We start from the raw sequence: 56,557 nt of genomic DNA, 5'->3' as shown, positions 1-56,557 counted from the left end.
TGCCCGGACGGAAACGTCGACGGAAACCTTTCGTGCAGGAACCCCCGCCGGATCACGGCCTCACCCGGGTTGATCCCGGCGGCCAACACCTTGATGAGCACCTGCCGTGCACCGGGCTCGGGCCGTTCGACGTCGACCACGTTCAGTACGTCGATGCCCCCGTACTCAGCAAATCGCACTGCTTTCGGCATCCTGGCTCCTCACAGTCCCAGAATGCGGTCGGCGTTGCCGTGCGCGATGCGTGCGAGGTCGGCCGGTGCGTACGGTGCCGAACGCAGGAACGCCACCGCTTCGGCGCTGGACTCGAACGGGTAGTCGATGGAGAACAGCACCCGGTCGGCGCCCACGGCATGGACGGCTCCCAGCAGCGCGGCATGCGACATGACTCCGCTGGTGGTCACGTACACGTTGTTGCGCAGGTAGTACGAGGGCAGGTGCTCGACCCGCTGCTCCACGGGCACTTGGGGGTAACGGCTGTCAAGCCGGGCCATCTGGAACGGCAGCAGCTCACCCATGTGCCCCAGCATCACCGACGCACGCGGGAACTGGTCGAACACCCCGCCGTAGATCAACCGGAGCGCATGGGCACCCGTCGTCGCGGTCCAGCCCCACGACGGCCCCACCAGCACCGGATACCCGTCAAAGACACGCCAGTTGTCGGCCGGGATCACAGCCGGATGCAGATACAGCGTCACACCAAGACGCTCCAGCTCCGCCCACACCGGCCTGAACTGCGGCTCATCCAGGTAATGACCCCGCACATGGTCGTTGTACAGCACGCCCTTGAGCCCGAGCTCCTCCACCACCCGGCGCAGCTCCACGACCGCAGCCTTCGGATCCTGCAACGGAAGCACCGCGAAACCCGCGAACCGCTTCGGATGGCCGGCCACCGCCTTGGCCAGAAAATCGTTGACCCGCCGCGCGACAGCCACCGCCTCCGCCGGATCCTCGATCACCTCCAGACCCGGCGTCGAATACGACAGAACCTGCATGTCGACGCCGTTGGCATCCATGTCCGCAAGCCGCAGCTCGGTCAGATCATCCAGACGCCGGAACCACTCCTGCTTGATCGCCTCCGGCACATCCATACGCTGACGGATCGCCGCCTCCTGCCGGATAGCTCCCGGAATGGAGAACGCCTCTTCCACGGCCACAATGCGCATCTTCTTCTCCCTCTTGGCGTTCCGATGGTCCTTCAAGCCGCCGACCGCCGCAGAAACACGGCCACCAGGCACCGCCCCGGCCGCGAACGCAGGCTGCCCCGCGCCCACACCGCCGACCACAGCAGCTCCCCCAGCAGCGGCAGTCGCGGCGATAAATCTTCGCCGGGTGGACTCAGCAGGAGGCTTGGTGCGGGGCTCGGTGTGGAAAGGATCTTCGTCGGACATGCACGCTCTCCCTCGATGGTGGTGTGGTGGTTGTCGGACGTGCCCAACCGATGCGCGCTCCGCGAAGATGCCGCGTCGTTCCCCAGTGAGGCATCGACTGTTGTGGTCGGCTCGCGCTGTCGACGGGCCGGGGCGGGCGACCGGGTCCGAGGTGGGCGCCGCCCTCACGGACCCGGTGCCGTCAGTCAGCAACCGGTCTGGTGGCGGGGGTGGATGCCAGACTGGACTGTGCGCTTCTGACCGCCAGTTGGTCAGGCGGTCGTCTCGTCGCCCTCGGCCAGGATCCTGCCGCGTACGCCGGCGAGGGCTCCCGCCATCGCGCCCGCGGGCCTGCCGAAGGTGGTCGCCGAGAACTGGGCGGGGCCGGTCTTGGCGGTGAAGGAGTGCGGGTAGGCGAACTCCCGGAGTCCTTCCTCGCCCTGCTTGCGCCCGTAGCCGCTGTCGCCGCGACCACCGAAGGGCACGGCGGGGTTGATGGAGAACACCAGGGCGTCGTTGATGCTGGTCATTCCGACGCGGAGTTGACGGGCGATGGCTTCGCCGCGGTCGCGGCTGAAGACGGCGCTGCCCAGTCCGTAGCGGCTGGTGTTGATGTGCGCAATGGCTTCCTCGGTGTCGGCGACCTTGACGACGGCGAGCGTGGGTCCGAACGTCTCCTCGGTCACCGCCAGGGCGTCGGGGCTCACGCCGACGAGGATGGTGGGGGTGACATAGCGCTCCCCCACTGCCTCGATGCCACCGACCGTGGCTGTGGCGCCGCGATCGAGAGCGTCCTGGATGTGCTCCCGGATGATCGGGATCTGGGTGGGCAGGGGAACCGGCCCGATCTCCGCGTCCTCGTCGCTGCCGACGCGTACCTGCTTGGCGAGGTCGCTGATCTTCTCGACGAACTCGTCGTGAACCGACTCGACGACGTAGGCCACTTCGAGACTGATGCAGCCGTGTCCGGTGTTCTGTATGGCGCCCCATACGACGTGCTTGGCGGCTTCGTCCAAGTCGGCGTCCTCGGCAATGACGACGCCGTCCTTTCCACCGAGTTCCAGCAGAACGGGGGTCAGGGTCTGCGCGCACTGGGCGGCCACCGTCTTGCCCGTGGCGACGCTGCCAGTGAACGCGAGCTTGTTCAGACCGGCCTCGATGAGCGCCCCGCCGGTGGCCCCGAACCCGTTGAGACACTGGAGGACGTTCGGAAGGTCGGGGACCGCACGCTGCCAGGTCCGGACGAGCCACTCCCCGACGCCTGGCGTGATCTGACTGGGCTTGAGAATGGCCGCATTTCCGGCCGCGACCGCCTCGATCAGGATGGCCCCCGGCGTCAGGAGAGGGAAGTTCCACGGACCGATGACACCGACGACGCCGTAGGGCTGGTATTCGACCCACGCTCGCTGATTGGGCACGGTCGGGCTGGCGGGGACGTCCCGCCGGCCCAGCACGCGCTCGGCGTTTTCGATGGCGTACTGCACGTGCTCCAGAATCCCCAGCACTTCAACGCGGGCGTCGTCGAGGGGCTTGCCGTTCTCGGCGTGGATGAGGGCGGCCCCCTCCTCGCCGCCTACGGCTATCTCCCGCCGCCATGCGCGCAGACGCTCCGCGCGGCCCTCGAATCCGAGGTCCCACCAGGGCCCGGCGGACGAGCGTGCGGCAGCGACAGCCGCGGCGGCCTCTTCCTTGCCGGCCACGGGATACCGGGCGAACTCTGCCCCGGTGGCCTGGTCAACGGTGACCACCTCGCTCCCGTCCTGTCCGATGACTCCGTCACGCGTGATCGTTGGAGTGTTGTTGGTCATGTCTTCTCCCAATTTCTTACGACCGCCTGCATCCGAGCAGCACCCCGAGGGTGATGAGCAGGTGACGGACGTTGCGCTCGGCGCGATGAAGGGCCGCCATGTGACAGCAGGGGCACGCCGACGCGAGTGACTTCAGCGATGGCTCGAGGGCCTTGGCAAGTACTAGGTTATCAACCTGGTGATTGATGTCAATCGTTTGATAGCAGGCAGACGCTTGGGGATGAGTCAGTCAGGTCGAGGGCAGCGCGGACGACGCTGTCCGCATCGAGTCCGTGCTCGCGGTAAACGTCCTCCGGCGATCCTGACTGCCCATCCGCGATGGCCCAGGGAGGCAACAGGCACACAGTTGACGGCGGTATAGGGCTGTCGGACCAACCGAAAACCACTAGGCCAAAGAACAGACCCAGTAGGTCAACAATGGACTGCTTGACCTGCTACGCAAGGAGCCGGCGACCGCTCCGCACGACGACGGGGTCATCGTGATCGACGCCCCCGGGGACCGCACGGACGGCACCGCGACTGCACCCCTCGGCATCTCCTGCCGCTGTCCGCCGATTTTGAACGCCCAGATAACACCCTGGAACTGCTGCCGCAACCGATCGAAGTAAGGGCGATACTCGCTAATCGGCCGGCATGACTCGATGAACTTCCATTCCACATCGGTCAATCGCCTCGCGTACGTCCTGCCGATGCGCCGTCTCTGCGCCGACCAGGCCGAGTACTTTGAGCACCGGCCGGTCGGTCAGAGGGAACAGATCGGCGTCAGTTGTCCGCCGACCCAAGGGCTATACGTCGCCATACGTCGGGTGCGTTGCGAACGGCAGCCCGGAAATCGGGTAGCGGTGGTCATTCTCCTTCGCAGATGCCTTCGACTGCGAACTTCTGGTAGAGGTGAGGGTAGGCGACGGTGCCGGCAGGGTAGCCCGCCAGGTGGGAGGCGAACTCCGGCGTGCCGAGGGCGGCACGGAGGTGCTCGGTGGATCGCCAGACCGCGACGTTGGTGAAAAGTCGGCTGCCGCCGATACCCCGGTACAGCTGCACCGAGAGCAGGTTCCCCGACTTCTTCATGTACTCCGCGTCGTCCGTCCAGGCGGCCACCACCTCGTCCTCCTTGCCTTCCGGGGCGACAAAGGTGTTGATGATGGTGACCGGGCCGGCCTTTTCCTTCTGCTGGTCGCGGAACTGGGTGGACTCGTCGAGGTGGCCGAAGCTGAGCATGAGTTCTCCTGGAAATCGAGGGGGAAGTGGGTCTGCGAACCCGCGGAGTTGCAAGTGATCAGGGACCGGGGCGGGTCCGGGTGAGGGGCTGGGCTGCCGCTCGCTGCATGGCGCCTCCGGTGGTGTGTGTTCAGGCGTGGTGGTTGTCGAGGAAGTCGGTGATGAGCTGCAGCCACTCCTCGGTGCGCTCCAGCATCGGCAGGTGGCCGGTGGCGATTTCGGCGAGCTGGGCGCCGGGGATGGTTTCGGCGAGGTGGCGGTGCAGGTCGGTGGAGACGAGGCGGTCGTCGGTGGTCGAGACGACCAGGGTGGGGACCGTGATACCGGCGAGGTCTTCACGGACGTCGACCTGGCCGACGAGGTCGGTCTGCTCGGAGCTGCCGTCGGCGATGGAGGCGGCGGTGTAGCCGAGGGTCTGCTGCAGGTACTCGGACGGCATCGACTCCAGCGCCTGGGTGCCGAGGGCCATCATGAGGAGGAATTCGGCCAGCAGTTCGCGGTCGCCGGATGCGGCGATCTTGCTCTGGATCGAGGAGGCGAGGGCGAGCCGGTTGTCGCGGTGCGGGAAAGCTGCGGTCAGGACGAGTGCGGTGACGCGTTCGGGGTGGCGGGCGGCGGCGCGGATGGCAACCGGGCCTCCGAGGGAGTAGCCGGAGACGGCGAAGCGGTCCAGGCCCTCAGCGTCGGCGGCGGCGACGAGCTGGTCGGCGAGGTCGTCGACGGACAGCGCGGCGGTGGAGCGGGGGGTGTCGCCGCTGCCGGGGTAGTCGATGCCGACGATCGTGTGGCGGGCGGCGAGGGCTTCCAGGACAGGGCCGTAGGAGCCGGCCAGGCTGCTGCCGGCGCCGTGGGCGAGGAGCAGGCCGGGACCGGAGCCCAGGCGGGTGCGGGAGAACGTGGGTGCGGTCTGGGTGCGAGGTGACATGGCGGTCTGCCTTTCGAATGTGCCGACACACGAGAATCATCCGGTGCGTGTGATTACTTCCTCAGGTCTATCACACGGAGCGTATGATTTGGGCGTGTGACCTCAATCACACACGATGTATGATGTGCCGGTAGAGTGGCCGGCATGACGCAGCCCCTGCACCGCCGACAGCCCACCCAGAGCAACCCGCGCGTGCAGCGCACCCGCAACCGTGTGCTGGCCGTCGCCCGGGAACTGCTGCCCCAGGTCGGACCGGCCGGGCTTACCTACGCCCTGCTGGCCGAGCGCTCGGACGTCACCCGCCAGACCCTCTACCGGCACTGGCCCACCCGCGCCGCACTTCTCTTCGACCTCATCCTCGAAGGCCCCGACCTCGGCAACTACCCCGAACCGGGCAGCGACGTGCGTGAGGTGGCCACCGCCTGGCTCAAGAGCCTGCGCGCCGGCGTCAGCGTGCCCGCCGTACGCACCGCCGCCCTGGCCGTCACCGCCCAGGCCGACCACGACCCCGACAGCGCCCAGGCACTCATCCGCATCGGCGAAGACCGCCACACCGGCTTCAACAAGCTGCTGGAGCCCGCGGGCATCCACATCAGCGAAGACGAGTTCACCCTCCTGTACGGGCCCGTCCTCGCCCGCCTCTTCCTCGACCGCGGCCAGGTCAGCGACGCCTTCATCGACACCGTCGTCACCCAATGGATCACCACACTGCAGACCGCCAGCACACCGCAGGACGCCCAGGAGTAGTCACAGAGAGCACTTGACAGAGGCCAACCGGCACAGCCGCGTGCAGGCAGCGAACCTGGACCGTGTTGACCCGTACGGGGTCCTCTGCCGACCAGGAGCGGCCCGGGTCGGTCCGCAGTCCGTCCCGCAGGTCAGGCGGGCGGCATCTGACGGTCGCGTACGAGACCGGAGTCCCAGGCCCAGGCGGCGATCTCGACGCGGTTGCGTACGCCGAGCTTGTCCTTGATGTTGGCCAGGTGGGACTTGACCGTGCCCAGGGACACGTACAGCTCGCCGCAGACCTCCTGGTTGGTGCGGCCCACCGCCACCAGGCGTACGACGTCGAGTTCCCGCTCGGAGAGCGGGTGCGGGAGCGCTACCGGCGGCTGCTGTCCGGCGAGGTGCTTCAGCAGCCGCACGGTGACGGCGGGCGAGACAAGGGCATCCCCACGGGCGGCGCAGCGCACGGCCTCGATCAGCAAGGTGGAGCCGGCATCCTTGAGGAGGAAGCCGCAGGCGCCGTTGCGCAGGGCGGTGTAGGCGTAGTCGTCCTGGTCGAAGGTGGTCACCACGACCACACGCATCGGGTCGACGACGCCCGGACCGGCCAGGGCCCGGGTGACCTCAAGACCGTCCAGCTTGGGCATGCGGATGTCGACGAGACAGACGTCGGGACGCATCCTGCGGGCGAGTTCGATGCACTCGGCGCCATCGGCGGCCTCGCCGATCACTTCGAGGTCGGGCTGGGTGCCGAGGATCAGCCGGAAGCCGGTGCGGACCATCTCCTGGTCGTCCGCGATCAGTACCCGCGTCCGGGCCCCGTTCCCACCAACGTCACCGCTCATGCCGATGATCCTTCCACAGCTGCCAGGACAGGGAAGGCAGCACTCACGCACCAGCCGCCGTCCGCTGTCCGGCCGCTGGTCAGCGACCCCTCAACGGCCTCCACGCGTTCCCGCAGGCCCACCAGGCCGAAGCCGCCCCGCCCGCCGATCGGCCCGGTGGCGCGCGTCTGCGGCGCCGCATTGCGCGCCTCCACCCGGAGGCGACCTTGAGCGTCCAGTTCGAGGCGGACGACGACGTCCGCGCCATGGGCGTGCCGGCGTACGTTCGTCAGCGACTCCTGCACCACGCGGTGGACGGACGTCTCCACCTCCGGAGCCATGCGGATCTCGCGCACCTCGGGTGCGATGACCAGCGCCGCCGCGGTCCCGTTCTCGGCGAACGCTGAGACCAAGCGGTTCAGCTCAGCCACCAGCTCACCTGGGCGGGTGGTGTGGTGGTCGTCCTCGCGCAGGACTCGCACCAGGCGGCGCATGGAGTCCAGGGTCTCCCCGCCGGCCCGCGAAATGCCCTCCAGCAGGGGCTTGATCTGCTCCGGCGAGGTCTCCTGGATCACCAAAGCGGCGTTGGCGTGCACGACGATGCCGGTGACGTGGTGGGCGACGAAGTCGTGCAGGTCCCGGGCGAGTTCCAGGCGCTCACTGTGGCGTACGGAGGCCACGGCCCGGGCCCGGCGGGCGTCCAGGAGGCGCAGATAGCAACCGAGGCCCACAGCGCCGCCGACGGCGAATGTCAGCACGAAGGAGTACCCGAAGAAGTCGCGCTCCGCGCCCTCTCGCAGCGGCAGGGCGATCACTGCGACGGCCAGCGCCGCCGACAGCGTTACGGCGGTGGCCGGGCGCTCCACCCGCCGCGCGGTCCGGGACAGCAGCACGAGCAGGGCGACCGTTTCCAGCAGGCTCCATGTACCGCTGGTGAGCGGGGCATACGCACACAGGCCCACGGTCAGGGCCAGCGAGCCCAGTGCGGCGGCGCCGGCCCGCCAGGCGGGGCCCGGCCGGCGAGCAGGAAAGAGCAGTGCGACGGCGGCGAGGGGGCCGGAGACCAGGGGCAGCCAGCTCGACCAGCGGCCCTGCGGGTCGTAGTAGGTCACCAGGTCGAACAGCCACACCAGGGCCAGGCCCGCGCAGAGGGAGACCATGAGGGGGCGCCGGACGGCCGGAGAGAGCGGAGTATCAGGTTCCACGCCGCATAGGGTACGGATGTACGGCCGGGCAACGGGTCGGCCCGCAGGCCGATGCCAACCACCCCGGACCGGCCCGGTGGCCGAGGACGGGAGCGGGCGTCCGGCGGGATCGTCGCCGGTACGCAGATCCTCGGCACACTCCAAGTGGCCCCGGCGACGTTCGCCGGGCTGTGCGACCTGTGCACCCTCGTCGCCGTCGAGACCTCCCGACGAACTCGCACCGCACGACCACCGCCTCCGCGTCTTGGTGGACGCCGTCTTACGGTGCGCCCTGCGCCCTGGCCTGTGTCGACGTGGCCGTATCGGCGGGCGACGCTGGCGATCATGGGCGGCCTCAACGTGCTTGTCCAGGTTAACTGCACGTAGAGATATAAAGGTGGTTGATGCAATCACGCTTGCTTGATGTGGATCAGAAGGTTAATGCTTGATCTGTGCCCCCCACCCTGGCCTTGATCACCGGTGACTGCCCGGTCAGCGGTGTCGCCTGTGTTCCGCCCTCGGTCGCCGACCGCGACGTACATCCGGGGGTCTTGCTGGTAGGCCCGCGGAACGACCTTGCTATCGATCTGGGTGCGGTTGGAGCAGCTGCGGCGCAGCGCCCGACCTCCGGTGACGTCCGATTACCGGAATGTCGCGCCCGAGTCGGCGGCTCCCCGCCGCTCCCCCGGTCTCGCCGGGCGCGCGGGAGTGGTTCCGTGTCTCCTGGGTCAAGAGGACCAGCGCGCCGCGCTCAGCTCGAACCTGGGCGCCGAATCCGTCCCGCCGTCCGGCGGCAGCCACTCCTCTCCCGCCTTCCCGAGAGGACGGCAGCCTGGTTGAGCAACGGGCATGGCACACCTCCGCGGACGGCTCGGCCTCCGATACGACCCTGCCAACCACCCGCACCCCATCAAGGGAGAGTGGACATGTCCACCGAACATCCCACGGAAGCAGAGACTTCCCCCGTCGAGCCTCCGTTCGGGCCCACCCGGCGTACCTTCCTGGCCACGACCACCGCCGCAGGAGGAGCCGCTGTGGTGGGCGGCCTGGTCGGGGGGCCGCCCGCGCTCGCCGCCGAGGAAGCGTTGGCCGTCGAGGGGCCGCCCGGCAGCAGCGTTTCGTTGTCGGTGAACGGCGTTCGGCGCACCGTCACGATCGACAACCGAACCTCGCTGCTGGACCTCCTGCGTGAGCATCTCAACCTGACGGGCTCGAAGAAGGGCTGCAATGCCGGTGCCTGCGGCGCCTGTACGGTCCTGGTCGACGGCCGACGGGTCAATTCCTGTCTGACGCTGGCGGTCCGCCTGGAGGGCGCCGAGGTCACCACGATCGAGGGCTTGGCGAAGGGCGACCAACTTCATCCGCTGCAGCAGGCGTTCATCGACCATGACGCCTTCCAGTGCGGCTTCTGCACGTCGGGCCAGATTGTGTCGGGCGTCGGGTGCATCCAGGAAGGACACACCGGGTCCAGGGCGGAGATCCGGGAGTGGATGAGCGGCAACCTCTGCCGCTGCGGCTGCTACGTGAAGATCGAGCGCGCGGTCGAGCAGACCGCCGCCGGCCGGAAGGGCTGATCCCCGTGCATCCCTTCACCTACACCAAGGCCGCGGACACGCGTCGCGCGGTCGAGCAGACCGCCGCCGGCCGGAAGGGCTGATCCCCGTGCATCCCTTCACCTACACCAAGGCCGCGGACACGCGTGAGGCCCTCAGCGCCGGTTGGCGTGGCGGGCGTTACCTCGCCGGCGGTACCACGCTCGTCGACCTGATGCGGGAGACCGTAGAGCGCCCCGGCGTGCTGGTCGACATCAGCTCCCTGCCGCTGCGCGAGGTCACCGTCACCGAGCGCGGGGGCCTGCGCATCGGCGCCCTGGTCCGTATGGCCGAGGCCGCCGCCCACCCGAAGGTGCGCGTCCTGTATCCCGTCGTCTCCGAGGCGCTGGAGCTGAGCGCGTCGGCCCAGCTGCGGAACATGGCGACCATCGGCGGCAACATCATGCAGCGCACCGGTGCACGTACTTCCGGGACGTGACCGCCGCCTGCAACAAGCGTGAGCCCGGCTCCGGGTGCGCCGCGTTGCACGGCTACAACCGCAGCCACGCGGTCCTCGGCACCTCCGACTCCTGCGTGGCCACCCATCCCTCCGACGTCGCCGTGGCCTTCGCGGCGCTGGAGGCGACGGTGCACGTGCTGGGTCCGGACGGGGAACGGCGTATTGCCTTCGCCGACTTCCTGCTGCGGCCCGGCAGCACTCCGAACCGCGAACAGGCCCTACGCAAGGGCGAGTTGATCACCGCTGTGGAGATCCCCGCACTGCCGCGCCCACTGAAGTCCGGCTACCTGAAAGTGCGAGACCGCCAGTCCTACGAGTTCGCGCTCACGTCGGCCGCGGTGGCGCTCCACATCCGTGCCGGCGTCATCCGCGAGGCGAAGGTCGCCGCCGGCGGCGTGGGCACCGTGCCCTGGACGCTGCCCGCCGTCGAGCGCCGCCTCATCGGCGAACGCCCCTCCGACCGGTTGTGGGCGAAGGCCGCCGAACACGCGGCCGACGGGGCGCGCCCCCTCGCCCACAACGGCTTCAAGGCCGAGCTGCTCAAACGCACCGTCGAACGCCAGCTGCGCACCGTAGGAGGCACCAAGTGAGCCAACCGCAGGCAGCCGTCGGTGCGGCTGTGCCCCGGGTCGATGCACGGCTGAGGGTGACAGGGGGAGCGAAGTACGCCGCCGACAACAGTCCCGACGGGGTCGTGCACGCGGTCATCGTGGAAAGCAGCATCGGCAGGGGCCGGATCACCGGCATCGACACCCGCGCGGCCGAAGCCCAGCCCGGCGTCCTGAAGGTGATCAGCCACCTCAACGCGCCCAAGCTGCCGCCTGTGGAAGGCCGGTTCCCACCGGGCAAACCGCTGCGTGCCTTTCAGGACGACCGGGTGCAGTTCTTCGGCCAGCCCGTCGCGGTCGCGGTGGCGACCACGCTGGAGACCGCGCAACACGCAGCGAGCCTGGTGACGGTCTCCTACGACGCGGAGCCCTCCTCGACCGACATCAGCGTCGCCGACGCCGCCGGCGAAACCCAGACCTATGCACGCGGCGACGCCGACCGAGCTCTGGACTCCGCCCCCGTCCGGCTGGAGACGACGTACCGGACGGCCCGCAACCACCACAACCCGATGGAACCGGCCGGCATCGTCGCCCACTGGGACGGCGACCGGCTGACCGTCTGGGAGAAAACCCAGTACGTGCAGGGCACCGTGTTCACCTTGTCCGGAGAGTTCGGCATCCCGCCGGACCACGTCCGCGTCATCTCGCCGTTCATCGGCGGCGCCTTCGGCAATGCCGCCCGCGCCTGGGTGCACTCCGTCATCGCGGCCATGGCCGCACGCGAGGTGAAACGCCCGGTGAAACTCGTCCTCACCCGCAGGCAGATGTACTTCACCGTGGGATACCGGCCCGCATACGAGTACGGACTGCGACTGGGAACCGACCGAAGGGGCCACCTGACCGCGTCGACGCACGACGTCCGCGCCGAGTCCTCCCGCTATGAGACGTACAGCGAGAGCGTTCTCGTCCCGGGCCGAATGCTCTACAGCACGCCCAACGTCCGCCAGGCGTACGACCACGTCCCGCTGGACGTGAGCACGCCGTGGTTCATGCGCGGCCCCGGTTACGCCAGCGGCGCCTACCCCGTCGAGTCGGCCATGGACGAACTCGCCCACGAACTGGATCTCGACCCGATCGAACTGCGGCTGCGCAACGAACCGGCCGAGGACGAGTCCAGCAAACTGCCGTTCTCCACCCGCCGACTGCGCGAGTGCTACCGCGCGGGCGCCCGTGAGTTCGGCTGGCACCGGCGTAATCCCGAGCCGCGCTCGACGCGTGACGGTGACTGGCTCATCGGGATGGGCATGGCCGCCGGTGTCTACGACACCATGCGCAGCGAGGCCCAGGCCTCGGTCAGGCTCGACGCCGACGGCACCGCCCTGGTGCAGTCCGCGACCAGCGACATGGGCCCGGGCACGGCCACGTCCATGTCCCAGGTCGCCGCCGACGCCCTCGGCCTGACGATGCGCCAGGTGGCTTTCCGGCTCGGTGACTCCCTCATGCCGCCGGCCCCCGTCCACGCCGGTTCGCAGACCATGGCCAGCGTCGGATCCGCCGTCCAGGACGGCTGCGACAAGCTGCGCAGGCAGGCGATCACGCTCGCGGTCAACGACCGGGGATCACCGCTGTACGGCGTCGACGTCGCCGACATCGTCGTACGAGGCGGTCGGCTGTACGTGAAGGACGAGCCCTCTCGCGGGGAGACGTACCAGCGACTCCTGGCCCGCAACGACCGCCCTCATCTCGAAGTGCTCGGCTCGTACGCCGGGCCGTCGGGGCCGGAGAAGTTCTCCCTCTACGCCTACGCCGCGATCTTCGCCGAAGTGGCTGTCGACGCCCGACTCGGCCTGGTACGGGTCCGGCGCATGCTCGGCGTGTACGACGCCGCCCGGATCGTCAACCCGAGACTCGCCGACAGTCAGGCCATCGGAGCCATGACAGGCGGAATAGGTCAGGCCCTCCTCGAGCACACGGTCACCGATCACCGCGACGGCCGGATCGTCAACGCCAACCTCGCGGACTACCTCGTGCCGACCCACGCCGACATGCCTGACCTGAAGGCGATCTTCATCGACGGGCAGGACTACGAAGCCGACCCCATCGGGGTCAAGGGACTCGGTGAGGTCGTCATCGTCGGAGTGGCGCCCGCCATCGCCAACGCGGTGTTCAACGCGACCGGCCGCCGCATCCGCGAACTGCCCATCACCGCCGAAGCACTGCTCTGAGCTCCCGGGTGGCCGGTGTACCCCACAACACGCGGCTACCCGGGTACCAGGGCCGTCGCCGCGGTTTCCTCCCCTAGGGCGCGGCGACGGCCCGTCAACGCACACCTCACGGAAAGCCCCCCATGCTGAACATCACGGAGACACTGCACGACTGGTGCCACGAGGGCCGGCCGTTCGCGCTCGCCACCGTCATCGACGTCAGAGGCAGCGCACCCCTGCCGGTCGGCACCGCGCTGGCCGTGGATGCCGACGGCAACGCGGTCGGTGGCGTCTCCGGCGGCTGCGTCGAGGCGGCGGTGTACGAACTGGGCCGCCAAGTGCTGGCAGACGGCGCTGCCCCCGCACGCGTTGTCTTCGGGTATTCCGACTCGGATGCCTTCGCCGCCGGTCTGACCTGCGGCGGAGAGATCGGAGTCCTCGTACAGCGCGTGGAGCCCGGCGCCCAACCCCAGCTCGCCACCGCCCTGGATGCCGTGACCGAGGGGCTCCCGACGGCCGTGGCCCACGTCGTCGACGGTCCCGGTGTACTCGTCGGGCGGATGCTCCACATCCCCGCCGAGGGCACCCACGACGGCACTCTCGGGGTCGAGAGCGAGGACCGGGCGGTCGTGGCGCATGCGCGTGCGCTCCTGCGGGCGGGCCGTACCGGCTCGATCGAGGTCGGCGGCAGTGGGAGAGAATCCGAGGACCCGGACGACGGCACCTGCCCGCGCAAGCTCACCGTCCTCGTCCACGTGCACGCGTCCCGCCCCCGCATGCTGATCTTCGGCGCCGTCGACTTCACCGCCGCCCTCAGCCGGGCGGGGAGCTTCCTCGGCTACCGGGTAACCGTCTGCGACGCCCGCCCGGTCTTCGCCACCCCGGCCCGCTTCCCGCACGCCGACGAGGTCGTGACCGACTGGCCCCACCGTTACCTCGCGGCGACCGAGACCGACGCCCGCACCGCCGTCTGCGTCCTCACCCACGACGCCAAGTTCGACGTCCCCCTGCTGAGTCTGGCACTGACTCTTCCCGTCGGCTACGTCGGCGCCATGGGCTCGCGACGCACCCACGAGCACCGGGTCAACCTGCTCAGGCAAGCCGGCGTCTCCCAGGACCAACTGGCGCGTCTGCACTCACCGATCGGCCTGGACATCGGAGCCCTTACTCCCGAGGAGACAGCGATCTCCATCACGTCGGAGATCATCGCCCACGCCAACCGCGGCACGGGCCTGCCCCTTTCACACGGCGTCGGCCCCATCCACCTTCCCGCGCAGCCTCTGTCCGGTCTGGTGACGGCGCCGTAACCCCCGCCACAGGCTCCTCCGGAACAGGCCCCCAGCGCGCCCAGTGGTGCTCGGCCGGTCAGGCATCGGGGCGGGCGCGGCCGGTCTGGTAGGCGATCACCACGAGTTGGGCGCGGTCGCGGACGCCGAGCTTGGCCATGATGCGATTCACGTGGGTCTTGACGGTCGCGGGCGAGATGTGGAGCTGTTCGGCGATGCCGTCGTTGGAGAGACCCGCGGCCACGAAATCGAGCACTTGACGCTCGCGGTCGGTCAGGGTGGTCAGCTCCGGGGCCGGAGCGATCGTACGGTCGGGTGTAGTGAGGTAGTGGGCGATGAGTGCCCTGGTCGCACTGGGTGACAACAGTGCCTCTCCCTGGGCGATCAGCCGGATCGCGTCGAGGAGGTAGGAGAGCTCCACGCTCTTTCCGAGGAATCCGCCGGCCCCGGCACGTAGCGCCTGGAAGACGTGCTCGTCGGCTTCGAAGGTCGTCAGGATCAGCACTCGTACGTCTGCGAGGTCTTTGTCCGCCGAGATGGCGCGGGTGGCGGCGAGGCCGTCCATGTCGGGCATCCGGATGTCCATCAGCACGACGTCGGCACGGGTGCTGCGGGCCAGTACGACCGCCTCTTCGCCCGTCGCGGCCTCTCCGACGACCGACATGTCCGGCTCCGACTCGATGAGCATGCGGAAGCAGGTGCGGACGAGGGCCTGGTCGTCGGCGAGCAGAACGCGGATGGTCATCCCTGCCTCCCCTCGACGATGTGGGCGGGCAGGTCGGTGCCGGACCGATCTGACGTGCCGTTGTCGGCCGGTGGTCCGGCCGGAGGCAGCGGCAGCGGCAGCCGCACTGCGAGGCGAAAACAACCGTCGGCGTCCACTTCGGCATTGAGGCTGCCGCCGACCGCCTTGACGCGCTCACGCATGCCTGCCAGCCCATGCCCGGTGCCCGTGGCCGCCGATGCGGGGTACGGGCCGGAGTGCAGGGGGTTGGTGATTCGAATGCGCAGTTCGTCGGGCCTGTAGTCGACGAGCAGGTCCGTCTCGGCGGTTGCACCGTGCTTGTGAGCGTTGGTCAGCCCTTCCTGAACGACGCGGTAGGCAGTCAGGTCGATGGCCGTCGGCAGGGGGAGCGGATGGCCGGCCTGCCGGTGGCGGACACTCAGCCCGGCGGCGGCCAGCGATTCGAGGAGCCCTCCGAGACGGGACAGGCCGGGCACGGGTTCGGTCGGCTCCGCCTCGTCGCCGGGCTGCCGTAGTACGTGCAGCAGCGGGCCCAGTTCGTCCAGGACTGTGCGGCCGGCCTCACGGATGTGACCGAGCGCCACCTCGGCCTGATCCGGCCGACCCCGAAGGAAGCGTCCGGCGACTCCTGCCTGAATGGTGATCAGGGCGATGTGGTGGGCGATCACATCATGGAGTTCCCTCGCGATGCGCAGCCGCTCTTCGGCGACCCGGCGGCGGGCCTCTTCTTCCTTGCTCTCCTCCGCCCGCAGCGCTCGTTCCTCCATCGCGGCGACGTAGTCATGCCAAGTGCGCACGGTGCCCCCGACCGCGGCGAACATCCCGGTCCAGGCGAACACAACGTCTGCCTCCGGGCTGAAGGCCGAGTCCGCTACCCAGGTCAAAACGGCGTACAGGGCGAGGGCTGTGCCCAAGGAAGCGAACAGGGCGGTTCGCCGACGGACCGTTCGGGCCACGGTGTAGACCGCGATCAACGCAGCGAGCTTCAGTGCCCGCGAGGGATACGACGCGAGAACGGTGAAGGCCACCTCCCCAAGCACTGCCAGCGCCAGGACGGGTATCGGTGCCTGGCGACGGGCCAGCAGAAGCAGGAAGGCGGCCACCGCGGCGACGGCGTCGGCACCCGACGGACGGATGCCGTCGGGCCACTGTCCGAACAGCTGGGGCAGCAGACCGATACAGCCCACGAGGGTGGCGAGGGTCGCATCCACCAGACGTGGGTGAGCGCCGGTGACACGTTGCAGCGATACCGGTCCGATCACGGCTTCACCATCCCTTGGTGCCGATCCTCGCTTTCGGCCAGATGCGGCCGCCTGCCTGCACGCCTGAAGGCGTACGAACGGGTGGGAGGGTTGACCGCGGCAACCTGGGTTCGTCGGTGGCCTATCGGTGAACAGTGCAGACCCGCCGCGGGGAGCGCGGCCGACGAGGCTCCATCCTCGTAGCGGTACACCAGCCGGCCTGGCCACGGGGCGCACGGCATGACGCCGTCGACGGCGGTACGGGAGTGCGCTGCATGGCTGCTGACCAACAGTCGGCTCACGAGGCACCTACCACCTGTGAAGCCACACTGATCACAGAGGAGCTGGTCGGCGAGCCCACCGCCTCACGCCTCCCGGACCACTTCGGCCACCTCGTCGAGGAGTGCCCTCAACTGTGCGGCTTTCTTCGGACCGAGCTTCTCGGCGATCCGCAGTTCGAGGTCCACGATCACGGCCTCGGCATCCCGTAGGGAGTCGCGACCTGCGTCGGTGAGGTGCAACTCCTGCACGTGGCGGTGGCGCGGGTGCGGTCGGCGTTCCAGTTGACCCCGATCCTCCAGGCGGGCCACCTGGGAGGCCACTGCTTGAGGGGTGACGTTCAGGCGACGGGCCAGTTCCGCGCCCGTCAGGCCGGGATCGGTGTGGACGGAGATCAGCAGGGTGTACTGAGCGGCCGCGATGCCCAGCGGTCGTAGCCGCTGGTCCTTCCGGGCCTGCACAGCCCACTCCGCCCGCCGAAGGGCCCAGGTCACCCGGGTCAGGTGCTCGGCAGGGATCGGTCGTGCGTCATCCTTTGTCACCCGATGAGAATACGGCACCTGGACACTTAACAAGTAGCTTGATTGTCCTCAAGCGTATGAATCACCCTTGATCTGACCGAGCGGCTGATCTCTCACATCGCGCGAAAGAGTCCGGCGTGTGGCCGGTGGTGATGCCGGGTGCCCCTCAAGGCAGGAGGATGTGTGACGGAGGAGATTGCTCCCGACGCGTCCGCGCATCTGCCGCGTGATCCTCGCGGTGTGGGTGCGGTAGGCGGCCCTGATGGTGTCACTCTTCCCAAGCGGGCCACCTCGGAGGCCACTGCCTGGAGTGACGCTCAACCGACGGTATCGCGGGCTGAGACCTCGCGAACCGCCTCGGCGACTCGGTCGAGCAGTGCTCGCAGTTGTGCTGCCTCCGAGCCGAGGCCATCAGTGACCTGCCGCTCAATGTCGGCGATCACTGCGTCGGCTGCACGCAACGCCTCCCGACCGGCGTCGGTGAGGTGCAGCTCCTGGATGTGACGGTGGCGGGGATGCTCACGTCTCTCCAGCTGCCCTCGACTCTCCAGGCGTGCCACCAGTGAGGCGATGGCCTGTGGAGTTACGTTGAGGCGGCGAGCGAGTTCGGCACCGGTCAGCCCCGGCTCGTCGTGTACGGAGATCAGGAGCGTGTAGTGCGCCGCCACCATGCCCAGCGGGCGCAGACGCTGCTCCTTGAGGCTCTGCACCGCCAACTCCGCGCGGCGCAACGCCCAGGTCACCCGGTCGAGCGCGCCGAGCCCGACGGGCTCCTCATGTTCACGTATCACGCGAGAAGGATACGACACTTCAGGACAGTCAAGCGTTTGACACATGCCTACCGCTTGAGGAAACTTGGTCCCATGAATCGCACGATTGCTCTGATCACTGGCGCCTCCTCCGGCATCGGCGCCGCCTACGCCCGTCTCCTGGCGGACGAACATGACCTCGTCCTGGTGGCGCGACGCGCCGACCGGCTCGCCGACCTCGCCGAGGAACTCCGCGCTAAGGGAGCAGAGGTCGAGGTGCTGCCCGCCGACCTCATGGCCCAGGACGGCATCGCCGCTGTCACCGACCGGCTTGCCGCCGGAGACGTGCGCATGCTGATCAGCAACGCCGGCGCCGGCGGCTACGCCCCGCTCACCGACGTCGACCCTGCCGACATCGAGCCCCTGCTCACCCTCAACGCCATCGCCCCCGTCCGACTGGTCCACGCCGCGCTTCCCGGAATGCTCGCGGCAGGCGAAGGTGCGATCGTCACCGTCGCCTCGCTCCTCGCCTTCAGTGCGGGCCTGACTGATTCGCGAGCACCCCGGCGCACCTTGTACGTCGCCGCCAAGGCCGCCACTTTGGGCTTCACGCGCACCCTCGCCGGTGAGCTCGCCGACACTCCGGTTCGCGTCCAGGTGGTGTGCCCCGGCGTTGTGGCAACAGAGTGGAACAGTGGCGTCGGCCGCAGCATCCCCTGGGCGATGTCGCCCGAGGACGTGGCCTCGGCCAGCCTGGCCGGGCTGCGCCTGGGTGAGACCGTCTGCGCCCCCGGTCTGGAGGGCCAGGACTCAGCCCTGGACGCCTTGCTCGCCGCAGAGCTCGCTTTCGTCAGTGGCGGCAACCAGCCGGCACCCGCGGGTCGCTACACGGAACCGCGGGGTTAAAACCCCTCCCCCAGGCGCGCAATTGGGACGCGAACACGACAAACGGGATCTTCAAGCATTTCGCGAGCCTGTGCGACTCCATGCACGGCCAGGTCAACGACTGCGGAAGACTGCTGGACATCACGGTGCTCGAACCCTGGCGCCGTCCCTTACCGCGGCCGAGGCCCATGCCCATGCCCTGGGGAGCCTCGGCGGAACAGTTGGCTCGGCGGCTTCGATGCCCTGCCCGGCGGCCAGCCCGCCGCCGAAACGGACCGCGACGGCATGCCGCACACGCGGGCGCGGCCAATGATTGACCCCGGCGCCCCGTCCGGACGCCGACGGTACCGATGGCGTCGACGCGAACGGGCACACCGACCTTGAGAAGGGTCTCAACGAGTTCGCGGAAGGGCGACGCCGTATCTCTCCACGGCCCTCCCTACGCTACGGGCGCAGGAGCACCTTGCCTCGTGCCCGGCCGGTCTCGCTCAGCTCGTGCGCCTGGGCGGCGTCGGCGAGAGGGAAGCTTCGGTCGACGCGTACGCTCAGTCGGCCGTCGGCGGCGAGGCGGGCGTACTCGGTGAGCTCTGGCCCGAACCGCCGGTTGTCGCCGGAGAAGGTGATGCCCAGCTCGAAGGCCCGAGGGTCCGAGATGGTGACGATGCGGTTGGTGGTGCCGCCGCGCAGCTCCATGGAGACATCCAGCGCGTCGATGCCCACGACGTCGTAGACGGCGTCGACGCCTCGCGGGGCGGCGGCGCGGACCCGGTCGGCGAGGCCGTCGCCGTACACCACGGGGATCGCGCCGAGAGAGCGCAGGTAGTCGTGGTTGGACTCGGACGCCGTACCGATCACGGTGGCACCGCGGGCCACGGCGAGCTGGACGCCGACGGAGCCGACCACGCTTGCGGCTCCGTGGATCAGCAGCGTGTCCCCCTGGCCCACCGCGAGCTCACCCAGCGCACGGTCGGAGGTCTCGACGGCCACGGGCAGCGCGGCGGCCGTCTCCCAGTCGAGGGCGGCCGGCTTCAGCGCGAAGTCCGAGGCCAGGGCGTACTCGGCGTAGGAGCCGGTCTCGGTCCAGGCCATCACCTCGTCCCCGACCGAGACGCCGGTGACGCCCTCCCCCACCTCGTCGACGATGCCGGCCGCTTCCATGCCTGGGACGGCGGGGAAGGACACGGGGCCCATCATCTCCTGGACCCAGCCGTGGCGAATCTTGAAGTCGATGGGATTGACGGCGGCGGCCACGATCCTCAACCGCACCTGCCCGGGGCCGGCGTGCGGCTCCGTCACCTCCGCAAGCCGCAGAACCTCCGGACCGCCGTACTCCTCGTACGAGATCGCCTTCATGCCTGTCACTTCCCGTCGAACGTATGCATAAGGCCGCCGTGAGGGCGGCCGGTCGTGGACTACACCTCCAGCCTCCGGCTGGGCGGCCGGGCTGCCACTGTCCTTTCGGACGGTTCCAACCAGCCGAAAGGACGATCCGACGGGAGGACCAACTGCTTACGCTGGCGGACATGAACCTGATGGCCGCAGTCGAGTTGATCCAGGCCCCGCTGTCGGAGACCCTCCTGCGCCTGTCCGCCGTCCTGGCGGAGGCTGTTCCACACCGGACGATCGCCCAGCTGTCCGGCAATTGCGCGTACTCGCCGTTCCTGACCCACGGTGAGTCCCCCGGCCGGCCCGGCTCCATCGTCACCGCCGCCGACCTGGCCGCACTGCGGCCGCTGCTGCCGGCGAGGGGAAACTGGCAGGGGCGGGCGCAGGTGGCGGGTGTCGACGTGCCCGTGCTGGCCCTGACAAGCGACATCACCGGGCAGAGCGCGCTGCTGGTCGTCGTACGGACCGAGGACACCCCGGTACCGGAGGAGCATCTGACGCGCGCCCAGTTGTTGTGGGACCTGGTGGCCGCGCACCGGGACGGTCTGCGGACCGAGGCGCTCCCGGGGTCGCTGGCCGCGTCGCGAGCCGCGGCGGCGGCGCGGGCCGCAGCCATCGCCGAACTCCGCGACGCGCACGGGGGCGTGCTGACCGCTCTGCTCGGCATCCTGCGCGACCGCGCCCTGGACGACACGAACGCCCGTACGCGCGCCGTCGACGTCGCCGTCTCGGCCCTCGCTGACCTGCGGTCACGAGCTGAACTCGACCAGTCGCTGGCGGAGGAGCGGGCCGGGGACGCCTTTGAGCGGCTCGCCGTGTCGTTGCGCCGGATCCTGCGCGCACGCAACGTACGGCTGGAGCTGGGTCCGCCCGGCGTGGAGGAAGGCGCGGACCGCTTGCTGCCGGCCGATGTGACCGACACGCTGCTTGCCGTGGTCCGGGCCACCGTGCACGCGTCACTGGACGACCAGGGCCACGGTCCGGAAGGTGACGGAGAGCACCGCGTCCATGTCGGCTGGAAGGTCGGTACGGACGAACTGCGCGCCACCGTACGAGACAACGGACCCGGGACCCTGTCCCGCGGCGCCCTCGACGCCCGCCGGGTCAACGAGCGTCTTGCACCGCTCGGTGGGCGGGTCGACTTGGACGCGGTGCCCGGCTGGGGTACGACGGTGATCTTCGAGATCCCGCTCGCCTCGCCCAGCACGCCCCGTCAGGATCCGCTGACCGCGCTCGGCGCACGGGAGCTGCAGGTGCTGGGACAGCTGGCCCGTGGCCGGCGCAACCGGGACATCGCGCAAGATCTGCACATCAGCGAGTCGACGGTGAAGTTCCACGTGGCGAGGATCCTCGGCAAACTGGGCGTCAGCTCCCGCGGGGAGGCAGCCGCCCTCGCCCACGAATGGGGCGCCGCATAGCCAGTGCCGTCGGCAGATGACCGGGCTGTCGCAGCGGCGACCAGGAGTTCCGGGGTGTCCAGGTGCTGTTGGCGCATGGGGCAGAGGCTTGCTGTCCTCGTCCCCGGTTCGCCTACCCCTCTCCCTTACCTGTTTCCGTCCAGTGCACCGGAGTGACTCATCGTCGCCGGACGTCGTGTGCGTGGCGAACGGCGGCCTTGCCTCGGGTAGTGGTCGTCATTCCCCTTCGCAGATGCCTTCGACAGCGAACTTCTGGTACAGGTGCGGGTGGGCGACGGTGCCGGCGGAGTAACCCGCCAGGTGGGAGGCGAACTCCGGGGCGGCGACCGCGGCACGGAGGTGCTCGGTGGATTTCCAGACCGCGACGTTGGTGAACAGCCGGTTGCCGCCGATATCGCGGTAGAGCTGCACCGAGAGGAGGCACCCCGACTTCTTCATGTCCTCCGCGTCGTCGGTCCAGGCGGCCACTACCTCGGCCTCCTTGCCTTCCGGGGCGACGAATGTGTTGATGCTGGTGACCGGACCGGTCTCTTCGTTCTGCTGGTCGAGGAAACTGGCGGACTCGGCGAGGTTTCCAACGCCGAAAGGTGAGGGCCTCCCGGTTCGGTGTGGATTGCGACGTCTGCACCGAACCGGAAGGCCCTCGTGATCCCCCATAACGCACCCCTGACCGAGATCGGACGCCTGCACTTGGCCCGCTGTGCGGTCAAGTGCAACCGGCCTCCAAGGCGGGTTGCGGAGCACTTCCAAGTCTTCCCGGCCGCCGTCCGGCGGTGGGCGGGAAGGGTCAGAGTGCGCTCAGCGCGGCGCGAGCGACCTCGTCGTCCTGGACCGGGGTGCCTCCGCCGACCGCGAGGGCGCCGATGAACTGGCCGTCCTCGAAGATCGGCCGGCCGCCGGCGAGCAGGCTGGCGCCACTGGCGACATGGGAAGCGATCTGGGCCGGGTCCTTGATGTTGGTGGCCAGGTCGGCGGTGGCGGCCCGGTAGGTGCGCGCGGTGTGTGCTTTGTGGGGTACCAGCGCGGCTGCCGCCGGGCTGTTGTTGTCCATGCGAAGGGATGCCTTGGTTTCGCCGGCGGAGTCGACGACCAGCACATACATGGGTGGAAGTGTCGTGTGGTCCCGGACGTAGCGGATGGCGGCCTCGGCGAGCCGCTGGGCCTGGGCAAGGCTGATCGTCCGCGTCGCGGTCGATTTCATGCTGCCGGTGGCGGCCGAGGCGCTGTCGGCGAGCACCTGGCTCAACGCCACTCCGCCTGCCACCGCCCCCGCCATCCCGAGCATGCCGCGTCTCGTGGCCAGGGTGTTGCCGGACTCTTCTGTCATGGCTTTGCTCCTGCGTTCTTGTAGGAACGTTCTTGCGCATCTCGGAATCTTCTCGGGCGTCCTGCACGCGCTGACGGGCTGGTTGGTGCCGGTGGCCATGGATGCCTGGTGCGGACGACGGGCGATGACGTGGCCACCGCGCCGCGCTCGCCCCCCTAGTCACTTCATGCATGAAGTTATATCTGCGTCACTTCATGGCGCAACTGATGTCGCGAGTGATTTACTTCACGCATGAAGTCATGTCTCGTGCCTGACCCGAGACGTCATGGCCTTAAGGCTCAGTGGAAATCGGCGCTGCCCGCTGCCTGGGCGATGCGCCGCGCAATCTGGGTCATCTGACGCACCTGTGCGGGCGAGAGACTGTCGAAGACAAGGTGGCGGACCGCGGTGACGTGATCGGGGGCGCTGGCTTCGAGCTTCGCCATCCCTGCGTCGGTCAGGCCGGCCAGGGTGTAACGGCCGTCGGTGGGATCAGGGCGGCGGGTGAGCCAGCCGCGTCGCTCCATACGGGTCGCGACCTGGGACAGGCGCGGCAGCTGACCCGCGGTGAAGTCGGCCAGCTCGCTCATGCGCAGCGTGCGCTCGGGGGCCCGGGACAGGCCCACGAGGACCTGGTACTCGAAGTGTGTGAGCCCGGCGTCGCGCTGGAGCTGCCGATCCATGGCCGCGGGCAGCTTGGTCACCATGCCAACCAGGGCCATCCAGGCGTGGAGCTCCTCTTCGTTCAGCCACCGGAACGGTTCCGCAGCCTCGCTGCCCGTTGCCGACTCGGCTTGCCCGCCGGGGCTGTGTTCGCCGGCGGGTACGCTGCGGGTCCGCTTCACGGGGCGGTTCTTGGCCATGAAACGGATTCTATGCGCGAGGGATGACCCGCCTTCCTTGCGAAGCGGCCGACCAGGCGGTCGAATTCGGCTCGTGAACCTGCGCAAGAAGGTCTTCTGGCGCGAGGGAGTCGCACACGTTCGTCTCAGGAGGGGAGAAGGAATCCCATCAGCGCGAGCAGCACGCACGAGCCGAGGTTGACCGCCCGGTAGTGGAGGAAGACCGCGGCGAACTCGCGGATGGTCGCACCGGGCCAGAAGTAGGCGGCGGTGGGCGAGCCGATGACCTGGCCGTTCACACCGGTGCGCCGGGCTGTGAGGGCGACGCGGAAGACGTGGAAGTTGTTGGTGACGACCACACACCGGTGGTTCGGCTCGCGTTCCCGCATGAGCGCATTGCTGAAGCGCAGATTCTCCTCCGTGCTGCGCGAGCGGCTCTCCCGTACGACATGCCGCTCCGGGACGCCATGGGCGATGAGGTGGTCGGCCATCGCCTCGGCCTCGGTCAGGTCCTCGTCGGGGCCCTGGCCTCCGGAGGTGACCAGCACGGGCGGCCAATTCCGCGCCGCCTGTGCCTCGTACACCGCGCGCGCCCGCTCCAGTCTGCTTGCCAGCAGGGGCGGCACCCGGGAGCCGCCGATCAGACCGGATCCGAGGACGACGACGAAGTCCACGTCGTGACGGATCTTCAGCCGCGCGTAGAGGAAGGCGTAGGCGAGGAAAGACAGGAAGACGTACGAGACGTAGCCGGCCACGAGCAGGACCGCTCCGGCGACGCGCCGCAACGGCGCCGAGTCGACGTCGGCGGCCGTCACGGTGAGCGTGACACAGCCGAGGACGGCCAGCCCCGCCAGCCCGGAGAGCAGGTTGGCGGGGCGTCGGCCCTCCTTGCGGACCATCGTCACCCCGTTCGCGATCAGGAAGAACGCGAGGGCCAGCACCCCCAGAGCCAGCAGCACGAAGGCGAAGGTCACTGCCGCGAGGAGTGGTGCGGGCGCGCTGCCGGCTGCCACTTGCGCGAGCAGCGCCACGGTCAGCAGGACGAGGGACAGTCCGAGCAGGATGGCGTTGCCGAAGCGGCGGGGGTCTTGCCGCGTCCGGGCCAGGAAGAGCAGGAAGGCCAGTCCGGCGAGGATCGCGAAAATGACGGCAGGCATGGGTTGTTGTCACCTTTGCTGATCGGCGGGGCGTTGTCCTGACCCGGGATGCGGGCGTGGCGGTGGCCTGTTATTCGGGGCGTGGGCCTGACTGCTCCGTGACCGACCTGAGCAGCGGGCGGCTGAGCGCGCCGGCCGCCAGCAGTCCCGCGACGCCGACGCCGAAGCACAGGGCGAGCAGGACCAGGCCGCCGGTTTCGATACTCGAGCCCTCGCCGAGGGTGAGCGGGGCGGCGGTGAAGATGCCGGTCAGGGCTGCTCCGCCGGCGAGGACGGCCACGGGGAGGAGGGTCTCCTTGCGGCGGGCCGCATCCAGGGTCCGCAACGGTGTGCCCGCGAGGCGGAGCAGGCCGTAGGTGCGGCGGCGGTCCAGGACGGAGGCGGCCGCGGTGATGCCCGCGGAGGCGATCGCGGTGATGAAGGTGACGCCGAGGATGACCCGGGTGGCGTTGGAGAAGTCGTCTGCGAACAACCTGGTCGACCAGTTGATATCGGTTCCGGTGACCGGGTACTGGCCGGGTACGAGGGACGTCAGCGCGGTGCGGGCGCGGTCCAGCTGCTCGGTGCCGCCGGGCATGGTGACGGTGACCTGGACGCTGTTCTCGCCGCCGCCCGTGGCGACCCAGTCGGTGTCCGTGCCGACGTTGGCGGTGATCCCCGCGTGTTCCAGGCGGTGCCGCGCCTCCTGTTGGACCACGGCCACCCGAGCCTTGGGAACAGCCATGGCGAGGGTGTCCGGATGTCCCCACGGCGAGACGCCGGAGATCCCGAAGAGAGCGAAGAACCCGGCCACGAACCCGGCGAGGGTGAGCCCGGAGACCGTACGCCAGCCGCTCTTGGGATCGTTCAGCAGACGGCGGCCGGCCAGCAGGGTCGCCGGCTTCTGGGCAAGTGCGCAGATAATCCGCCCGAGGATGCCGACCACCCACGGGCCGATCACGGACAGGGCGAGGAAGACCACGGCGAAGAACACCAGGGGGCCGTTGACATCACTCTTGTGGTCCTGGGTGAACAAGCCGTAGCCCACGATCACCGCGACGAAGGCCAGGGCGCGCAGGAAGCTCATGCGGGGTGGCTTGGAGCGGCGCGCCACGCCCAGGGGGCCGACGACGACCTGGCGCAGCCCGACGAGCGCGCTGACGACCACCATGGCGACGACACCGGCGAGCACGGCGAGCAGCACCGGGAGCCCCACCCACAGGTCGGCCGCGTACCAGGAGCCGCCCGCCACGGACACCCGCGCGGTGGCCGCCAGGAGCAGTCCGTATCCGATGGTGCCCAGCACTGCGCCCGCCGCGCCGGTGAGGGCCGCCTCGGCGGCGGTCATCCCGGCGATCCGGCCCGGGGTGGCGCCGATGAGCCGCAGTGCTGCGAGGCGCTGGTCACGGCGGGAGACCGACAGGCGGGCGGAGGAGGCGCCCAGGACCAGCAGGGGTACGGCGACGAGGATGGCGGCGATCTTCGCGAGAGCCACGTACCCGCTGCCGATGCCGTCGGTCGAGCGCCGTCCGGTGAAGTCGGCGACCCGGGTGGGGGTGACGGTGTCGCCGGGGCGGCGCGCATCGTCTTCGCGCGGGGTGGTGACGGCGGCGGCGGTGGGCTCGTGGCCGACGACCGCGACCAGTTCGCCGGGGCGGGCCAGCGCCGCGCGGCCGAGGGTTCCCGCCGCGGTGCCGGGGACGGGATGCCGGTCGGTGGGAAGGCCGTGGAGGAGGTCGGCGAGGGCCGGGGAGACCCACACCTCGCCCGGTTTGGGGAAGCGGGGCATGCCGGGCGGGGCGGGGGCCTTCTTGCCCGGAAGCTGTGCCACGTCGACGACCGTGACGGGGGTACCGCCGCTGAAGGTGGTGCCGACGGCCTCGACGGCGACCGGAGCCGCGGACTTGACGGGGGTGCGCCATTCGATGCAGTCGGCTCGCTGCTGGAAGCCGAGGTTGACGGCCACGCAGAGCAGCAGGAGCGCTGTGCTGATGGCGGCCGCGGCGACGGACAGGGATGTGGCCAGCAGCCCGGTGCGGCCTCCGGCGCGGGTCAGCCGCCAGGTCAGGGTCCAGGTGGTGCGATCCAGGGCCGTCCTCGGGTTCGGCGCCCTCATCGGTCGTACCTCGCGTCCGTGTCGGGGCCGGTCGGGTGTCCGGGCGTGCCCCAGGCGGCGAGGCCAGCCGCCTGGGCAGCGTGGGCCGCGGCGTTCGCGCCTGCGGCCCCGTCCGGCGTCCGGTGGTCCTCACTCAGACGGCCGTCACGGACCCGGACGGTGCGGTCGCACCAGCGCGCCACGTCCTCGTCGTGGGTGACCACGACGAGTGCGGTTCCCTGCCTGCGGGTGGTGGTGACCAGCAGGTCGATGACCTCCATGCCGGTGACCTGGTCTAGTGCGCCCGTGGGCTCATCGGCGAAGATCACCTGCGGACTGCCGACCAGCGCGCGGGCGATGGCCACACGCTGCGCCTGCCCGCCGGACAGCTGTCCGGGCCGCCGCTCCTCCATGCCCGTAAGGCCCAGCGGCGGGAACCACTCCCGCGCCTTGTGGACCGCCTGGCGGCGAGGCATGCCGCCGAGCATCAACGGCAGGGCCACGTTCTCGTCGGCGGGCAGCTCCGGCAGCAGCTGGCCGGACTGGAAGACGAAGCCGAAGCGGGTTCGGCGCAGCTCGCTGCGGTGCGGCTCGCCCAGCTGGTCCACGCTCACCCAGGCTCCGTCCGGGGGGAGCCCCGTCTCGCTTCGCTCGCCGGCGAGCAGTACCTGGCCCTCGTCGGGGCGTTCGATGCCGGCGAGGCAGTGCAGCAGGGTGGACTTGCCCGACCCGGACGGGCCCATGATCGCCAACGACTCGCCCGCCGAGACAGACACGTCGACACCGGCCAGGGCGCGGGTCAGACCGTAGGACTTCTTCAGGCCGGCGCCCACCAGGACGGGGTGGGCGGCGGTCGTGCGGTACGAGTTCATCGGGCGGCCTCGACGGTGACGAGGGCGCACAGGACGAGGCACAGCCCGGCGAACGTCGCCAGGGCCACTTGGAGGACGGTGAGGATCTGCATGCCGTCGACGATCCCGCCGTACCACCCGGCCCGTCCTCGGCCGCCGGGCCGGTCCGGGGCGGCCGGCGTCGGCCTGCGGGCCGACCCGCTGCTGCTCCCCCGGACCCCCCGGGGGGTGAGCGCCCGGCCACCGCGTGGTGCAGGAAGCGCTGTGCTCCGTCCCTGGGTGCGGACGTCGTCCTCCGCCTCGTACTGGTACGCGACCGCCAACTGCCGCCGGTCCGACCCGTGAATCGGCCTGCGGGCCGACCCCGGCCGCACACTGTCGGCCGACGGGCCGAAGCGCAGCCGCCGTCCGGCGGGCCACTCTCCTGGTGACAGCCTCACCGCAGCAAGCGCATCGCAGGAGAGAAACATGAAATACGTCGCTGTGTCCCTGGTGACCGCCACCGTCGTGGCCGTGGGCGGAATCGCTTTCGTGGCCGTACCGCGGCTGCTGAGCACAGAGTCGACCAGCACCGTCGGTTCCACCGGGGCCGTGAGCCGTACGGAGGTCGAGAAGCAGGTCCGCGAGAACTACTCCCTGCTGCTCGTCCAGGAGAAGCCGAAATCCGTCAGTTGTGCCGGAGGTCTCAAGGCGCGGCAGCGCGACTCGGTCGAGTGCACTGTGATGTCCGAGAACGGGAAGCGGCAGCAGATCATGGTGTCCGTGACGAAGGCCAACGGGAACCGCGTCTCGTACGACTACGCGGTGCTGGAGCAGTAGGAGTGGCGTCGTCTGGCCCTCACCCGGATGCCGACTCGGCGCGCCGGCTCTTCCGGACGGTCACGCCGTGCCGGAGCCCGCATTACGCAGGCCCAACGGTGGCAGAGCATCGGGATTGAGCTCGGCAAGCACGCGGAGCAGCAGGGAGTGAATGACTGCCCGCTCAGCGGGGGCCAGGGCCGCCAGCGCTTCTCCGTCAAGTCGTTCCACGGCCTCCCGCGCCAGATCGGCGAGCTTCGCGCCGCCGTCGGTGATGGTCAGCTGGACGGTTCTACGGTTCGAAGGGGGATCGTGGCGCGCGAGAAGGCCGCGGTCCACCAGTGCGTTGACAGCGGCGCCCATGGACTGGGGCGTGAAGCCGGTCCTGCGCGCGATCTCCGCCGCGGAGGTTCCCGGCGTCCAGCCGACGTGCTGCAACGCGTTGTGCTGCGCCGCCGTGAGGTCGAGCGAACGCAACGCTCTCTCAAGCCGCGTTCCCATCACGTGGACCATCTGCCACGCCAGGTAGCCCATGCGTGTGGACGGATCTGCGTGTGTGCGGCTCATGAGCGGCTCCGACAGTAAGGTACCTGATATTTCTATGATACAACTATAATGCACCTTGCAATAGAGACGGAGAGCCCTCCCCCATGTCCACATCACCCACTACTTCCGCCGAGGCGCGCCACGCGCCCCATCACCACGCGATGGACACCGCTCCGGCGCCGCAAGGTGCCACCGGAGTAAAGGGAGTTCTGCTACCGGTCGCGATCGTGCTGGTCATCGGCTCGATCTTCGTCAGCGTGTTTCTGGCCGCCTTCCACGCCCCCCGGCCGCACGACCTTCCGGTCGCCGTCGTCGGGACGACCCAACGGCTCGAGCAGGTCACCGGAGGGCTGGAGCTCGGTCTGTCCGGCGGATTCGAGGTGAAGCGCTATCCCGACGAGAACGCGGCCCGCCGCGCGCTGCAGGACCGCAAGGTGTACGCCGCCTATGTCACAGGCTCCGGGAACTCCGCCACGCTGCTGTACGCCGGAGCCAACGGCCCTTCGGTGACCTCGACCGTCACCGGCGCCTTCTCCGGTGTCGCCAAGGCGAACAATGACCGGCTGACCGTACGCGACGTCGTGCCGGCCTCGGCAGGCGACACCCGCGGCATGTCGGTGTTCTACGCCGGGTTCGGCGTCGTGCTGGCCGGCTTCCTGTTCGGCATGATGACCTACCAGATGGCTCCGCGACTGGAGTACCGGTGGAGGCTGGCCAGTCTGGCCTCCTTCAGTGTCCTCGCCGGCGTCCTCGTGGCGGCGATGGCCGGAAGCCTCGGCTTCGCGGCACTGCCCGGGCCCTTCCTGGGCATCGCGGGGATCATCGCACTGCTGGCCGCGGCCGTCGGCAGCGCGACCATGATGTTCATGCGTGTCTTCGGCCGGGCCGGGATGTCGCTGGCCGCCGTGGTCCTGCTGACCTTCGGCAACAGCACGAGCGGTGGCACGCTGCCCGCCGCCTACTTGCCGGAATGGCTGCATCCGCTCTCGGAGGTTCTCCCGGTGGGAGTCGGCGTACGGGCCGTCCAGGGCTTGTCCCACTTCAACAACGACGGTCTGACCACGGGTATCGCTGTCCTGGTGGCATGGATCCTCGTCGCCACCGTGGTGCTCTTCTGGCTTGATGCCCGCGGACCCCGCCGCGCAGCCGTCGACTGACCCGGCTCCCGCCCTGCCCATTCCCAGGCACCGTCCGTGGGGAACGGGATCGGTATCGGTCCATGGCAGAGAGAGGCGGCAGGTCTGTCCGGTATCGTCCCCGGCGAGCAGCACACCTCGCTCTCGTAGACTGCGGCCGTGACCGACGCCGCGTTCCCCACCACCGGATACCTCGCCTGGCAGTTCTCCCAGATCATCGCCGGCCGGCTGGAGCGGGCACTGCGCGCGGAAGACCTCACGCTGGCGCAGCACAACGCTCTGCAGCAGGTCCTCTGGACGCCGGGGGTGTCCTCCGCCGAGATCGCGCGCCGTTCGGGCATCACGGCCCAGTCCATGGGAGCCGCAGTGAGCCAGCTCGTCGAGCGAGGACTACTACGACGTGAGCCGCACCCGACCAGCCGCCGCAGCATGCGGCTGCTCGCGACCGCCGAGGGAGACGCGACCGCTGCTCGTGCCGCTTCGATCGCCCGGCGGATCGAACGGGAGACGACCTCACCACTCTCCCCGGACGACAAGGACAGCATTCACCGTCTGCTCTACCGTTTGGTCGAGGAACTGAACCCCGATGCCCTCGCCATCGACAGGCGCTCCTTGAACTAACCCTGCAGCCCTGGCTGTCCAGCGGATGCCTCTGTCGGCTCCGCCGCGGCGATGTGAGAACGAGACATGGAGAGGCTGAGCGACGGAAAGCCATGACCCGTGCCGAGAGCCGTCCGCCGTCGAACGGATCCATGCGCGGTCGCCCGCGCAGCGAAGCCGTGGAACAGGCCATCATGGAGGGAGTATTGAACCTCCTGGAGGACGGTGTTCCACTGGGTGATCTCTCCGTCGCGCGCATCGCCCGCACCGCCGGCGTCGGCAAAGCGGCCATCTACCGCCGCTGGAGCGACAAGGAGGATCTGTTCGTCGACGTCATGCGCGCTGCCGAGTCCGCCGTACCCGAACTCCCCGGCACCTCGATGCGGGACGACCTCGTCGTTCTTCTGGAGTCACTGCGCCAACGCAGCCTGGTCAGCCGCTTGTCGGCGATCCTGCACAACGCGCACGACCAGACGAGGAGCAGCCCGAAGATATGGGCGGCCTACCATGCCGTCGTGATAACTCCCCGGCGTGACCTCGGCCTGGCGATCCTCAGTCGAGGCCGGACGAACGGGGAACTCCGTACGGACATCGACCTGGAACTGGCTATCGAAATGTTCGTCGCTCCTCTGCTCATCCGCTCGTTCGTCGGCCCCGATCCCGACCTCCCGGACGGACTGGCCGAGCAGATTGTCGACACCGTGCTCAGCGGCCTACGGCCCGCCAACTTCCCAAGCACTTGATCAGAACGGGCCGCCTGAGCGGTGTGAAGGCCTGTCGCCATCCCGATCACGCCCGCCGCACCCAGCGCCCGGTGCACGTGCACGTACTGCGTGCGGTCGATGCCGAGGTCGCGGTGCGCCTGGACGGCTGCGATTGATGCGATTGATGCGATCCGGTGTGCCTGAGGCGGGATGAGGCACGCGAAACTTCGCAGCCGCTGATACGCCCGGTATTGCTTACGTTGCACCCGGGTGACGCCGTCCCCGAGGCCGACGAGCGCCGCGTCCACTGCGGCAGCCAGTTAGGCCATCGCACCGCTCTGGCGCCGAACCGGGTACACCCCGGCCGCTCGGCGGCGTACCCACTTGGCCGCAGCCGAATGCCCTGTGACCGAGGCCACCATCTCCCGGCCGAAGTGGTCGCCTCCAGACACAAGAACAGAAGCTGTCGAACACCACACTGGCAGCGGGGCGGGCACCGGTGGTGCACGGCTTCGCCCACCTCAAAAACTGGCGGGTGCTCGGCAAAGTCCGCACCGACCCTTCCTGGGCGACCGCCCTGGTCAGGGCCCTGCTCCTCCTCACGAACCGCGAAGTGTCCCGGTGACCGACGATCTTCACCGAGGTCATCCACCCACGACCAGCACGAACAACACGAAGCCCGCGCACACCAGACCCGTGACCAGCAACTTCACGATGCACAGTGCTCTATGGGAGACCCGTGCGTATGGTTCGCGGCCCACGCTCGGTGAGGTGGAGGCGGTGGAGGTCTTCGTGGAGCCAGGCGTAGGCGTAGTCGGCCGCGGGGGCGTCGTCGAATATTTCCGGTTCGCTGATAACCGGCGTACTCGGGCGCGCCCAGGAGGACCTCGTCGGACGCATCACGTGTGCCGGTGGCGGCACGGGTTCGTACAGGGCGTCCTCCGACGGGACGAGCCGGACGGTGACTGAGCTGCTGGGCGAGGAGCGGAGGGCAAGCCGCAAACTGGGCGGTTCGAAGAAGTCCTTGCCGCGGGGCGGGGCCGTGTACAGTTCGCCGATCAGCGCGGCGGGGGTGGCGCTGGCCAGGCCGAGGACCGGCTTGAGGTGAGGGAACCAAGTGTCGACGAGCGCAGTGTAGATCTCTACCGCGGCGGTGAGGACTTGCTCGGTGCGCAGCCTGAGCTGCTCTGGGCTGTAAGCGTCCCAGACCCAGTACCTCGGGCGGATGAGTCGTTGGTCGGGAAGAGCATACGGGGAATGCAGCAGGCCGTCAGCGTCAGCCCAGCGGCCACTGCCGAGTTCCTCCTCGAGGCGCAGCAGTTCCGCCTGATAACCGGTGAACCGTGTGCCGAAGCCGCTCCGCACCGGCAGACTCCCCGGCTCGCCGTAGAGGTGATAGCACAGTGCCCGGTGTACGTCTTCCGCACGCAGGGGGGTGAAACGACGAGAGGGCAGTTTCATCAGATCCGCAGCCGCCAGCCACAGGCGCTCCTTGGTGTAGGCGTCGCAGTCGGCCAGATCGAAGTCCTTGCGGCCACACATGGTGTGCAGGCTTGAGGCAACCAGCTTCAGTGTCTTCTGCCAGGGCCAGGCGGCATACTCCACGGCGGCGGCTCCGAATAGCGCCGTCACAGGGCGCACACCCCGCGGTTCTGTCCACCTGTGGGCAGCGGGGATGGCGAGCCCCGGGGTGTGGTCACCGTCGCGTCGCGGGATGTGCAGTCCCAGCCTATTTCCCTCGAGGAACGCATCTACGGTGACTGGGCCGTTCCTCCCCATGGAGAAAAAGATGCGATCCCCTGCTGGGCTGAGCGCTGCCTGCCAGGCATCGAGGGTCTCTTGCAGGCGCTGGCTGACCACGTCCGCCGGCAGATCCGGCCAAGGACCCTCCTCTTCGAACTCAGCCTGCGGGATGGCCTCGTGGACGGCCCAGGCCACGACGCCCGGATGGGCACGCAACAGCGGATCCAGCACTGTACGGGCCGACTCCCAGCCAGAGGAGGCGATTGCCATCGCCAGCCCGTAGCGCCAGCGGTCCAGCAGCTCCACGCTCTGCACCACCTCCGCCAGCACTCCGTTGGCCAGCAATGCCTGCCCGGCGAAGTACTGTTCGAGCACGGGCAGAGCGAAGGCCAGACGCCGGTCTCCGCGACGCACCACCAGCCGGGTTTCCAAAAGCACTTGTACTTCGCCGGGGCTGCCCACATCCGCGGCCGCCGCCACTCCTCCAGCGCTGACACACACCGCGGCGAGTCGGCGCAACAGCCGCTCGGCGCGTTCTTCCTTGACGCTTTCGACATCGCGCAGAGCCCGGGTGACCAACGCGTCCAGGAAGGCCACCGGACTGTTCGGCAGACGTTCATGATCACGCTGGATCTGGGCTGCGATGATGGCGAACAACGGCTGGCGCAGCACGCTGCGCACCATGCCGGATTGGCTGTGGACCGCAATGCCGTTACCGCCGAGCCGGTCCATCAGCGCGGCCGCTTCGTCTGCCGACAGCGCCGGCATCGGCCTGCGCAGCTTCTCGTCCACCTCCAGACCGGGACGGGCCGTGGCCAGGATGCGCCACCGCGCACCTGCCGGGGAAAGCGTCCAACTGCATGCCTGGTCCAGCAGTTCCTTGCCGCGGATCGGCCCGGGCTCTTCCAGCCCGTCCACGATCAGCCGTACCCCACGCACGGCGGGATCCCCGAGGACGGCTGCGGCGCGGGTGGCCGTGTCGATCAGGCTGCCCTGGACGTCCTGCGCTGCAAGACGGACAGGAATGGGGGCTTGCGCGTTAGCGCGTGCGGCAGCGATGTCACGCTGGTGCTGGCGTTCAGCGGCGAGCGACTTGCCCGCCCCGAACACGCCCTCCAGGACCACCACTCCGTGTTCCGGCAATGCAGTCACCGCATCCGGCAAGGCTCCCACCTGAGGAGTGTCGGCGAGTTCTGCCGCGACCACGGCCGATACACCAGCCGCGTGCCAGCGTTCCACCATGCGGATCCTGCAGCTGGCGTCAAGGTCGTCCAAGGAGGCCGCGCCCACGACTCGTTCACCGGTCCCAGCGTGGAGCACGACAACGGTGTTGCCGTGGCCACCTACGACGGTTTCGGCGGAGCCGCCGATGGCAATCGCTCCATCACCCGGAGCCGACACCGTGCCGGGCACAATGGGCCTTGCGCGGTAAGGCGATTTGTTGTGCCGCCTGATGCTGAGGCGCTGCCACCAGGAGACGGTCACGTGCTGTTGCCGTCGCCCGTGACCGCCTCTCCGATGGAGCCGCCCGCGGCCACCGACTTGGTACCGGATGCTTCCGCCCGGCCACCCAGTGCTGGCGATCCAGGCGCAGGAGTTGGGGTACCCCCAGTGCGCTGATTGTTGCTGCCCGTCACGGCCCTGCCGATACTGCCGCCGGCGGCGACGGACCCCGCTCCCGACGCGGTGGCCTGGCTGGTGGTCTGGGCGGATTGGAGCACCAGAGCGCGCACGGCGAACACCGTCATGACAAGCGTGACGGTATCGGCAGCCAGGCCCGCCACGATGCCCGCCGTGCTGAGATCCTTCAACCACAGCAACAGTGTCACTCCTGCACAAGTGAGGCCGGCTGCTGCTGCCACTGCCCACACCACGCCCCTGCGCCAGCCGGTCATCACGACAACGCCTCCTGCTCGTCCTTGTCTTGCGGCACCCTAACCGAAGGACGGTGAAGTACGGGGCGCGTGCGTTTTCAGTCTGCTGCGGATGCCGCGTCGCCCAGTGCACCACGTGCCCAGAAGCCCAGCGGGCTCGCACCGGCTACGGACTGGGAGAACGGAATCCAGCGCTGGCCACTCCCGCAGTGGTCTTCGTAGATCCCGGCGTCATAGGCCTCGTTCGTCACCAGAGCCACCACACCGACCGTGTCTCCCGCATACGCATCGTGGAGAGCTGTTGTCTCGGCATGAGCCCGGATGGTTTTCACGAAGGACGGGCTGGAGATGCGGGAACCGTCGTATTCACCGAATCCCTCATGCAGGACAAGCCGCAACTGCGGCAGGAGATAGCCATCCTTGCGCGTGGCATTGGCCCAGTCCGCAGCCATCATGCGATCCAGTTCGGACAGCAGGAAGGCTCCCACCATGCGCATGTCCGCTGCCCCGGTGAACAAAAGCAGGTTCTCGCCGCTGTCCTGTTCCTCTCCGTAGGCCACCAGCCCCTGAGCGCCAACCTGGTGCAGTGCCTGTTCCACGTAGGACTGCACCAGACGCCGACCGGGATGCATCGAGACAGCCTGCCCGACCCAGTTGACCAGGCCGATCAGCACAGGGACGACGACCTTGACCTTGACGGCGGGAAAGGCTCCAGTCTCCTCGTCTGTAGGCATCGAACCCGCCGGGCCGCCTCCACCACCGAAAATCAGATAGTGATGGATGATGTTGTTGTCGCCAGTCACGGCAATCTCTACGTCGCCGCCGACCGCGATTGCCCGATCGCCCATGGCCCCAACCGATGGGACAGAGTTCAACTCCGACACGACCACATCTCTCCCCACCTGCTGTACGGCCCCCGCACACTGGCAGCAAAAGGCTGACTGTGCGTACGATCGGCCAGCGTATGGCGTGCGCCGAGCTGTTTACTGCCGTTTGGTAATCTGTCCATCAAGCATCGACCGGCGTCCAGGACAGATGGCAGTCGCGCAGACTGTGCCCCAGCAGGGGCTCAAGGTCGGTAAGGGCCGTACTCAGGCACTCCAGGGCATCGGCGCTGATGCGATGGACGATCTCCTCATCCCGTTCGGCGTCTGCCGCGGCACCAGGCATACGCATCGTGGAGACCTTGTGAACGGCATCGTATGACCACAGACCGGCGCGCGGTGAGGTGTGGTCCAAAGACTGCGGGCGGTGACGGTGGTAATCCATGCCCCGCCGCTGTTCCAGCGCAACAAACCGCGGATCGGTTTGCAGCAGTCGTAGCCGCGCCACAAGATCCTGCAGAGACGTTAGGCCGCTTGTCGCGGCCACTGCTGGCAGCAACGTGGACCAGACGTCGCCTGTAGGGGAGAACGTCAGCCAGGCATCCTTCAGGTCGGTGCCCGGGGGAAAGCCCTGCGCCTTCTTCAAGCGCTTCGCCTGGTTTACCTCGCAGGCGGCAGCCGAGTGGCACAAGACGGTCCGCAAAACCAGGTTGGCCAGCCCGTGAGCAGCACCGAGAACAAAATGTGTACTCATCTCGCACAGCGCGCGCACCGCCATCCGCCGACTGTGTTCAAGGACGGCCGCTTGCTGCGGATCAACGATTGCGGCGCCCAGCCGGTGTCGCTGCGCATCCAGTTCTGCGGCCCGGGCTAGGGCGAGTTGCTCTCCAATGCTGCCCATCAACCCATGGATCTCCACCACCCGGTTGATCAGCGGCCCGTAACCCGGGACACCAGCCTGCCGCAAACTCTCTTCCGAAGCCCAGCCTGCTAGGGCCCCGCGGCTGCTGAAAGCCTGCCAGCGCATTGCTATCGCCTCCACGTCCTCGCGTAGGTCGATGGCTGCTGCCGCCTCGTCCCGCGCACCTGAAGGAGGAGCAAACGAGGAGAAACTCATGGCCGAGGTCCACTCTTGCGTCATCCGTGCAGCGTACGCAGCAGCCGGCTCAAGAAGCGCAGTGTCGGTCGCGATGGACCCCGTTCCCGTCGGCGCTGACCTGGGTTCCGCTGGTGGCAGGTGCGGCCGACTGCGCGAATTGGGCGTACAGCGCAAGGGCGATGCCCCACAGACTTGCGATGCCACCTCCGACGCTGGCCCACGGGTCCACCGCGTCGACGTCGACAACGGCACCGACAATCAATGCGACCATGCCGGCACCTCAGAGTCCGATTCTGGTGTACATGAGCGGCTTCCTGTCTCGATCAACTCATGTGCCTGGTCGACGGCCAGCAGGTCACACCTGCCGTCGTGGTGCGGCCTCAGCCGGTCCATCTCATCGGTGTGGGTTGGTCATTGAAGCGTCGAGCGCTCGGAACGGCCCGCTCTGCGATGCTGGGTGCTCACTCTCTCGTAGCAGCGGCCCCAGTACGGCTGGCAGAGCCTGGGGCGCTGTCCGGCGAATGCCCTCCAAACAGGTGCTCCACGGGGCAAGGCTCAGTGCTTCGACTGCGGCTTCACGGCCTGCGGGGCAGTCCCCCCATCCTTCGGCCGCGGCGGCCCGGAGGCGGCCTCGCTGGCGTTCCGTCCAGTCTTCCGTCGACTCCAAGGTGGCTGTCAGCAAGGCACCAGCCTCGTCGGTGAACTCGTCGGCGTAGTTTGGGGCGCCGTGTCGATGGGCGGTCGCCCCGATGGCGCACAGTGCGCGCACCTGGTCCGCGGGGTCCCAGAGGGCGCGGGCGGCAACAGCGGCTTCAGCGTACTGTCGCTTGGCCGCCGCGAGGTCCACGACGTTGAGCAGAGGGAAGTTGCGCTGCTCAACGGGGTGTTCCGCGGCGCACAGGTCGATGGCAATGAGGAAGTCTCCGCGCCGAGCGGCCCAGCAGGCGACTTCATCAAGCACCCGCTCTCGCTGGAGCCCTTGCGGCAGGGTCCATGCGAGTTCGCGACCTACTGCGTAATGCCCGGAAGCCGCAAGAGCCTCGGCCAATGCGGCAGCGGCCTCATCCCCGCTGGGACTGTCATCCGGCAGTGCGTTGAGCAGGGACCAGGCCCGGTCGTGCTGGTCAGTCCAGGCCAGAGCAGCCACGACCGAGGCGAGGTCCTGCAGGTGATCTTGCACATTCGTGCTCTGTTCTGCAAGGAAAGCCGCCTCAGCGGTCATGTCCTCGCCTTCCGGGGTGTTGCCGGAAACCGCCGTCAATCCAGCGGCACTGCCACACAAAGCACCCCGCTCCGAACGTCGCCCAGGGCCTGCGATGTGCAGGCTAAGGGCAGCGGCGAGACCAGTGTGGCCGTGGCGGAGCAGCAGTGCCACCTGTTCCGACAGCGCGTGGTCGGTCCAATCCGGGCTGATCAGAATATCGGCCAGGGCGTGGGCATGACGGGCCAGGGCCGAGTTCCGTAGGATGCCGTCCGCCCTGGCCAGGGACTTCGCGGTCAACGCCAGTGCCTCCGCCTGGTCAGCCGCTCGTGGCAGGAGATCAAGGGCAGCCAGTGCGCGGGGAGTTGAACCGGCTTTCGCCCATACGGTGGCGATCGGCGCGGCAAGGCGCGCAGCACGAGGAGACGAAGCCAAGTGCCCCACGAGAGATAGTGCTTTGTCATCCTCCCCGCGCTCGGCGAGACCTCCCGCGATGGCCGCGAGGACCTCCGCCCGGATCCAGTTCTGCTCAACGGTGTCGGCTACGGCGTCCGCCGCGTCGTCCTGCCCGTCCTTGGTGAAGGCCTTGGCAAGTGCGGCAAGGGCCGCTACGCGGTGGTCGCTCGACACGAGGGTCATTGGCGGTAGACCGTTCTCGATCTCTCGCATCTCCTGGATCAGGCTGGCCGCCACGCCCATGGAACCACGCCGGGCCGCCGCCGCTGCCACCCAGCCGAGCGCTTGTGCCCGGCGCCAGGGGTCCTCGATCGCGCGGGCGATGTCCGCGCCCTGGTCCGGCTTGTCGGAAACTGCCGCGCCGGCGGCCGCTTTCCTGAGAGCTATGGCCTGCCCGTCCGGCTCGTCAATCTTCCGGGCGGCCTCAACGGCAAGGCCCGGAGCGCCCGTTCGGGCAAGGACCACGGCCAGTTCGGCGACGTGATGGACGTCGCCCCACCCGGTGTTTCCCCGGGTCGCGTCCGAGGCTTCCTGCGCCAGGACCTGTGCCCGCGCACGGTCTCCGGCCGCGAGGTGGGCGGCCGCCAGGTACGCCAACGCTCGGCTCCGGCTGCGGGGAGAGCTCAAGCTGTGGGCCAGTTCAGTGGCCCACTCGAGATCGTCCGACATCTCTGCCAGTCCCCTCACCATGTCCGCCGCAGCCTCTTCCCGTGCCGCTGTCGCCGTAAGGGGAGCCAGCAATTCGACAGCCGACTTGTACTGTTGGGCCAGAGCCAGAGCGAGTGCGGCCATCGTGAGACCGTCGGCGCGCTGGTTGTTCGCGGTCACCTCATCCGCGAGGGCAGCGGCCTCGTGGGCCAGGTCCGCTGCTTCGCCGACCTCGCCGGAGGTGACCAGCAACGCTGCGACGCGAGCCAGGGATGTCATTCGCTTGTACGGGTCGGACAGCGACCGGCAGATCTCGGCTGCCCGCCTCGGTTCACCGGCATGGGCGAGGACGAGAGCAGCTGGGACCAGGGCACGCTCTCCTCCCTCCGCGAGGGCTTCGGCGAGGGCTTCCTCGGCCACGACGAGCGCATCGGTATGCCCGTCCTCGACCATCGCCGAGGCGGCATTTGCCAGCAACTCAGCCCGCAGGCCGCGGTCACGCACCGTCCGGATGACTGCCACAGCCTGCGGACAGTCGCTATCCAGGATCATGGCCTGCGCCGCTATGACCGGCACTGCGTCGGGAAGGGAGGCGGCGGCCGCACGAGCGAGGATCTCCGCCGTACCGCGCTGCCCCGCGTACAGGGCGGCTGTGGCCGCTGACGCCAGGACCTCGTTCTGCCCTTGCTGGGGCACCTGCGCACACGCCATGTTGTACGCCCGGTTCGTGGAACCGACTACGGCCAGCATGACCACCGCATACGTCGCGGCCTCCGTACGCCCCTGTCCGACTACAGCATCGGCCAGTTGGGCTGCCTCGTCGGCCACTTCCGTCGCACGCTGCAGCTCACCGTTCGCGACCAGCACCCGGACTACTTCCACGAGGGCTCTCAGACAGGCCACTTCACTCTGCCGGGCTCGAGCCAGGCTGACAGCGCGCCGGACCCGCCCCAGACCCGCCCACACCGCGATCAAGGCGTCCGGGAGACTCTCGCTGCGCGAAAGCAGGGCGTCGCGCCTCACGGCGAGCATGAATGCATCAGCAACATCGGCAGGATCCCCGCCGCCCCCGGCCACAAGGGCCTCGAACGCCGCGGACAGCTCGGCCAGCCCATCCAGATCGGAACCGGACCGCTGCCACAGCCGCGTGTGACGGTGAGCGTCACCGGCCAGTCGAACAAGCCGTCGCGTATCACCCTGTGCGCGCAGCAGTTGGCCGTAGCCGCGGAGCAGATACTCCGGTGTGTGGGGCGGCCAGCGCCGCACTTGGAAGCTGTCCGCCCACTCGTGCAAACGCTCGCGATTCGCCGCCAGTTCCTCTTCGGTGAGCAATTCGACCGCGCTACGCCTGATCTCCTCATGGGCCAGGACGTAGACACCGGAAGCGGACGCACCGGCGTCCTGGGAAGACCAGTGCGGCGTACGGACACGGAAGGCCCGCCCGGTAACGGTGCTCAATTCCTTTTCAACCAGCCGGGGACGAGTGTCTGCCAGGAGTGCGAGGTCCGCCGCCGTCAGGCCGCCACCGGCCGCCGTCACCAGCCCCAGCAGTTGCCGTGCGAGGCCGCCGGCCTGCAGCATCCGCATGAGGCTGTCCTCCGCCTCCCGTCGCACGGCTTCCGCGTACGGCGACGGTCTCAACCATCGGTCGATGGCAGCACTTCTCAGCGGATGCGCGGGGGGCACATCGTCCGGGATGGGAGGATGCGGCCGCCCGGCTACCATCACCCGCATTCCGTGCCTGGGCGAGCGCGGCAGTAGCGCGGCAATGCTGTGGCTTCCGGGGCCCGCAAGCACCCCGCAGTCCTCGTCCAGACCGTCGACGATGAGCACCAGTCGTCTGCCGCGGCTCGCACACAGGGCTGCCGCCCGGTCCATCGCGGAGAGCAGGCTCTCCTCGCGCATGTGCTCGGTGACCGCTGGTTCCTCCTCACCCAGCAGTGCGTAGAACTGCCGGTGGACCACCTCGCAGTAAGCGTCACGGTCGTTTTGCCGATTCAAGCGCGATGTGATGAAGAAGGACACGACATCGACCCCGGTAGGGGGCTCCATGACGAACTGGGCCATGAGAGCCGTCTTTCCGGCCCATGCGGGGGCGAGCCACCTCCAGTACGCGTCCTCGGCCCTATCGGCATCCTCCCGCGTGGTGCAGAACTCCGCCATCAGTGCCAGTTCTTGAGAACGTCCGCGGAACTCGGCGGCTGCCAGGGACTCCACTTGGTAGCGGTAGTTGGACGTCGAGACTCGCTGTGGGGAGGCACCGAACTGGAACTGATTGCCGTCGCCCGTGACGACCAGACCGATGTCCCCCGCCGCCACCACAGATCGGGCACCGGTCGCCATAGGCATGCCCTCCAGGGGCAGCGACTGCTGTCGCCATGGACGGCCCCACCGCTTACCCAACGTGCCGGGCCTCCCCCACATCCGATGGAGCTCCGTGCCCACGCATCACTGGATCCCGGACAGAAGATCCTGATACATCGTCTCGACGAGTCTAGTCCCGCGAAATCACACGGCTTCCCGGATACGGACGAGGACTTCAGGGCCCGGGCACCAATGGATGCGACGTTGCTGCTGCTCAGCGCTGTCCTCGTTCACATGCTGCCCGCGCGGCCCCCGCGAACAGCCCTTCGGCCACCAGCCGACGGACTGCAGCGGCATTGGTGTCGACCTGGAATCTTGCGCTCCGGGTCTGCCGGAGGTGGTATGCCCCGGTTCTGACGGAGTCGGGTTGCTGGACAATTGACGATCCAGCAGCCTCCGGAGGCCGGGTCCGCCACCCAGCCGCCTGAACTTCCGCACCCGAGGCGCGACCACGGGCCCCGACCCTCGCCAGCCTGCCCAACACCATCCCGGGAAAACCAAGCCGCGGTCGTGCAGGCATCACCACCCCGTTCAATTCCGGCGTTAACAAGGGCCGCATCACCGATCTGAAACTCCAAGAAGCGGATCATGGCCAGCAGCGCGGGAGTCCCGTTGCTCCGCCACCGTGTCATCCTCATGACCTTGCTCCGACGCCGCCACATGTGACGGAGCGCAACCGGCGCATGGTGGCGCATCCCAGCTTCACGGAATTCTCGCCAGGGCCGCGTTCACGTGTACGCCGACACTCATGAGCCTCACGTCTACAGAGCCCGCGCGCCACATGCTCCGCATCGGCTGCAGCACGCGGAGCGTCACCACGTCTCCACTTCGGGCACTCGACAGCGGCGAGTCCGAGTGCAACGGAGCCCACGAAGGATGCTGCAGCCCCTCTTGACCAGTCATATGAAGAGGTCCAGCCGGATCACCGGCGGGGCCTCTTCGTGTCACCGGCGAGTCACCAACCCCATCTACGCCCTCCCACCCAACGGTCCAGAACTGGACATACATGTCCGCATTGGACTGGCTGGACACCACAAGACGGTTCTGCCTACCTGTGCCATGTGGGACCGGATCGCGCTGTCGCCCAGAGTGGTCCGGTCCATGATCAGCAGTGGGCCACCGCCGCCGGCCTTCCAGACCGCGCCCGGACCGCGGGAGCCCACAAAGCGCTCCAGAGATCCCGACACCCGCCCCCACCTGACAACTAATCACCGACGCCTGAGCATCGCCCGGCAAGAAAAACCTCCAGCAGGCACCTTCTTCCAGGGCCACCGCATCGCAGCCACCCGCCCAGTAATCATCCCCTGGCTTCGCCGGGTCAGCGACCCCCAACACCCCTGCTACCAACCAACCCATCGCGGCACAATACGCCCAACTACCACCAAGATCCGGACCATACGCGGGCCAACTCCCCACATCGAACCCGTCGGGCCGACATCCTTGCTGGTCAGAAGGCTGTACCGCCTGTACCACCAGCAGACGAAGAACCTGCTGGTGGTCTTACAGCACAGCACCCTCCGTATCGCACGGAAAGTGCGGTGCGAGGCGATCAGCGACGGCACCTGGCCTTGTCGACTCTCCACAAGGCGACAGCGCGAGGCCCGTCGATGCATACCGGCGCCTGCCTCAACCACGCCTCAGACCAGCGTTCACTTGGTCACCGTCAAATCCGCGAAGCCGTGGGAAAGCGACTGGGCTTCGAGAAAGACTTCCCGACCTCGCCTGACTGAGCGTCAGAAAAGTCAGCAAAAGTCAGCAAGAGCTCTGCCACAGCCGCTCACAGACGGCCACACCGTGGAACCGCCGCCCGCCCGCTCCCGAGACGGCAACGCTGTCGACCGCCCTCCTGCAAGCGGTCGACAGCGAGAGGCGTTGTCTGGCCGCGCCCCACTCGACAGCGTCACCGACACGTGGGCATTCCTGCAGGTCAACGCACCCTGCCCCGCGGCTTCAACGGCACAGGCGGCAGTTCCGGAGCGGGCAGTGGCGCACCGTCATACCCCTTCACTTCACCGAACCGTGCACCTTCCATCCAGTCCCGACGCGCCTGTACGATCTCTTCGTGGGACCGCCCGATCCAGTTCCAGAACATGATCAGTTCCTCGTCGAACGGCTCACCCCCCAGCAGCATCAGGCCCGCGTCCGACTCGGCGCGCAGCGGGAGTTCGGTGCGGCCGCAGCCGAGGTAGAGCATCGAGCCCGGCAGCAGCGGCACCCCGTCGACGTGGGCCTCGCCGGACATCGACAGCACGGCGTACTCGAAGTCCGGCTCCAGCGGCAGGCGTACGTCCGTGCCGTGGGCGAGGGCCAGGTCGGCGCCGACGATCGGGGTGTACGCCGTGCCCGGCGAGGTCGCCCCGTCGAGGTCGCCGAGGATCAGCGTGGCGGTGAGGCCCGGCGAGGTGATCAGCGGGAGCTCGGCGTGGTGCTCGAAACGCGGTTCGGTGTGCCGGTGGCTGTCCGGGAGGGCGACCCACAGCTGCGCGCCGTGCAGGAGCCGGGCGTGCGGCCTCGGGCTCTCCTCGGAGTGACTGATCGCCCGGCCGGAGGTCATCAGGCCCAGCTCGCGCGGGCGGATCGTCTGGAGGCTGCCGGTGGAGTCGCGGTGCAGCACCTCGCCCTCGTGCAGCCAGCTGACCGTCTGCAGGCCCATGTGGGGGTGCGGCGGGACCTGCATCCCGGGCTCGTCGGCGATGTCGTCGGGGCCGTAGTGGTCGACGAAGCACCAGGCGCCCACCATGCGGCGGCCCAGGTTGGGCAGCAGACGGCGGACCACGCTGGACTCGCCCAGTCTGACGCTGCGCGGACTGAGGAGTTCGCGTACGGGTTCCGCCACCACGAAGCCGCGTCCACCGCACAGGGCGGGAACCGCCTCGCGATCAAGATTGCTCATGCGGCCCAACCTAGCCCCGCCCGGCGCCTCGCGTCAGTCCAACCCCCTGCCCGTCGCCCGGGGCGGGGCACCGCGGCCGGTGGCGGACCCTCGCTCGCCGCCCCGCCCAGGTAGTGGAATGTTTAACAACCTGTCGGAGTTGTAGGCCGTCGAAGGAGGTCAGCAGTGGACACGACGTACTACGACCACGGAACGCCGGCCGAGCGCTGGGAGCGCGGACGGATGTTCTTCGAGGCCAGGGACTACGCCGCCGCGGCGCGCGTACTGGACGGGCTGGTCGAGGAGGTGCCGGAGCAGACCGGACCGCGGCTGCTGCTGGCGCGCTCCTACTACCACTCGGCACAACTGCGGCGCGCGGAGGCCGAGTTGCGCATCCTCGTCGAGCGCGACCCGGTGGAGCACTACGCCCGGCTGATGCTCGGCCGCACCCTGGAGCGGCAGGGCCGGCCCGAGGAGGCCGAGTCGCACCTGCGCATCGCCTCGGCGCTCGCGGGCGACTTCGAGCAGATCTAGGGCCTCGTGTACGGATCAGGCGGCCCGCTTGCGGGCCTCGGGGCCTGATCCGTACCGCTCCGGACTGATCCGGGGGCCAGACCTAGTAGGCCGAAGTGGGCTGTCGCCTCGGGCCACACGGTCAGCCCGATAGCGGGCGCCGGGCGAAAGGGCGGGGTGTCGAAGCTCCCGGGATCGTTGCCGGTGTGAGCGGCGGGGCGGGCCGGGGCCCCGTGTGACGATTCTGTACTTCTCCGAACCCGTCTCGCGGGTCAGAATGCTGGCGAGGCAACCGAGGACGGTCTCCGCACGCACGTGTGTCGGTGGGAGCGCCCGGCGGGATCGGAGTGGGGACGGAAATGATCGGGACCAGCTTCCGCAGCGAGGACTGGCCTGCGGAGGAGAGGTTCGACCGATGGCGGGAACTGGTCGGCCGGACCCGCTCCAGCGAGAGCGTCAGTGCCCACGCCGCGGACTTCCGGGGTGATATAAGGCTGATGGAACTGGGGCCGGTGACCGTGATGCGGACGTCGTTCCTGCCGACGCGTTTTCGGCGGAGCCCCGAAATGGTGCGCCGGTCCGACCCCGAGCTGTATCACCTGACATTGCTGCTCGACGGAGAGCTCGGTCTCGAACACGCCGGGCGGAACAGCAGGTTCGGCCCATATGACCTGCACCTGGCGGAAAGCTCGCGGCCCTACGACCTCGGGCCGACGGACGACCGTGAGCGCCGTGCCGTCAAGGGAGTGGGAGTGGACTTCCCCAAGGCGCTGCTGCCCCTGCCACCGCACCGGGTCCACGAGTTGCTGGGCCAGGGTCTGCCGGGAGAAGAGGGCGTGGGGGCGTTGCTGGCGGATTTCCTGGTCGGTCTGGCCCGTCAGGCGGAGACCCTCCAGCCCGCCGACGCCCGGCGCCTGGGCACGGTCGTACTCGACCTGCTGTCGGCGTGGTTCGCGCAACTGATGGACACAGAGGCGGCGTTGTCTCCGGAGACCCGCCAGAAGGTCACGGTGGAGCGCATCCTGGCGTTCATCCGGCAGAACCTGCACGATCCGGAACTGACGCCACCCGTGATCGCCGCCGCGCACCACATCTCCCTAAGCTACCTCCACCGGATCTTCCAGCAGCGGTCGCAGGGAGAGACAGTGGCGGCCTGGATCCGCAACCGGCGGCTGGAGGGCGCCCGCCGCGACCTGGCGGACCCCTCGCTGCACGGCACGCCCATCCACACCATCGCCGCCCGCTGGGGCTTCCCCCGCGCCTCCGACTTCACCCGCGCCTTCCGCGCCACCCACGGGCAGTCGCCCAGGGAGTTCCGGCTCCAAACGGTGTAGACGCAACGCAAACGAAGTGTGGACCGACTGACAACGACAGCCGGACGTACTGGGGGCATTCTCGATCAAGCGCAGCCCGGAAGTGTCAGTCGCGCGGTCGACCCGCTCCGTCATCACAGGGCGGGATGTGAGAGAGAAGGACATCCCATGCGTTTGAAGGCCCTGACCGTGGCTGCTGCAGCCGCCGGCGCCCTTGTTTTCGGTGCGGTGCCGGCCGATGCGGCACCGTACTGGCAGACCGTGAACACGGGCAGCTCAGACTGGTTCTGCACTGCGTACAAGCATCACTCGGTGTCCGACCACGTCAACTGGAAGGTGTGCGAAGTCACCAACGCGAGCAACGACGCCCAGGTCGTCGTGATCGTCCAGAACGCGGCAAGCACGGCGATCAGCATCGGGGGCTCCGTCAAAAGCAGCTACGGCAGCTCGGGAACGTGCTTCACATCCACACTCAACCCCGGCTTCACTCGCGGATGTTACGGGCAGACCGTTCGCTACTCCAGCGATGGCTGGTGGATACAGGGGACGCTCACCGTCAACGGTGTCACCGACATTTGGACCAGCTAGCTAGCTGGAGGCGTCGGCCATCTGCTGCTCGTGGTGGTGCTTGAGCGCGTCCCGGGCCGCGAGGACGTCGCCCGGAGCGAGGCTGCTCCAGAACGGGTGCGTGATGATCGCCTGGGCGAGGTCGATCTCCCGCGTCCGTAGCCGGGCGATCTCCGCCGCGTCCTGGGGATCCCAGCCGGGGGAGGCGGGCCGCCAGGCGTTGTCGTGCGTCTCCCACGCGTCCATCCTCGCCGCCTGGGCCGGCGCCTGCCCCACCTGCCACCGCGACATACCCACACCACTACGAACCTGACCAAGCCCTACTAGGCCCCGCACATCACTGTCCGCCCCCGCCTGGCGCCATCTCCCGACGGGGGCGGACCTCTGTCCCTGTCGGAATACAGCGGGGTCGCCGCGCGCGGGATCAGGAACAGGGTGACCGCCGAGCCGGCCGAGGACGGCGCCGACAACGGAGTGCCGACGGCGGCGCCCCGGGCGGCGCGACCGACCGCCGTCCACACCGGCGGCCGGCTGCGGGCCTCCGGTCCCGGCGCCGGCAGCGCGGCGACCCGGCGCGGCACCGAGCCGGCGATGGCGGCACCGGCCAGGGCCGGCGTGGAGGCGCCCCGTCGGCCCGGCCGGCAGGGCGGAGGCGCCGATCGCGCGCGCCCCCACCCGCCGGATCACCGGTGAGCAGCCGGGTGGCCGCGTGGGTGCGGCCGCGGTGCGGCGAGCCGGGCGACCACGCGGCCAGCGGCAGGCCGAGCGCGCTCACCTCCTCCGCCGGGTCACCTCGCGGCGGCACTGCCGTCCCGTGGCCGGCGTGCCCGCCGGTGGGCGATCTCGCCGAGGGTCACGTCGGCGACGACGAAGGCGGCCAGCGGGATGCCGAGCAGCGGCACGAACCAGCCGAGGACCACGATCGCGGCCACGCACGGCAGCAGGACGTACGGCGACACCTCCTGCCAGGCCCCGCGCGGGACGGGCCGGCCGAAGGAGGAGCCGCGGCCGCGCTGCCACCACATGCGGTAGCCCCACAGGATCAGCAGGACGAGCGACAGCGCGAGGAGCATCAGCGCGATCTGGTTGGCCAGGCCGAACAGGACTCCGGTGTGCAGGTCGATGCCCCAGCGGGTCAGCTTGGCGAGCAGCGGGTGATCGGCGAACCGCAGGACGTCGGTCACCTCGCCGGTGGCCGGGTCGACCGCGACGGCGTCCTGCTTCTCGGGCCAGCTGCGCTGCACCTGCCGCACCACGTACGCGGAGGTCGCGTCGGCGGGCGGGACGACCTCGACCGGGTTGCCGAGCCCCTCGGCGCGGGCGGCGGCCAGCACCCTGTCGAGGCCGACGCCGTGGCCGGCGTCCCCGGCGGCGGCGGACGCGCCGTGCCCGGCGTGCTCGCCGCCGGCCGCCGCCGACACCGAGGGGGTGGCCTGGCCGAGCGAGGTCCGCAACTCGTCGATGTTCGCTCCGGCGTACGTCGACCAGGTCAGGCCGGTCGCCGAGAGGAAGACGAACCCGGCGGCGGCCCAGACGCCGACCGTGCCGTGCAGTCCGAGGGTGCGGCGCCGGCCGCTCGTGCCCCGCACCTTGCGCAGCGCGCGGCGGCGGGAGAACCACAGCACCAGACCGCCGCCCGCGATCACCCACAGCCAGCTCGCGGCGAACTCGCTGTAGAGGCGGCCGGTCTCACCGAGGCGCAGGTCGCGGTGGAACTCGTCGATCCAGGTGCGCAGCGGCAACGCCCCGGTGGAGCCGTACTGTTCGAGAGCGCCGCGCACCTCGCCGGTGTACGGGTCGACGAAGACGGCGAGGCTGTGATCGGGGTCGACGCCCGCGACGCCGGACAGCATGACCCTGGTGGTCGCGCCGGCCTCCGGGGAGGGCCGTACGGCGGAGATCGTGCCCTCGGGGTGGGCCTCGCGGGCGGCGGCGACCTGCCGGGACAGGGGCAGTTCGGTGTCGCCGACGGGCACCGTCGTCTCGTGGGCGTACACGAGCTTCTCGGCCTGGAAGGCACCGGCGTACAGGAAGCCGGTGAGGGCGGCGACCAGCAGGAACGGCGCGACGAACACACCGGCGTAGAAGTGCAGACGCAGCACGAGCGGGCGCAGGGGTGCCCAGGGGCCGGGGGGCGGCGCCGGGGCGGCCGGCGGGGCCTGGTCCGTGATGGTCGGGGGTGCGGTGGACATCGGCGGCTTCTCCGGGGGCGCGAAGGGTGCGGGACCGGGACCCGCGGGCGGGGACCGGGCACGGCACCGGAACGGCGGGCCGTGGTGGTCCAGTAGTCGGGGGACGGAGACGTCGAGTTCCCGCGGGCATGAGTGGTGTGCGTCACACGGGACGCGCCCGGGGGCCATGGACCGACGTGGCATCCTGGCGCGATGGCAACCGCACATGATCACGCGTCCCTGGCCGAGCAGGTGGAGGAACTCCTCGCCGCCGACGGCCCGTTGACCATCGTCGCGGCAGGCGAGCCAGTGCTGCGGCGCGCGGCCGAGCCCTTCGACGGGCAGCTGGACGACGCGCTGCTGGCCCGCTTCGTCGAGGCGCTGCGCGTGACGATGCACGCGGCGCCGGGTGTGGGCCTCGCCGCACCGCAGGTGGGGGTGGCGCTGCGGATCGCGGTCGTCGAGGACCCGGCTCCGGTGCCGGAAGAGGTACGGCTGGCGCGCGGGCGGGTGCCGCAGCCGTTCCGGGTGCTGGTCAATCCGTCGTACGAGCCCGTCGGCGGCGGGCGGGCCGCGTTCTTCGAGGGCTGTCTGAGCGTGCCGGGCTGGCAGGCGGTGGTGGCGCGGCCGGCCGAGGTGCGGCTGACGTGCCGGGACGAGCACGGCCGCGCGGTCGACGAGGTGTTCACGGGCTGGCCGGCGCGCATCGTGCAGCACGAGACGGACCATCTCGACGGCACCCTCTACCTCGACCGCGCGGAGCCGCGCTCGCTCTCCTCGAACCAGGCCATGGCGGAGCGGTGGTCGCAGGCGACGCCGGAACAGGCCGCGCGGGCGCTCGGCTTCGAGCTGCCCCGCTGACCGTCCGGCGCCACCGGCCCTGCCCGCGGGGTCAGTTGTCCCGGTACGCCTCCAGCAGCCGCAGCCACACCTCGCTGATCGTCGGGTAGGCGGGCACCGCGTGCCACAGCCTGCCGATCGGCACCTGTCCGGCCACCGCGACGGTCGCCGAGTGGATCAGCTCGCCGACGCCCGGGCCGACGAAGGTGACGCCGAGCAGGATCTCCCGGTCGAGGTCGACGACCATGCGGGCCCGGCCCCGGTAGCCGTCGCCGTACAGACCGGCGCCGGCGACCCCGGCGAGGTCCTGGTCGACGGCGCGGACCCGGTGTCCGGCCGCTTCCGCCTCCGCGAGGGACAGGCCCACGGCGGCGGCCTCCGGGTCGGTGAACACGACCTGGGGCACCGCGGCGTGGTCGGCGGTCGCCGCGTGGGCGCCCCAGGGCCCGGACTCCAGGTGCGGGGCGCCGGTGGCGCGGGCGGCGATGGCGGCCCCCGCGATCCGGGCCTGGTACTTGCCCTGGTGGGTGAGCAGGGCGCGGTGGTTGACGTCACCGACGCCGTAGAGCCAGTCGCTTCCGGTCACCCGCAGGCTGTCGTCGACGCTCAGCCAGGAGCCCGGTTCCAGTCCGACGGTGTCCAGGCCGATGTCGTCGGTGCGCGGGGCGCGGCCGGTGGCGAAGAGGATCTCGTCGGCCTCGATCCGGTCGCCGGCGCCGGTGACGACGACGACCGTGCCGTCCTCGCGGGTCACGGACTCGACCGAGGTGCCGGTGCGCACGTCGACGCCCGCCTCGCCGAGGGCCTCGGCGACCAGTTCACCGGCGAAGGGCTCCATGCGGTTGAGCAGGCCCTTGCCGCGGACGAGCAGGGTGACCTCGGAGCCGAGGGCCCGCCAGGCGGTGGCCATCTCGGTGGCGACGACCCCGCCGCCGACCACGACCAGCCGGCCCGGCACCGTCTTCGCGCTGGTGGCCTCGCGGCTGGTCCACGGGCGCACGTCGGCGAGCCCGGGCAGGTCGGGCAGGACCGCGCCGGTGCCGGTGCACACGGCGACGGCGTGCCGGGCGGTCAGGACCCGCCGTTCGCCGCCGGGGCCGGTGACGGTGAGGGTGCGCTCGCCGGTGAGGCGGCCGTGTCCGCGGTAGAGGTCGGCGCCGATGCCGTCGAGCCAGGCGACCTGGCCGTCGTCCTTCCAGTGGGAGGTGTACTCGTCGCGGTGGGCCAGGACCTCGGCCGCGTCGAGGGGGCCCTGCACCGACCGGCGCAGGCCGGGTACGCGGCGGGCGTCGGCGCGGGCGATGACCGGGCGCAGCAGGGCCTTGCTGGGCATGCAGGCCCAGTACGAGCACTCGCCGCCGACGAGCTCGCTCTCCACGACCGCGGTGGAGAGGCCGGCCGCGCGGGTGCGGCCGGCCACGTTCTCCCCCACGGGCCCGGCACCGAGCACCACGACGTCGTACTGGATGGTTTCCGTTTCCGTCATGGGGTCAGTCTGGTGGGTGGTGTGCGCGGAGGCCACATGGGTACGTGCGCCGACACCGAGCGGAATACGAGGCCGGTCCGCCGTGTTGTCGCGACGGCTTCGCCCCGACACCAGGAAGAGGGAACCACCCATGAGCAGCACCGTGGAGCTGACCAAGGAGAACTTCGACGAGACGGTCACGGACAACGACTTCGTCCTGATCGATTTCTGGGCGTCCTGGTGCGGCCCGTGCCGTCAGTTCGCGCCGGTCTACGAGAAGGCGGCGGAGGCGAACCCGGACCTCGTGTTCGGCAAGGTGGACACCGAGGCGCAGCCCGAACTGGCCGCGGCCTTCAACATCCAGTCGATTCCCACGCTGATGATCGTCCGTGACCGCGTCGCCGTGTTCGCGCAGCCGGGCGCCCTGCCCGAGGCCGCGCTGACGGACGTCATCGGACAGGCCCGCAAGCTCGACATGGACGAGGTCCGCAAGTCGGTCGCGGAGCAGCAGGGTCAGGCCGGGCAGTCCGAAGCCTGAGCCGCACCGGCTCCGCGGCGGGTGAGCGGGTCAGCTGGAGTCGCGGTGCACCACCGACGCGCCGAGCACCTCGTGCGTCTCGGGCGGACCGTCCGGGTCGCGTACCGCCCGGTCCACCAGTTCGGCGAGGTCGCGGCCGGCCGGCAGCTCGATGTGGACCGTGCTCAGCCTGGGCCGCAGCAGCCGGCCGAGCATCAGGTCGTCGGCGCCGATGACGGCCGTGTCCCGGGGGATGTCGACGCCCTCGTCCTGAAGGGCGCGCATCAGGAGCATCGCGTACTCGTCGTTGTAGGCGAACACCGCGTCCAGACCCAGGGCGCGCCAGCGGGCGGCGAGCCGTGCGGCGGCCTCCTCCTCGTAGGGCAGCGGCAGTTCGGTGAGGGTGGCGTCCGTGTCGCGCAGCGCGCGGCGCACCCCCGCGAGACGGGGCCGCGAGAACATCTCGAGCCCGGCTCTGTCGGGAAGTACGACGCCGATCCGGCGGCGGCCGCGCGCGTACAGGTGGGCCGCCGCGCAGTGGCCGACGCTCTCGTGGTCCATGAGCAGCGCGTGGGCGCCCTCGACCCGTTCGGGGCCGAGGGTGAGCACGGCGCGGGCGCCGGAGCGCTTGAGGACCGCCACCCCCTGCGGGCCGAGACCCGGGCCGGGCACCAGTACGGCCACCGGCCGCAGTTCGGCCCAGGCGCGGGCGGCCTCGTCGCCGTGCAGGCCGGCCGTGCCGTACTGGACGACGGTGTAGTCGAGGCGGCCGAGCGCCCACTGGAGTTCGTTGATGAACCGGCCGTACAGCGGACCGACCGGGACCGGGGGCGCCGGCATGAGGACCATACGGCTGTGTCCGGCGCGCAGGCTGCGGGCGGCGGCGTGCGGGACGTACCCCAGTTCCTCGGCGGCCGCGTGCACCCGGCGGCGGGTGGGCTCGCTGATCCGGACGGCGCTGGTGTTGTTGAGGACGTAGGAGACGGTCGCGCGCGAGACGCCGGCCAGCCGGGCCACGTCGGCGCTCGTGGGCACGGAGCGCGGCGCGGGGGACGGGGGCGCGGGCGTGTTCGGTATCTGCACCATGACGTACGGCATCCTGGCAGAGGCCGGGGTCCGCGAGCCGGGCGGGGACCCGGCGAGCACACCGGTCGACAAACCGCGTGCGCGGCGGGTCGCGGATTCGCGTACCCGAGTTCAGCGGGTCAGGCGTGCGACCAGGTCGCTCCAGCCCGCCTCCAGCCGCTCCAGCGGCATCCCGCACTCGGCGGTCAGGTAGTGGATGGCGGACGGGTCGAGGTAGGCCATCAGCGTCATGGCGAGGAGTTCGCAGTCGGCCTCCGGTATCGCCTGCCGCAGCAGCAGGATGACGTGGCCGCGCAGCAGCCGCCGGGGGGCGTTGGAGAAGCGGCGGTGCCCGCTCGGCTCGGCGGCCAGCTGCAGTTCCAGCTCGTCCACCGAGCGGCGCAGCAGGGCCCGTCCGAAGGCGTCCAGGCGTTCCACGGGGGGCGCTCCCGGGCCCAGCGGCGGGGGGCCGCCGAAGAACGCGGCCTGGAACTTCTTCTCGGAGTGGTCGAGCAGCGCCATCAGCAGCCCGTTGCGGTCGCCGAAGCGGCGGAAGACCGTGCCCTTGCCCACGGAGGCCGCCGCCGCCACCGCCTCCATGGTCACGCCGGCCGCGCCGTGCTCCGCCACCAGCCGGGCGGCGGCCTCCAGCAGCCGGGCCCGGTTGCGGGCCGCGTCGGCGCGAAGGCACGGGTTCTCCTCGTCGCTTGAGCCCAGCTGGAGCAACTCGGTTCCTTCGAAGGGCTCCTGGGGCGTCGGGAAGGGGGGCAGGCCGGCGGACATGAAGACAGCGTAAAGCATCGGGAACAAAACTGGACCGCGGTCCGGTTAGGGTGCTACAACGTTAAACGGACCTCGGTCCGGTTCGTAACGGCAGTGTTTCCGCACTTTGGAGTTCCCATGTCTGTTCGCATCCTCGCGCTCGTCGGTAGCCTTCGCGCCGGTTCGCACAACCGCCAGCTCGCCGAGGCGGCCGCCAAGCACGCCCCCGAGGGTGCCGAGGTGGTCATCTTCGAGGGACTGGCCGACATCCCGTTCTACAACGAGGACATCGACGTCGAGGGCGCCGTACCGGCCGCCGCCGCCAAGCTGCGCACGGCCGCCGGCGACGCCGACGCGTTCCTGCTCTTCTCCCCCGAGTACAACGGCAGCATCCCCGGCGTCCTGAAGAACGCCATCGACTGGCTGTCGCGTCCCTACGGCGCCGGCGGCTTCGGCGGCAAGCCCGTCGCCGTGATCGGCACCGCCTTCGGCCAGTTCGGCGGCGTCTGGGCGCAGGACGAGGCCCGCAAGACCGTGGGCATCGCCGGCGGCAAGGTGATCGAGGACCTCAAGCTCTCCATCCCCGGCTCCGTGACCCGCTTCGCCGAGACCCACCCGGCCGACGACGCCGAGGTCGTCGAGCAGCTGACCGAGGTCGTCAGCCGCCTGCACGGCCACGCCGGCGAGACCGTCGCCGCCTGACCCGCATCCCGTACGAGGTCCCGTGAGGGGGCCGGAGCCCTTGGGTTCCGGCCCCCTCCGCCGTGCCGGGGCGCCCGGCACTGCGGCCCGCTTCGCCGTGCCGGGCGCCCGGCTTCCGGCCGTCCGGCGGCCGTCTCCTCGCGGGTCGCCGCGACCCGGCGGCCAGGGGCCAGGCCGGTTTGGCCGGTGCCACCCGCCGGACGGCGGGCAGGTTCCGCCGGACGGCGGCGCCCCCGCCGGACGCCGGACGGCGGATCATGACGTCACGAGCCGCCGCGCCCCGCGTGAGGAGACGACATGACCCCGGTACCGCCCCCGTTCGACCCCGAGCTCGCCGCGGCCCTGGATCTGATCAAGGACATGATCTCGCCGGGTCTCACGCTGGAGGACCTCGACGCCGTGCGCGAGGGGCCCGGGATACAGATGCTGGCCGAACTGGACCTGACCCTCGACGGCCACTTCGACGTCGAGGACCGGCTGGTCCCCGGGCCCGAGGGCGCCCCCGAGATCTCCCTGCTGATCTGCCGGCCGGCCGCGCCCGTCCCCGGGCCTCCGCGGCCCGTCATCTACCACGTCCACGGCGGGGGCATGGTCCTCGGCAACAACCGGGTCGGTGTGGACGGGCCCCTGGCCTGGGCGAAGGAGTTCGACGCGGTCGTGGTGTCGGTGGAGTACCGGCTCGCCCCCGAGCATCCCCACCCCGCGCCGATCGAGGACGTATACGCCGGCCTGCTGTGGACCGCGGAACACGCCGGCGAACTCGGCGCCGACCCGGAGCGGATCGTCCTCGCGGGGGCCAGCGCGGGCGGCGGCCTGTCCGCGGCGCTCGCCCTGCTCACCCGGGACCGCCGGGGGCCCCGGCCCCTCGGCCAGCTGCTGCTGTGCCCGATGCTGGACGACCGCAACGACACGCCGTCCGCGCACCAGATGGCGGGCGTCGGCGTCTGGGACCGCACGGCCAACGACACCGGCTGGACGGCGCTGCTCGGCGACCGGCGCGGCGGCCCCGACGTCTCCCCGTACGCGGCACCGGCCCGCGCCGAGGACCTCTCCGGACTGCCCCCGGCGTTCCTGGACGTGGGCTCCGCCGAGACCTTCCGGGACGAGGTCGTCGCCTTCGCCGCACGTATCTGGCAGGCCGGGGGCGTCGCCGAGCTGCACGTCTGGCCCGGCGGCTTCCACGGCTTCGACGGCTTCGCCCCCCAGTCCGCACTCTCCCAGGCGGCCCGGGCAGCCCAGCGCGCATGGCTCCGCCGGTTGCTGGAGGTGTGACACCAGCGGGGGTCGCGCGGCGTCGGCGCGGTGCGCCCGGGGCCGGGTGCGTCGCGCGGCACCGACGCGGTCTGCCCGAGCCCGGACGCATCGCGCGGCGCCCGCGCGGTGTGCAGGGGGCCGGACGCATCACACGGTGCCCGCGCGGCGTGCCCCGGTCCGGACGCATCGCGCGGCACCGGCGCGGTGTGCACGGGTCCGGACGCGTCGCGCGGCGCCCGCGCGGGGGGCCCGAGCCCGGACGCGTCGCACGGTGCCCGCGCGGTGGGCCCCGGTCCGGACGCATCGCGCGGCGCCCGCGCCGTGTGCCCGGGACCGGATGCCCGGTCCCCGGCGTGGGAGAACATCGCGGGCCCTGCCCTCAACGGTGCGCAGGGCGCACCATGGGCGTATGAGAGAGCTGGCCGGGCGGTTGACCGCGTTGGATCCGGATGCCGGGGCGGCCGTCCAGGTGATCGCCTACTTCGACCGACTCGCCGAGTCCCGGGCCGGTCTGGAGGCGCTGGTGCGCGGGGCCGCCGTACTGGCCGGGGTGCCCGCCCGGCTCGTCGACGCCGACCGGCGGGTGCAGGTCCGGGTCGAGGCCGACGGCACCCGGCGGGACACCGACGTCCCGCCGGAGTCCGGCTGGCCGTCCGCCGCGCTGACACCGGACGGCGTGCCCGCCCTGTGGCTGGAACGGCCGCGGGCCGCCCCCAGTGTCGTCGACGCGGTCATCCTCGAACGGGCCGCCGGCGCCGTACGGCTCGTCCTCGACCGCACCCGCGGCCGGGCACCCGCGGACGATCCGGCGCTGGTCGAGACGGTCGTGGACGGCACGGCCACCGAACCGGCCCGGCTGCACGCGGCCCGCCGGCTGGGCCTGGACCCGGCCGCACCGGCCCGCGCCCTCGCCCCGCTGGACGGCCC

The 56,557-nt window shown here is 69.9% G+C and carries 50 protein-coding genes and 4 pseudogenes (1 of these 54 cut by a window edge); 22 read left to right on the top strand and 32 right to left on the bottom strand.

Annotation, left to right across the window (positions count from 1 at the left end):
* From ABZT03_RS15025 to ABZT03_RS15005, 5 genes are all read right to left on the bottom strand, one after another.
* Positions 1-191: the beginning of an NADP-dependent oxidoreductase gene (locus tag ABZT03_RS15025; protein ID WP_356038709.1), read on the bottom strand. Its footprint begins 730 nt before the window's first position; the window shows 191 of its 921 coding nt (coding positions 1-191); its start codon is at positions 189-191; the stop codon falls past the left edge of the window.
* A gap of 9 nt (positions 192-200) precedes the next feature.
* Entirely contained in the window at positions 201-1,388 is a 1,188-nt protein-coding gene (locus ABZT03_RS15020; protein WP_356038707.1) for an amidohydrolase family protein, read from the bottom strand.
* 251 nt (positions 1,389-1,639) lie between these two features.
* Complete coding sequence (locus ABZT03_RS15015; RefSeq protein WP_356038704.1) at positions 1,640-3,175, bottom strand: aldehyde dehydrogenase family protein; 1,536 nt, start codon at positions 3,173-3,175, stop codon at positions 1,640-1,642.
* Between the two features lie 846 nt (positions 3,176-4,021).
* Positions 4,022-4,393, bottom strand: coding sequence for an antibiotic biosynthesis monooxygenase family protein (locus ABZT03_RS15010; RefSeq protein ID WP_356038701.1), 372 nt, complete (start codon positions 4,391-4,393; stop codon positions 4,022-4,024).
* Positions 4,394-4,523: 130 nt separating this feature from the next.
* Entirely contained in the window at positions 4,524-5,318 is a 795-nt protein-coding gene (locus tag ABZT03_RS15005) for an alpha/beta hydrolase (RefSeq protein WP_356038698.1), read from the bottom strand.
* Between the two features lie 144 nt (positions 5,319-5,462).
* On the opposite strand from ABZT03_RS15005, the gene ABZT03_RS15000 reads away from it, so the two are divergent.
* On the top strand, positions 5,463-6,065 hold the full coding sequence (locus ABZT03_RS15000) for a TetR/AcrR family transcriptional regulator (RefSeq protein WP_356038695.1): 603 nt from the start codon (positions 5,463-5,465) through the stop codon (positions 6,063-6,065).
* Positions 6,066-6,196: 131 nt separating this feature from the next.
* Here ABZT03_RS15000 and ABZT03_RS14995 read toward each other — a convergent pair whose 3' ends face one another.
* Positions 6,197-6,889, bottom strand: a complete 693-nt coding sequence (locus tag ABZT03_RS14995; RefSeq protein WP_356038693.1) for a response regulator transcription factor — start codon at positions 6,887-6,889, stop codon at positions 6,197-6,199.
* A complete protein-coding gene (locus ABZT03_RS14990) occupies positions 6,886-8,073 on the bottom strand; it encodes a histidine kinase (protein ID WP_356038690.1) in 1,188 nt (395 codons plus the stop codon). Before ABZT03_RS14990 ends, ABZT03_RS14995 begins: the two co-directional genes overlap by 4 nt.
* Positions 8,074-8,978: 905 nt before the next feature.
* Between ABZT03_RS14990 and ABZT03_RS14985 the strand changes: the two genes are divergently transcribed.
* From ABZT03_RS14985 to ABZT03_RS14970, 4 genes and pseudogenes are all read left to right on the top strand, one after another.
* Positions 8,979-9,626: a (2Fe-2S)-binding protein gene (locus ABZT03_RS14985; RefSeq protein WP_356038687.1), complete on the top strand. Its 648-nt coding sequence runs from the start codon at positions 8,979-8,981 to the stop codon at positions 9,624-9,626.
* Positions 9,627-9,714: 88 nt separating this feature from the next.
* Positions 9,715-10,694 (top strand): annotated as a pseudogene (locus ABZT03_RS14980) (xanthine dehydrogenase family protein subunit M).
* The gene (locus tag ABZT03_RS14975) at positions 10,691-12,877 is read left to right on the top strand and encodes a xanthine dehydrogenase family protein molybdopterin-binding subunit (protein ID WP_356038684.1); all 2,187 of its coding nucleotides are present in this window, start codon (positions 10,691-10,693) and stop codon (positions 12,875-12,877) included. Before ABZT03_RS14980 ends, ABZT03_RS14975 begins: the two are co-directional and overlap by 4 nt.
* A 122-nt stretch (positions 12,878-12,999) precedes the next feature.
* Positions 13,000-14,163 carry an XdhC/CoxI family protein gene (locus tag ABZT03_RS14970; protein WP_356038682.1) on the top strand — a complete coding sequence of 388 codons (1,164 nt, stop codon included), beginning with the start codon at positions 13,000-13,002 and terminating at the stop codon, positions 14,161-14,163.
* A 58-nt stretch (positions 14,164-14,221) separates the two neighbouring features.
* Here the strand turns inward: ABZT03_RS14970 and ABZT03_RS14965 are convergent, their stop codons facing one another.
* The 4 genes from ABZT03_RS14965 to ABZT03_RS14950 all read right to left on the bottom strand — a co-directional run bounded on the left by ABZT03_RS14965 (position 14,222) and on the right by ABZT03_RS14950 (position 17,719).
* Positions 14,222-14,887, bottom strand: coding sequence for a response regulator transcription factor (locus ABZT03_RS14965; RefSeq protein ID WP_356038679.1), 666 nt, complete (start codon positions 14,885-14,887; stop codon positions 14,222-14,224).
* Entirely contained in the window at positions 14,884-15,990 is a 1,107-nt protein-coding gene (locus ABZT03_RS14960) for a histidine kinase (RefSeq protein ID WP_356038676.1), read from the bottom strand. The genes ABZT03_RS14965 and ABZT03_RS14960 overlap by 4 nt, the downstream gene beginning before the upstream one ends.
* A 503-nt stretch (positions 15,991-16,493) precedes the next feature.
* The gene (locus ABZT03_RS14955) at positions 16,494-16,949 is read right to left on the bottom strand and encodes a MarR family transcriptional regulator (RefSeq protein ID WP_356038674.1); all 456 of its coding nucleotides are present in this window, start codon (positions 16,947-16,949) and stop codon (positions 16,494-16,496) included.
* A gap of 296 nt (positions 16,950-17,245) precedes the next feature.
* A complete protein-coding gene (locus tag ABZT03_RS14950) occupies positions 17,246-17,719 on the bottom strand; it encodes a MarR family transcriptional regulator (protein ID WP_356038671.1) in 474 nt (157 codons plus the stop codon).
* Positions 17,720-17,791: 72 nt separating this feature from the next.
* On the opposite strand from ABZT03_RS14950, the gene ABZT03_RS14945 reads away from it, so the two are divergent.
* Positions 17,792-18,583, top strand: a complete 792-nt coding sequence (locus ABZT03_RS14945; RefSeq protein ID WP_356038668.1) for an SDR family NAD(P)-dependent oxidoreductase — start codon at positions 17,792-17,794, stop codon at positions 18,581-18,583.
* Between the two features lie 423 nt (positions 18,584-19,006).
* On the opposite strand, the gene ABZT03_RS14940 is transcribed toward ABZT03_RS14945, so the two are convergent.
* Complete coding sequence (locus ABZT03_RS14940; RefSeq protein ID WP_356038666.1) at positions 19,007-19,915, bottom strand: NADP-dependent oxidoreductase; 909 nt, start codon at positions 19,913-19,915, stop codon at positions 19,007-19,009.
* Positions 19,916-20,085: 170 nt separating this feature from the next.
* Here ABZT03_RS14940 and ABZT03_RS14935 point away from each other — a divergent pair, with 170 nt between their 5' ends.
* Positions 20,086-21,366 carry a LuxR C-terminal-related transcriptional regulator gene (locus ABZT03_RS14935; RefSeq protein ID WP_356038663.1) on the top strand — a complete coding sequence of 427 codons (1,281 nt, stop codon included), beginning with the start codon at positions 20,086-20,088 and terminating at the stop codon, positions 21,364-21,366.
* Positions 21,367-21,582: 216 nt separating this feature from the next.
* Here the strand turns inward: ABZT03_RS14935 and ABZT03_RS14930 are convergent, their stop codons facing one another.
* Positions 21,583-22,023 carry an antibiotic biosynthesis monooxygenase family protein gene (locus ABZT03_RS14930; protein ID WP_356038661.1) on the bottom strand — a complete coding sequence of 147 codons (441 nt, stop codon included), beginning with the start codon at positions 22,021-22,023 and terminating at the stop codon, positions 21,583-21,585.
* Between ABZT03_RS14930 and ABZT03_RS14925 the strand changes: the two are divergent.
* Positions 22,012-22,119, top strand: a pseudogene (locus tag ABZT03_RS14925) (IS481 family transposase); the annotation flags it as partial. The gene ABZT03_RS14930 and the pseudogene ABZT03_RS14925 sit on opposite strands and share 12 nt — an antisense overlap.
* Before the next feature lie 34 nt (positions 22,120-22,153).
* Here the strand turns inward: ABZT03_RS14925 and ABZT03_RS14920 are convergent.
* The 6 genes from ABZT03_RS14920 to ABZT03_RS14895 form a co-directional block, all read right to left on the bottom strand.
* Positions 22,154-22,693: a heme-binding protein gene (locus ABZT03_RS14920; RefSeq protein WP_356038658.1), complete on the bottom strand. Its 540-nt coding sequence runs from the start codon at positions 22,691-22,693 to the stop codon at positions 22,154-22,156.
* A gap of 278 nt (positions 22,694-22,971) precedes the next feature.
* Positions 22,972-23,535, bottom strand: coding sequence for a MarR family transcriptional regulator (locus tag ABZT03_RS14915; RefSeq protein WP_356038655.1), 564 nt, complete (start codon positions 23,533-23,535; stop codon positions 22,972-22,974).
* 125 nt (positions 23,536-23,660) lie between these two features.
* A complete protein-coding gene (locus tag ABZT03_RS14910; protein WP_356038653.1) occupies positions 23,661-24,671 on the bottom strand; it encodes a YdcF family protein in 1,011 nt (336 codons plus the stop codon).
* Positions 24,672-24,741: 70 nt separating this feature from the next.
* Positions 24,742-26,766, bottom strand: a complete 2,025-nt coding sequence (locus ABZT03_RS14905) for an FtsX-like permease family protein (protein WP_356038650.1) — start codon at positions 26,764-26,766, stop codon at positions 24,742-24,744.
* On the bottom strand, positions 26,763-27,617 hold the full coding sequence (locus ABZT03_RS14900) for an ABC transporter ATP-binding protein (RefSeq protein WP_356038647.1): 855 nt from the start codon (positions 27,615-27,617) through the stop codon (positions 26,763-26,765). The genes ABZT03_RS14905 and ABZT03_RS14900 overlap by 4 nt, the downstream gene beginning before the upstream one ends.
* Positions 27,614-28,036 carry a hypothetical protein gene (locus ABZT03_RS14895; RefSeq protein WP_356038644.1) on the bottom strand — a complete coding sequence of 141 codons (423 nt, stop codon included), beginning with the start codon at positions 28,034-28,036 and terminating at the stop codon, positions 27,614-27,616. The genes ABZT03_RS14900 and ABZT03_RS14895 overlap by 4 nt, the downstream gene beginning before the upstream one ends.
* Positions 28,037-28,064: 28 nt before the next feature.
* On the opposite strand from ABZT03_RS14895, the gene ABZT03_RS14890 reads away from it, so the two are divergent.
* On the top strand, positions 28,065-28,415 hold the full coding sequence (locus ABZT03_RS14890) for a DUF4333 domain-containing protein (protein ID WP_356038642.1): 351 nt from the start codon (positions 28,065-28,067) through the stop codon (positions 28,413-28,415).
* Positions 28,416-28,475: 60 nt separating this feature from the next.
* On the opposite strand, the gene ABZT03_RS14885 is transcribed toward ABZT03_RS14890, so the two are convergent.
* Positions 28,476-28,961: a MarR family transcriptional regulator gene (locus ABZT03_RS14885; protein ID WP_356038639.1), complete on the bottom strand. Its 486-nt coding sequence runs from the start codon at positions 28,959-28,961 to the stop codon at positions 28,476-28,478.
* An 83-nt stretch (positions 28,962-29,044) separates the two neighbouring features.
* Here ABZT03_RS14885 and ABZT03_RS14880 point away from each other — a divergent pair, with 83 nt between their 5' ends.
* The 4 genes and pseudogenes from ABZT03_RS14880 to ABZT03_RS14865 all read left to right on the top strand — a co-directional run.
* Complete coding sequence (locus tag ABZT03_RS14880; RefSeq protein ID WP_356038636.1) at positions 29,045-30,097, top strand: ABC transporter permease; 1,053 nt, start codon at positions 29,045-29,047, stop codon at positions 30,095-30,097.
* Between the two features lie 138 nt (positions 30,098-30,235).
* The gene (locus ABZT03_RS14875) at positions 30,236-30,697 is read left to right on the top strand and encodes a MarR family transcriptional regulator (RefSeq protein WP_356038633.1); all 462 of its coding nucleotides are present in this window, start codon (positions 30,236-30,238) and stop codon (positions 30,695-30,697) included.
* A 92-nt stretch (positions 30,698-30,789) separates the two neighbouring features.
* Complete coding sequence (locus tag ABZT03_RS14870) at positions 30,790-31,419, top strand: TetR/AcrR family transcriptional regulator (RefSeq protein WP_356038631.1); 630 nt, start codon at positions 30,790-30,792, stop codon at positions 31,417-31,419.
* 409 nt (positions 31,420-31,828) lie between these two features.
* Positions 31,829-32,005 (top strand): annotated as a pseudogene (locus ABZT03_RS14865) (IS5/IS1182 family transposase); the annotation flags it as partial.
* 101 nt (positions 32,006-32,106) lie between these two features.
* Here ABZT03_RS14865 and ABZT03_RS14860 read toward each other — a convergent pair.
* From ABZT03_RS14860 to ABZT03_RS14830, 7 genes are all read right to left on the bottom strand, one after another.
* A complete protein-coding gene (locus ABZT03_RS14860; protein ID WP_356038628.1) occupies positions 32,107-34,608 on the bottom strand; it encodes a hypothetical protein in 2,502 nt (833 codons plus the stop codon).
* A complete protein-coding gene (locus ABZT03_RS14855; RefSeq protein ID WP_356038625.1) occupies positions 34,605-34,952 on the bottom strand; it encodes a hypothetical protein in 348 nt (115 codons plus the stop codon). The genes ABZT03_RS14860 and ABZT03_RS14855 overlap by 4 nt, the downstream gene beginning before the upstream one ends.
* A gap of 143 nt (positions 34,953-35,095) precedes the next feature.
* Positions 35,096-35,881, bottom strand: a complete 786-nt coding sequence (locus tag ABZT03_RS14850; RefSeq protein WP_356038622.1) for a hypothetical protein — start codon at positions 35,879-35,881, stop codon at positions 35,096-35,098.
* A gap of 124 nt (positions 35,882-36,005) precedes the next feature.
* Positions 36,006-36,962: a hypothetical protein gene (locus ABZT03_RS14845; protein ID WP_356038620.1), complete on the bottom strand. Its 957-nt coding sequence runs from the start codon at positions 36,960-36,962 to the stop codon at positions 36,006-36,008.
* 25 nt (positions 36,963-36,987) lie between these two features.
* On the bottom strand, positions 36,988-37,191 hold the full coding sequence (locus tag ABZT03_RS14840; protein WP_356038618.1) for a hypothetical protein: 204 nt from the start codon (positions 37,189-37,191) through the stop codon (positions 36,988-36,990).
* 123 nt (positions 37,192-37,314) lie between these two features.
* Positions 37,315-41,568, bottom strand: coding sequence for a hypothetical protein (locus ABZT03_RS14835; protein ID WP_356038615.1), 4,254 nt, complete (start codon positions 41,566-41,568; stop codon positions 37,315-37,317).
* A gap of 1,948 nt (positions 41,569-43,516) precedes the next feature.
* The gene (locus tag ABZT03_RS14830; protein WP_356038613.1) at positions 43,517-44,482 is read right to left on the bottom strand and encodes a pirin family protein; all 966 of its coding nucleotides are present in this window, start codon (positions 44,480-44,482) and stop codon (positions 43,517-43,519) included.
* A 165-nt stretch (positions 44,483-44,647) separates the two neighbouring features.
* Here ABZT03_RS14830 and ABZT03_RS14825 point away from each other — a divergent pair, with 165 nt between their 5' ends.
* The 3 genes from ABZT03_RS14825 (at position 44,648) to ABZT03_RS14815 (ending at position 46,875) form a co-directional block, all read left to right on the top strand.
* A complete protein-coding gene (locus tag ABZT03_RS14825) occupies positions 44,648-44,995 on the top strand; it encodes a tetratricopeptide repeat protein (protein ID WP_356038610.1) in 348 nt (115 codons plus the stop codon).
* Positions 44,996-45,333: 338 nt separating this feature from the next.
* Positions 45,334-46,308, top strand: a complete 975-nt coding sequence (locus ABZT03_RS14820; RefSeq protein WP_356038608.1) for a helix-turn-helix domain-containing protein — start codon at positions 45,334-45,336, stop codon at positions 46,306-46,308.
* 147 nt (positions 46,309-46,455) lie between these two features.
* Complete coding sequence (locus tag ABZT03_RS14815; protein WP_356038605.1) at positions 46,456-46,875, top strand: hypothetical protein; 420 nt, start codon at positions 46,456-46,458, stop codon at positions 46,873-46,875.
* Here ABZT03_RS14815 and ABZT03_RS14810 read toward each other — a convergent pair whose 3' ends face one another.
* Complete coding sequence (locus ABZT03_RS14810) at positions 46,876-47,145, bottom strand: nucleic acid-binding protein (protein ID WP_356038602.1); 270 nt, start codon at positions 47,143-47,145, stop codon at positions 46,876-46,878.
* Between the two features lie 144 nt (positions 47,146-47,289).
* Between ABZT03_RS14810 and ABZT03_RS14805 the strand changes: the two genes are divergently transcribed.
* Positions 47,290-47,547 carry a hypothetical protein gene (locus tag ABZT03_RS14805; protein ID WP_356038600.1) on the top strand — a complete coding sequence of 86 codons (258 nt, stop codon included), beginning with the start codon at positions 47,290-47,292 and terminating at the stop codon, positions 47,545-47,547.
* Positions 47,548-47,642: 95 nt separating this feature from the next.
* On the opposite strand, the gene ABZT03_RS14800 is transcribed toward ABZT03_RS14805, so the two are convergent.
* Positions 47,643-49,046, bottom strand: a complete 1,404-nt coding sequence (locus ABZT03_RS14800) for a PepSY-associated TM helix domain-containing protein (protein WP_356038598.1) — start codon at positions 49,044-49,046, stop codon at positions 47,643-47,645.
* Positions 49,047-49,238: 192 nt separating this feature from the next.
* Here ABZT03_RS14800 and ABZT03_RS14795 point away from each other — a divergent pair, with 192 nt between their 5' ends.
* The gene (locus tag ABZT03_RS14795) at positions 49,239-49,886 is read left to right on the top strand and encodes a peptide deformylase (RefSeq protein ID WP_356038596.1); all 648 of its coding nucleotides are present in this window, start codon (positions 49,239-49,241) and stop codon (positions 49,884-49,886) included.
* Positions 49,887-49,917: 31 nt separating this feature from the next.
* Here the strand turns inward: ABZT03_RS14795 and ABZT03_RS14790 are convergent, their stop codons facing one another.
* Positions 49,918-51,351: an NAD(P)/FAD-dependent oxidoreductase gene (locus ABZT03_RS14790; RefSeq protein ID WP_356038594.1), complete on the bottom strand. Its 1,434-nt coding sequence runs from the start codon at positions 51,349-51,351 to the stop codon at positions 49,918-49,920.
* Between the two features lie 130 nt (positions 51,352-51,481).
* On the opposite strand from ABZT03_RS14790, the gene trxA reads away from it, so the two are divergent.
* Positions 51,482-51,868: a thioredoxin gene (gene trxA, locus ABZT03_RS14785; RefSeq protein WP_356038591.1), complete on the top strand. Its 387-nt coding sequence runs from the start codon at positions 51,482-51,484 to the stop codon at positions 51,866-51,868.
* 30 nt (positions 51,869-51,898) lie between these two features.
* On the opposite strand, the gene ABZT03_RS14780 is transcribed toward trxA, so the two are convergent.
* Together ABZT03_RS14780 and ABZT03_RS14775 are read right to left on the bottom strand one after the other, a co-directional pair.
* Entirely contained in the window at positions 51,899-52,945 is a 1,047-nt protein-coding gene (locus tag ABZT03_RS14780) for a LacI family DNA-binding transcriptional regulator (protein ID WP_356038589.1), read from the bottom strand.
* A gap of 99 nt (positions 52,946-53,044) precedes the next feature.
* The gene (locus tag ABZT03_RS14775) at positions 53,045-53,695 is read right to left on the bottom strand and encodes a helix-turn-helix domain-containing protein (RefSeq protein ID WP_356038587.1); all 651 of its coding nucleotides are present in this window, start codon (positions 53,693-53,695) and stop codon (positions 53,045-53,047) included.
* 117 nt (positions 53,696-53,812) lie between these two features.
* Between ABZT03_RS14775 and ABZT03_RS14770 the strand changes: the two genes are divergently transcribed.
* From ABZT03_RS14770 to ABZT03_RS14760, 3 genes and pseudogenes are all read left to right on the top strand, one after another.
* Entirely contained in the window at positions 53,813-54,376 is a 564-nt protein-coding gene (locus ABZT03_RS14770; RefSeq protein WP_356038585.1) for an NADPH-dependent FMN reductase, read from the top strand.
* 297 nt (positions 54,377-54,673) lie between these two features.
* Positions 54,674-55,648: an alpha/beta hydrolase gene (locus tag ABZT03_RS14765; protein WP_356038583.1), complete on the top strand. Its 975-nt coding sequence runs from the start codon at positions 54,674-54,676 to the stop codon at positions 55,646-55,648.
* Positions 55,649-56,039: 391 nt separating this feature from the next.
* Positions 56,040-56,557: pseudogene (locus ABZT03_RS14760) on the top strand (PucR family transcriptional regulator); the annotation flags it as partial.

Source organism: Streptomyces sp. NPDC005574 (assembly GCF_040605435.1).
Lineage (GTDB): Bacteria > Actinomycetota > Actinomycetes > Streptomycetales > Streptomycetaceae > Streptomyces.
This window is presented reverse-complemented; position numbering and strand designations above follow the sequence as displayed.

Bases quoted from the DNA above. Each gene is read 5' to 3' on its own strand.
- ABZT03_RS14910 (WP_356038653.1), bottom strand. From the start codon at position 24,671: ATGCCTGCCGTCATTTTCGCGATCCTCGCCGGACTGGCCTTCCTGCTC.
- ABZT03_RS15000 (WP_356038695.1), top strand. From the start codon at position 5,463: ATGACGCAGCCCCTGCACCGCCGACAGCCCACCCAGAGCAACCCGCGC.
- ABZT03_RS14885 (WP_356038639.1), bottom strand. From the start codon at position 28,961: ATGAGCCGCACACACGCAGATCCGTCCACACGCATGGGCTACCTGGCG.
- ABZT03_RS14945 (WP_356038668.1), top strand. From the start codon at position 17,792: ATGAATCGCACGATTGCTCTGATCACTGGCGCCTCCTCCGGCATCGGC.
- ABZT03_RS14845 (WP_356038620.1), bottom strand. From the start codon at position 36,962: ATGACGCAAGAGTGGACCTCGGCCATGAGTTTCTCCTCGTTTGCTCCT.
- ABZT03_RS14870 (WP_356038631.1), top strand. From the start codon at position 30,790: ATGACCCGTGCCGAGAGCCGTCCGCCGTCGAACGGATCCATGCGCGGT.
- ABZT03_RS14905 (WP_356038650.1), bottom strand. From the start codon at position 26,766: ATGAGGGCGCCGAACCCGAGGACGGCCCTGGATCGCACCACCTGGACC.
- ABZT03_RS14840 (WP_356038618.1), bottom strand. From the start codon at position 37,191: ATGGTCGCATTGATTGTCGGTGCCGTTGTCGACGTCGACGCGGTGGAC.
- ABZT03_RS15015 (WP_356038704.1), bottom strand. From the start codon at position 3,175: ATGACCAACAACACTCCAACGATCACGCGTGACGGAGTCATCGGACAG.
- ABZT03_RS15020 (WP_356038707.1), bottom strand. From the start codon at position 1,388: ATGTCCGACGAAGATCCTTTCCACACCGAGCCCCGCACCAAGCCTCCT.
- ABZT03_RS14835 (WP_356038615.1), bottom strand. From the start codon at position 41,568: ATGGCGACCGGTGCCCGATCTGTGGTGGCGGCGGGGGACATCGGTCTG.
- ABZT03_RS14810 (WP_356038602.1), bottom strand. From the start codon at position 47,145: ATGTCGCGGTGGCAGGTGGGGCAGGCGCCGGCCCAGGCGGCGAGGATG.
- ABZT03_RS14985 (WP_356038687.1), top strand. From the start codon at position 8,979: ATGTCCACCGAACATCCCACGGAAGCAGAGACTTCCCCCGTCGAGCCT.
- ABZT03_RS14765 (WP_356038583.1), top strand. From the start codon at position 54,674: ATGACCCCGGTACCGCCCCCGTTCGACCCCGAGCTCGCCGCGGCCCTG.
- ABZT03_RS15005 (WP_356038698.1), bottom strand. From the start codon at position 5,318: ATGTCACCTCGCACCCAGACCGCACCCACGTTCTCCCGCACCCGCCTG.
- ABZT03_RS14795 (WP_356038596.1), top strand. From the start codon at position 49,239: ATGGCAACCGCACATGATCACGCGTCCCTGGCCGAGCAGGTGGAGGAA.
- ABZT03_RS14800 (WP_356038598.1), bottom strand. From the start codon at position 49,046: ATGTCCACCGCACCCCCGACCATCACGGACCAGGCCCCGCCGGCCGCC.
- ABZT03_RS14890 (WP_356038642.1), top strand. From the start codon at position 28,065: ATGAAATACGTCGCTGTGTCCCTGGTGACCGCCACCGTCGTGGCCGTG.
- ABZT03_RS14920 (WP_356038658.1), bottom strand. From the start codon at position 22,693: ATGACAGAAGAGTCCGGCAACACCCTGGCCACGAGACGCGGCATGCTC.
- ABZT03_RS14915 (WP_356038655.1), bottom strand. From the start codon at position 23,535: ATGGCCAAGAACCGCCCCGTGAAGCGGACCCGCAGCGTACCCGCCGGC.
- ABZT03_RS14965 (WP_356038679.1), bottom strand. From the start codon at position 14,887: ATGACCATCCGCGTTCTGCTCGCCGACGACCAGGCCCTCGTCCGCACC.
- ABZT03_RS14995 (WP_356038693.1), bottom strand. From the start codon at position 6,889: ATGAGCGGTGACGTTGGTGGGAACGGGGCCCGGACGCGGGTACTGATC.
- ABZT03_RS14790 (WP_356038594.1), bottom strand. From the start codon at position 51,351: ATGACGGAAACGGAAACCATCCAGTACGACGTCGTGGTGCTCGGTGCC.
- ABZT03_RS14770 (WP_356038585.1), top strand. From the start codon at position 53,813: ATGTCTGTTCGCATCCTCGCGCTCGTCGGTAGCCTTCGCGCCGGTTCG.
- ABZT03_RS14900 (WP_356038647.1), bottom strand. From the start codon at position 27,617: ATGAACTCGTACCGCACGACCGCCGCCCACCCCGTCCTGGTGGGCGCC.
- ABZT03_RS14815 (WP_356038605.1), top strand. From the start codon at position 46,456: ATGCGTTTGAAGGCCCTGACCGTGGCTGCTGCAGCCGCCGGCGCCCTT.
- ABZT03_RS14935 (WP_356038663.1), top strand. From the start codon at position 20,086: ATGAACCTGATGGCCGCAGTCGAGTTGATCCAGGCCCCGCTGTCGGAG.
- ABZT03_RS14820 (WP_356038608.1), top strand. From the start codon at position 45,334: ATGATCGGGACCAGCTTCCGCAGCGAGGACTGGCCTGCGGAGGAGAGG.
- ABZT03_RS14940 (WP_356038666.1), bottom strand. From the start codon at position 19,915: ATGAAGGCGATCTCGTACGAGGAGTACGGCGGTCCGGAGGTTCTGCGG.
- ABZT03_RS14880 (WP_356038636.1), top strand. From the start codon at position 29,045: ATGTCCACATCACCCACTACTTCCGCCGAGGCGCGCCACGCGCCCCAT.
- ABZT03_RS14780 (WP_356038589.1), bottom strand. From the start codon at position 52,945: ATGCCGTACGTCATGGTGCAGATACCGAACACGCCCGCGCCCCCGTCC.
- ABZT03_RS14830 (WP_356038613.1), bottom strand. From the start codon at position 44,482: ATGAGCAATCTTGATCGCGAGGCGGTTCCCGCCCTGTGCGGTGGACGC.
- ABZT03_RS15010 (WP_356038701.1), bottom strand. From the start codon at position 4,393: ATGCTCAGCTTCGGCCACCTCGACGAGTCCACCCAGTTCCGCGACCAG.
- trxA (WP_356038591.1), top strand. From the start codon at position 51,482: ATGAGCAGCACCGTGGAGCTGACCAAGGAGAACTTCGACGAGACGGTC.
- ABZT03_RS14775 (WP_356038587.1), bottom strand. From the start codon at position 53,695: ATGTCCGCCGGCCTGCCCCCCTTCCCGACGCCCCAGGAGCCCTTCGAA.
- ABZT03_RS14970 (WP_356038682.1), top strand. From the start codon at position 13,000: ATGCTGAACATCACGGAGACACTGCACGACTGGTGCCACGAGGGCCGG.
- ABZT03_RS14930 (WP_356038661.1), bottom strand. From the start codon at position 22,023: ATGGGGGATCACGAGGGCCTTCCGGTTCGGTGCAGACGTCGCAATCCA.